The organism is Microbacterium cucumeris, assembly GCF_058349845.2.
In genome coordinates, this window is sequence record NZ_JBYRIZ020000001.1 from 113003 (window position 1) to 168548 (window position 55546).

At 69.7% G+C, this 55546-nt stretch carries 58 protein-coding genes, 2 tRNA genes and 1 pseudogene (2 of these 61 cut by a window edge); 33 read left to right on the forward strand and 28 right to left on the reverse strand.

The genetic code is table 11. The features are described from left to right. The 6 genes from AC3RXZ_RS00560 to ctaE all read right to left on the reverse strand — a co-directional run. Positions 1-183 carry the 5' portion of a rhodanese-like domain-containing protein gene (locus tag AC3RXZ_RS00560; RefSeq protein ID WP_243226003.1) on the reverse strand. 237 nt of this gene lie to the left of the window's left edge, so only the first 183 of its 420 coding nucleotides appear in the window; it begins with the start codon at positions 181-183; its stop codon lies beyond the left edge, outside the window. 67 nt (positions 184-250) lie between these two features. Next, a complete protein-coding gene (locus AC3RXZ_RS00565; RefSeq protein ID WP_243226002.1) occupies positions 251-661 on the reverse strand; it encodes a RidA family protein in 411 nt (136 codons plus the stop codon). Between the two features lie 65 nt (positions 662-726). Then, a complete protein-coding gene (qcrB, locus tag AC3RXZ_RS00570) occupies positions 727-2550 on the reverse strand; it encodes a cytochrome bc1 complex cytochrome b subunit (protein ID WP_243226001.1) in 1824 nt (607 codons plus the stop codon). Then, a complete protein-coding gene (qcrA, locus tag AC3RXZ_RS00575; protein ID WP_243226000.1) occupies positions 2547-3623 on the reverse strand; it encodes a cytochrome bc1 complex Rieske iron-sulfur subunit in 1077 nt (358 codons plus the stop codon). Before qcrA ends, qcrB begins: the two co-directional genes overlap by 4 nt. Before the next feature lie 36 nt (positions 3624-3659). Then, on the reverse strand, positions 3660-4490 hold the full coding sequence (qcrC, locus tag AC3RXZ_RS00580; RefSeq protein WP_243225998.1) for a cytochrome bc1 complex diheme cytochrome c subunit: 831 nt from the start codon (positions 4488-4490) through the stop codon (positions 3660-3662). A 20-nt stretch (positions 4491-4510) separates the two neighbouring features. After that, the gene (ctaE, locus tag AC3RXZ_RS00585) at positions 4511-5203 is read right to left on the reverse strand and encodes an aa3-type cytochrome oxidase subunit III (RefSeq protein WP_491492850.1); all 693 of its coding nucleotides are present in this window, start codon (positions 5201-5203) and stop codon (positions 4511-4513) included. A 142-nt stretch (positions 5204-5345) separates the two neighbouring features. Here ctaE and trpD point away from each other — a divergent pair, with 142 nt between their 5' ends. Together trpD and AC3RXZ_RS00595 are read left to right on the forward strand one after the other, a co-directional pair. Then, positions 5346-6410, forward strand: a complete 1065-nt coding sequence (gene trpD, locus AC3RXZ_RS00590; protein WP_243225994.1) for an anthranilate phosphoribosyltransferase — start codon at positions 5346-5348, stop codon at positions 6408-6410. Between the two features lie 5 nt (positions 6411-6415). Beyond that, positions 6416-7402 carry a PHP domain-containing protein gene (locus tag AC3RXZ_RS00595; RefSeq protein WP_243225993.1) on the forward strand — a complete coding sequence of 329 codons (987 nt, stop codon included), beginning with the start codon at positions 6416-6418 and terminating at the stop codon, positions 7400-7402. 21 nt (positions 7403-7423) lie between these two features. Here AC3RXZ_RS00595 and AC3RXZ_RS00600 read toward each other — a convergent pair whose 3' ends face one another. Genes AC3RXZ_RS00600 through AC3RXZ_RS00610 form a run of 3 tightly spaced genes read right to left on the reverse strand, consistent with a single transcriptional unit; the run spans position 7424 to position 9726 of the window. Next, a complete protein-coding gene (locus AC3RXZ_RS00600; RefSeq protein WP_243225991.1) occupies positions 7424-8344 on the reverse strand; it encodes a 5'-3' exonuclease in 921 nt (306 codons plus the stop codon). A 42-nt stretch (positions 8345-8386) separates the two neighbouring features. After that, positions 8387-9196 (reverse strand): hypothetical protein, encoded by an 810-nt coding sequence (locus AC3RXZ_RS00605; protein ID WP_491492851.1) that lies wholly within the window; start codon positions 9194-9196, stop codon positions 8387-8389. Then, on the reverse strand, positions 9181-9726 hold the full coding sequence (locus AC3RXZ_RS00610; RefSeq protein ID WP_491492852.1) for a hypothetical protein: 546 nt from the start codon (positions 9724-9726) through the stop codon (positions 9181-9183). Before AC3RXZ_RS00610 ends, AC3RXZ_RS00605 begins: the two co-directional genes overlap by 16 nt. Before the next feature lie 213 nt (positions 9727-9939). On the opposite strand from AC3RXZ_RS00610, the gene rpsA reads away from it, so the two are divergent. Next, positions 9940-11397 (forward strand): 30S ribosomal protein S1, encoded by a 1458-nt coding sequence (gene rpsA, locus AC3RXZ_RS00615; protein WP_243225987.1) that lies wholly within the window; start codon positions 9940-9942, stop codon positions 11395-11397. Between the two features lie 88 nt (positions 11398-11485). On the opposite strand, the gene AC3RXZ_RS00620 is transcribed toward rpsA, so the two are convergent. The 4 genes from AC3RXZ_RS00620 to AC3RXZ_RS00635 are packed head-to-tail and all read right to left on the reverse strand — an operon-like array spanning position 11486 to position 14521. Continuing rightward, positions 11486-12562 carry a sulfate/molybdate ABC transporter ATP-binding protein gene (locus AC3RXZ_RS00620; RefSeq protein ID WP_491492853.1) on the reverse strand — a complete coding sequence of 359 codons (1077 nt, stop codon included), beginning with the start codon at positions 12560-12562 and terminating at the stop codon, positions 11486-11488. Next, positions 12559-13347 (reverse strand): ABC transporter permease, encoded by a 789-nt coding sequence (locus AC3RXZ_RS00625; RefSeq protein WP_243225985.1) that lies wholly within the window; start codon positions 13345-13347, stop codon positions 12559-12561. The genes AC3RXZ_RS00620 and AC3RXZ_RS00625 overlap by 4 nt, the downstream gene beginning before the upstream one ends. Beyond that, on the reverse strand, positions 13344-14111 hold the full coding sequence (gene modA / locus AC3RXZ_RS00630; protein ID WP_243225984.1) for a molybdate ABC transporter substrate-binding protein: 768 nt from the start codon (positions 14109-14111) through the stop codon (positions 13344-13346). The genes AC3RXZ_RS00625 and modA overlap by 4 nt, the downstream gene beginning before the upstream one ends. Then, positions 14108-14521, reverse strand: coding sequence for a TOBE domain-containing protein (locus AC3RXZ_RS00635; RefSeq protein WP_243225983.1), 414 nt, complete (start codon positions 14519-14521; stop codon positions 14108-14110). The genes modA and AC3RXZ_RS00635 overlap by 4 nt, the downstream gene beginning before the upstream one ends. Positions 14522-14651: 130 nt before the next feature. On the opposite strand from AC3RXZ_RS00635, the gene AC3RXZ_RS00640 reads away from it, so the two are divergent. The 9 genes from AC3RXZ_RS00640 to AC3RXZ_RS00680 all read left to right on the forward strand — a co-directional run bounded on the left by AC3RXZ_RS00640 (position 14652) and on the right by AC3RXZ_RS00680 (position 20030). Next, positions 14652-15758 (forward strand): ThiF family adenylyltransferase, encoded by a 1107-nt coding sequence (locus AC3RXZ_RS00640; protein ID WP_243225982.1) that lies wholly within the window; start codon positions 14652-14654, stop codon positions 15756-15758. Next, entirely contained in the window at positions 15755-16987 is a 1233-nt protein-coding gene (locus AC3RXZ_RS00645; protein ID WP_491492854.1) for a molybdopterin molybdotransferase MoeA, read from the forward strand. Before AC3RXZ_RS00640 ends, AC3RXZ_RS00645 begins: the two co-directional genes overlap by 4 nt. Beyond that, complete coding sequence (gene moaC / locus AC3RXZ_RS00650) at positions 16984-17448, forward strand: cyclic pyranopterin monophosphate synthase MoaC (protein ID WP_243225980.1); 465 nt, start codon at positions 16984-16986, stop codon at positions 17446-17448. The genes AC3RXZ_RS00645 and moaC overlap by 4 nt, the downstream gene beginning before the upstream one ends. Further along, positions 17445-18062 carry a molybdenum cofactor guanylyltransferase gene (gene mobA, locus AC3RXZ_RS00655; protein WP_243225979.1) on the forward strand — a complete coding sequence of 206 codons (618 nt, stop codon included), beginning with the start codon at positions 17445-17447 and terminating at the stop codon, positions 18060-18062. The genes moaC and mobA overlap by 4 nt, the downstream gene beginning before the upstream one ends. After that, entirely contained in the window at positions 18059-18295 is a 237-nt protein-coding gene (locus AC3RXZ_RS00660; protein WP_491492855.1) for a DUF6457 domain-containing protein, read from the forward strand. Before mobA ends, AC3RXZ_RS00660 begins: the two co-directional genes overlap by 4 nt. Next, complete coding sequence (locus AC3RXZ_RS00665) at positions 18292-18528, forward strand: MoaD/ThiS family protein (RefSeq protein WP_243225977.1); 237 nt, start codon at positions 18292-18294, stop codon at positions 18526-18528. Before AC3RXZ_RS00660 ends, AC3RXZ_RS00665 begins: the two co-directional genes overlap by 4 nt. A gap of 96 nt (positions 18529-18624) precedes the next feature. Further along, on the forward strand, positions 18625-19179 hold the full coding sequence (nrdI, locus tag AC3RXZ_RS00670) for a class Ib ribonucleoside-diphosphate reductase assembly flavoprotein NrdI (RefSeq protein ID WP_491492856.1): 555 nt from the start codon (positions 18625-18627) through the stop codon (positions 19177-19179). Continuing rightward, positions 19127-19798 (forward strand): DsbA family protein, encoded by a 672-nt coding sequence (locus tag AC3RXZ_RS00675; protein ID WP_243225976.1) that lies wholly within the window; start codon positions 19127-19129, stop codon positions 19796-19798. Before nrdI ends, AC3RXZ_RS00675 begins: the two co-directional genes overlap by 53 nt. Before the next feature lie 40 nt (positions 19799-19838). After that, the gene (locus AC3RXZ_RS00680; RefSeq protein ID WP_491492857.1) at positions 19839-20030 is read left to right on the forward strand and encodes a DUF6767 domain-containing protein; all 192 of its coding nucleotides are present in this window, start codon (positions 19839-19841) and stop codon (positions 20028-20030) included. 6 nt (positions 20031-20036) lie between these two features. Here the strand turns inward: AC3RXZ_RS00680 and moaA are convergent, their stop codons facing one another. The 7 genes from moaA to AC3RXZ_RS00715 all read right to left on the reverse strand — a co-directional run bounded on the left by moaA (position 20037) and on the right by AC3RXZ_RS00715 (position 28837). Continuing rightward, on the reverse strand, positions 20037-21044 hold the full coding sequence (moaA, locus tag AC3RXZ_RS00685) for a GTP 3',8-cyclase MoaA (protein ID WP_491492858.1): 1008 nt from the start codon (positions 21042-21044) through the stop codon (positions 20037-20039). Then, positions 21041-21454 carry a molybdenum cofactor biosynthesis protein MoaE gene (locus AC3RXZ_RS00690; protein ID WP_491492859.1) on the reverse strand — a complete coding sequence of 138 codons (414 nt, stop codon included), beginning with the start codon at positions 21452-21454 and terminating at the stop codon, positions 21041-21043. Before AC3RXZ_RS00690 ends, moaA begins: the two co-directional genes overlap by 4 nt. Continuing rightward, a complete protein-coding gene (locus tag AC3RXZ_RS00695; RefSeq protein WP_243225972.1) occupies positions 21451-21927 on the reverse strand; it encodes a MogA/MoaB family molybdenum cofactor biosynthesis protein in 477 nt (158 codons plus the stop codon). Before AC3RXZ_RS00695 ends, AC3RXZ_RS00690 begins: the two co-directional genes overlap by 4 nt. Positions 21928-21991: 64 nt before the next feature. Continuing rightward, on the reverse strand, positions 21992-22750 hold the full coding sequence (gene narI, locus AC3RXZ_RS00700) for a respiratory nitrate reductase subunit gamma (RefSeq protein ID WP_491492860.1): 759 nt from the start codon (positions 22748-22750) through the stop codon (positions 21992-21994). Further along, positions 22747-23439 (reverse strand): nitrate reductase molybdenum cofactor assembly chaperone, encoded by a 693-nt coding sequence (gene narJ, locus AC3RXZ_RS00705; RefSeq protein ID WP_491492861.1) that lies wholly within the window; start codon positions 23437-23439, stop codon positions 22747-22749. The genes narI and narJ overlap by 4 nt, the downstream gene beginning before the upstream one ends. 23 nt (positions 23440-23462) lie before the next feature. Beyond that, the gene (gene narH, locus AC3RXZ_RS00710; protein WP_491492862.1) at positions 23463-25106 is read right to left on the reverse strand and encodes a nitrate reductase subunit beta; all 1644 of its coding nucleotides are present in this window, start codon (positions 25104-25106) and stop codon (positions 23463-23465) included. After that, positions 25106-28837: a nitrate reductase subunit alpha gene (locus AC3RXZ_RS00715; protein WP_491492863.1), complete on the reverse strand. Its 3732-nt coding sequence runs from the start codon at positions 28835-28837 to the stop codon at positions 25106-25108. The genes narH and AC3RXZ_RS00715 overlap by 1 nt, the downstream gene beginning before the upstream one ends. Positions 28838-29003: 166 nt before the next feature. On the opposite strand from AC3RXZ_RS00715, the gene AC3RXZ_RS00720 reads away from it, so the two are divergent. Both AC3RXZ_RS00720 and coaE read left to right on the forward strand, forming a co-directional pair. Further along, complete coding sequence (locus AC3RXZ_RS00720; protein ID WP_243225964.1) at positions 29004-30218, forward strand: MFS transporter; 1215 nt, start codon at positions 29004-29006, stop codon at positions 30216-30218. 43 nt (positions 30219-30261) lie between these two features. After that, positions 30262-30861 (forward strand): dephospho-CoA kinase, encoded by a 600-nt coding sequence (gene coaE, locus AC3RXZ_RS00725; RefSeq protein ID WP_243225963.1) that lies wholly within the window; start codon positions 30262-30264, stop codon positions 30859-30861. Position 30862: 1 nt separating this feature from the next. Here the strand turns inward: coaE and AC3RXZ_RS00730 are convergent, their stop codons facing one another. Continuing rightward, on the reverse strand, positions 30863-31468 hold the full coding sequence (locus AC3RXZ_RS00730; RefSeq protein ID WP_491492864.1) for a DUF4126 domain-containing protein: 606 nt from the start codon (positions 31466-31468) through the stop codon (positions 30863-30865). Between the two features lie 100 nt (positions 31469-31568). On the opposite strand from AC3RXZ_RS00730, the gene uvrB reads away from it, so the two are divergent. Continuing rightward, the gene (uvrB, locus tag AC3RXZ_RS00735) at positions 31569-33647 is read left to right on the forward strand and encodes an excinuclease ABC subunit UvrB (RefSeq protein WP_491492865.1); all 2079 of its coding nucleotides are present in this window, start codon (positions 31569-31571) and stop codon (positions 33645-33647) included. Between the two features lie 10 nt (positions 33648-33657). Here the strand turns inward: uvrB and AC3RXZ_RS00740 are convergent, their stop codons facing one another. Further along, positions 33658-33900, reverse strand: a complete 243-nt coding sequence (locus AC3RXZ_RS00740; RefSeq protein WP_243225960.1) for a hypothetical protein — start codon at positions 33898-33900, stop codon at positions 33658-33660. Positions 33901-33945: 45 nt separating this feature from the next. Between AC3RXZ_RS00740 and AC3RXZ_RS00745 the strand changes: the two genes are divergently transcribed. The 16 genes and pseudogenes from AC3RXZ_RS00745 (at position 33946) to AC3RXZ_RS00820 (ending at position 49860) form a co-directional block, all read left to right on the forward strand. Next, the gene (locus tag AC3RXZ_RS00745; RefSeq protein ID WP_491492866.1) at positions 33946-34380 is read left to right on the forward strand and encodes a MarR family winged helix-turn-helix transcriptional regulator; all 435 of its coding nucleotides are present in this window, start codon (positions 33946-33948) and stop codon (positions 34378-34380) included. 107 nt (positions 34381-34487) lie between these two features. After that, on the forward strand, positions 34488-35174 hold the full coding sequence (locus tag AC3RXZ_RS00750; protein ID WP_491492867.1) for a DUF4129 domain-containing protein: 687 nt from the start codon (positions 34488-34490) through the stop codon (positions 35172-35174). Continuing rightward, complete coding sequence (locus tag AC3RXZ_RS00755) at positions 35171-35680, forward strand: hypothetical protein (RefSeq protein WP_491492868.1); 510 nt, start codon at positions 35171-35173, stop codon at positions 35678-35680. The genes AC3RXZ_RS00750 and AC3RXZ_RS00755 overlap by 4 nt, the downstream gene beginning before the upstream one ends. Further along, a pseudogene (locus AC3RXZ_RS00760) lies at positions 35677-36644 on the forward strand (AAA family ATPase). Before AC3RXZ_RS00755 ends, AC3RXZ_RS00760 begins: the two are co-directional and overlap by 4 nt. Further along, entirely contained in the window at positions 36641-37939 is a 1299-nt protein-coding gene (locus AC3RXZ_RS00765; protein ID WP_491492869.1) for a DUF58 domain-containing protein, read from the forward strand. Before AC3RXZ_RS00760 ends, AC3RXZ_RS00765 begins: the two are co-directional and overlap by 4 nt. Further along, positions 37936-38436 carry a hypothetical protein gene (locus AC3RXZ_RS00770; protein WP_491492870.1) on the forward strand — a complete coding sequence of 167 codons (501 nt, stop codon included), beginning with the start codon at positions 37936-37938 and terminating at the stop codon, positions 38434-38436. Before AC3RXZ_RS00765 ends, AC3RXZ_RS00770 begins: the two co-directional genes overlap by 4 nt. A 94-nt stretch (positions 38437-38530) precedes the next feature. Beyond that, complete coding sequence (gene uvrA / locus AC3RXZ_RS00775; RefSeq protein WP_243225953.1) at positions 38531-41419, forward strand: excinuclease ABC subunit UvrA; 2889 nt, start codon at positions 38531-38533, stop codon at positions 41417-41419. Next, positions 41419-43314, forward strand: a complete 1896-nt coding sequence (gene uvrC / locus AC3RXZ_RS00780; RefSeq protein WP_491492871.1) for an excinuclease ABC subunit UvrC — start codon at positions 41419-41421, stop codon at positions 43312-43314. Before uvrA ends, uvrC begins: the two co-directional genes overlap by 1 nt. Before the next feature lie 25 nt (positions 43315-43339). Continuing rightward, positions 43340-44212, forward strand: coding sequence for an RNase adapter RapZ (rapZ, locus tag AC3RXZ_RS00785; RefSeq protein WP_243225951.1), 873 nt, complete (start codon positions 43340-43342; stop codon positions 44210-44212). 68 nt (positions 44213-44280) lie between these two features. After that, positions 44281-45258 (forward strand): DNA-binding protein WhiA, encoded by a 978-nt coding sequence (whiA, locus tag AC3RXZ_RS00790; RefSeq protein ID WP_243225950.1) that lies wholly within the window; start codon positions 44281-44283, stop codon positions 45256-45258. A 144-nt stretch (positions 45259-45402) separates the two neighbouring features. Continuing rightward, a complete protein-coding gene (locus tag AC3RXZ_RS00795; RefSeq protein WP_243225949.1) occupies positions 45403-46029 on the forward strand; it encodes a superoxide dismutase in 627 nt (208 codons plus the stop codon). Positions 46030-46132: 103 nt separating this feature from the next. Further along, on the forward strand, positions 46133-47143 hold the full coding sequence (gene gap, locus AC3RXZ_RS00800; RefSeq protein ID WP_243225948.1) for a type I glyceraldehyde-3-phosphate dehydrogenase: 1011 nt from the start codon (positions 46133-46135) through the stop codon (positions 47141-47143). A gap of 9 nt (positions 47144-47152) precedes the next feature. Further along, positions 47153-48376 (forward strand): phosphoglycerate kinase, encoded by a 1224-nt coding sequence (locus tag AC3RXZ_RS00805; RefSeq protein WP_243225946.1) that lies wholly within the window; start codon positions 47153-47155, stop codon positions 48374-48376. After that, on the forward strand, positions 48373-49176 hold the full coding sequence (gene tpiA / locus AC3RXZ_RS00810) for a triose-phosphate isomerase (protein ID WP_491492872.1): 804 nt from the start codon (positions 48373-48375) through the stop codon (positions 49174-49176). Before AC3RXZ_RS00805 ends, tpiA begins: the two co-directional genes overlap by 4 nt. Positions 49177-49258: 82 nt before the next feature. Next, entirely contained in the window at positions 49259-49507 is a 249-nt protein-coding gene (secG, locus tag AC3RXZ_RS00815; protein ID WP_243225943.1) for a preprotein translocase subunit SecG, read from the forward strand. Beyond that, the gene (locus AC3RXZ_RS00820) at positions 49507-49860 is read left to right on the forward strand and encodes an RNA polymerase-binding protein RbpA (protein WP_243225942.1); all 354 of its coding nucleotides are present in this window, start codon (positions 49507-49509) and stop codon (positions 49858-49860) included. Before secG ends, AC3RXZ_RS00820 begins: the two co-directional genes overlap by 1 nt. Positions 49861-49892: 32 nt before the next feature. Here AC3RXZ_RS00820 and AC3RXZ_RS00825 read toward each other — a convergent pair whose 3' ends face one another. From AC3RXZ_RS00825 to AC3RXZ_RS00850, 6 genes are all read right to left on the reverse strand, one after another. Then, on the reverse strand, positions 49893-51035 hold the full coding sequence (locus tag AC3RXZ_RS00825; protein WP_491492873.1) for a signal peptidase I: 1143 nt from the start codon (positions 51033-51035) through the stop codon (positions 49893-49895). Beyond that, a complete protein-coding gene (locus AC3RXZ_RS00830; protein ID WP_491492874.1) occupies positions 51032-51526 on the reverse strand; it encodes a hypothetical protein in 495 nt (164 codons plus the stop codon). The genes AC3RXZ_RS00825 and AC3RXZ_RS00830 overlap by 4 nt, the downstream gene beginning before the upstream one ends. Beyond that, complete coding sequence (locus tag AC3RXZ_RS00835) at positions 51523-52023, reverse strand: hypothetical protein (protein ID WP_491492875.1); 501 nt, start codon at positions 52021-52023, stop codon at positions 51523-51525. Before AC3RXZ_RS00835 ends, AC3RXZ_RS00830 begins: the two co-directional genes overlap by 4 nt. 21 nt (positions 52024-52044) lie before the next feature. Next, positions 52045-52623: an alternate-type signal peptide domain-containing protein gene (locus tag AC3RXZ_RS00840; RefSeq protein WP_491492876.1), complete on the reverse strand. Its 579-nt coding sequence runs from the start codon at positions 52621-52623 to the stop codon at positions 52045-52047. 145 nt (positions 52624-52768) lie between these two features. Beyond that, positions 52769-53965, reverse strand: a complete 1197-nt coding sequence (locus tag AC3RXZ_RS00845) for a hypothetical protein (protein ID WP_491492877.1) — start codon at positions 53963-53965, stop codon at positions 52769-52771. A 27-nt stretch (positions 53966-53992) separates the two neighbouring features. Next, positions 53993-54066 (reverse strand) — tRNA-Gly (locus tag AC3RXZ_RS00850). A 120-nt stretch (positions 54067-54186) separates the two neighbouring features. Between AC3RXZ_RS00850 and AC3RXZ_RS00855 the strand changes: the two genes are divergently transcribed. Further along, positions 54187-54260, forward strand: a tRNA-Pro gene (locus tag AC3RXZ_RS00855). Positions 54261-54320: 60 nt separating this feature from the next. Next, a protein-coding gene (gene tig, locus AC3RXZ_RS00860) for a trigger factor (protein ID WP_491492878.1) crosses the window boundary here: on the forward strand, positions 54321-55546 show its 5' portion. The gene runs 259 nt beyond the window's last position; the window shows 1226 of its 1485 coding nt (coding positions 1-1226); the start codon lies at positions 54321-54323; its stop codon lies beyond the right edge, outside the window.

The window sequence follows — 55546 nt, forward strand, 5'->3', positions numbered from 1 at the left end:
GCGTGCCGCGATCTCGCTGTAGTGCATGTGCACGGCGCCGGCGACCCGCCCCTGCGCCCAGGCCTCGTCCGAGCGGACATCGACGACCACGACGTCCTCTCCGGCCTTCTGGCGGGCGTACAGGTCGCTGGCATCGGTCTCGTAGGCGAGTTTGGCGGCGAAGTGGTCTGCGCGATCGATCATGCTGAAAGCCTACGGATCGTGCGCCCGCGCCGCCCTCGTATTGCGGACAGGAATCGGAGGATTGCCGTCATGCCGGGTCGACGACGGCGGCCACCGCCTCGATCTCCACGAGTTGATCGGGGTAGCCCAGCACCGTGACTCCGAGAAGGGTGCTCGGCACGTCGTGCTCGCCGAATGCCGCGTGCACGACGTCCCACGCCTCGACCAGGTGCTCGCTGTGCGCGGAAGCCACGAGGACGCGGGTGCTGATGACGTCGGTGAGATCCGCGTCGGAGGCCCGCAGGGCGGCGCGCAAGGTGTCGACGCATCGGGCGGCCTGTGCGGCGTAGTCACCCGGATGGACGGTGGCGCCGTGGTCGTCGAGCGGACAGGCGCCCGCGAGGAAGATCAGGCGCGCAGAGGACGGCGCGGTGGCCGCGTAGGCATAGGGAGCGTCGGCGAGGTCCTGGCTGCGGATGAGGCGAACGGCGGAGGTCACGCGTGAAGCATAACGAAGAAGGCCCCGTCGCGACGAACGCGACGGGGCCAGGGGAGGGGCGGTGCCTACTCGCCGTCCTCCGACTCTTTCTTGGACTTCTTCGCCTTCTTCACCGGGTCGGTGGCGATCACCGTGCTCGGGGTGTTGGCGGTCTCGCCGACGTGGTCCTCCGTGGCGACCAGCGGGGCGTCCGGGACACCGGCGCGCTCGTGAGCACCCTGGATCTCGGCGGCCTCGGTCTCGGCCGTCTGCGCCGTGACGTGGTGCTGGTGAGCATCCGCGGCATCCACCTCGGCCTGAGTGAGCGGGGTGAGACGGTCCTCGTAGAACCAGCGCGACATCGCGGCTCGCAGGTTCTGCGTCCACGGGATGCGGCCCTTCGCGTTCGGGCGGACCACGAGGGGCTCGTAGCCGTCGACGTCGATGAGCTTCCAGCGGTCGTACTTGTCGACCGGCTGGTGCACCTCGATGAACTCGCCGCCGGGGAGGCGGACGATGCGACCGGACTCGTAACCGTGCAGGACGATCTCGCGGTCCTTCTTCTGCAGCGCGATGCAGATGCGCTTGGTGACGAAGTAGCCGATGATCGGGCCGAGGAACAGCAGCGCCTGCAGCGTGTGGATCACGCCCTCCATCGTGAGCATGAAGTGCGTCGCGATGAGGTCCGAGGACGCCGCCGCCCACAGGACCGCGTAGAAGATGACGCCGGCGACGCCGATCGCCGTGCGCGTGGCCGCGTTGCGCGGTCGCTGGGCGATGTGGTGCTCGCGCTTGTCGCCGGTGACCCACGCCTCGATGAAGGGGTAGATCGCGACGGCCACGATGAACAGACCGAGCACGGCGACCGGGACGAGGATCCCGAACGACCAGGTGCGGTCGAGGAACACGATGTCCCAGTTCGACGGTGCCAGACGCAGCGCGCCGTCCGCGAAGCCGATGTACCAGTCCGGCTGGGTTCCGGCGGAGACGGGGGAGGGGTCGTAGGGGCCGTAGTTCCAGATCGGGTTGATCTGGAAGAACGTCGCGATCAGCACGATCGTGCCGAAGACGATGAACAGGTAGCCGCCCATCTTCGACATGTACACCGGCATCATCGGGTAGCCGACGACGTTGTCGTTCGAACGGCCGGGGCCGGCGAACTGGGTGTGCTTGTTGATGACCATGAGCATGAGGTGCAGCACGATGAACGCGATGACCAGCAGCGGCAGCAGCAGGATGTGCAGCGTGTAGAGGCGTCCGACGATGTCGGTGCCGGGGAACTCGCCGCCGAAGATCAGGAACGAGGTCCAGGTTCCGATCAGCGGGATGCCCTTGATCATGCCGTCGATGATGCGCAGGCCGTTGCCCGAGAGCAGGTCGTCCGGAAGCGAGTAGCCGGTGAAGCCCTCGGCCATCGCGAGGATGAACAGCACGAAGCCGATGACCCAGTTCAGCTCACGCGGCTTGCGGAAAGCGCCGGTGAAGAAGATGCGCAGCATGTGGACGCCGATGCCGGCCACGAAGACCAGGGCGGCCCAGTGGTGGATCTGGCGGACCAGCAGGCCGCCGCGCAGGTCGAAGGAGATGTGGAGCGTGGACTCCAGCGCCGCCGACATCTCGATGCCGCGCATCGGGGCGTAGGCGCCCGTGTAGTGCGTCTCGACCATCGAGGCCTGGAAGAAGAACGTCAGGAAGGTTCCGGAGAGGAACACGACGACGAAGCTCCACAGCGCGATCTCGCCGAGCATGAACGACCAGTGGTCGGGGAAGATCTTCCGGCCGAGCTCCTTGACGAAGCCGGAGAGGCTGGTGCGCTCATCGATGTAGTTCGACGCGGCGCCGACGAAGCGGCCGCCGAGAGGCGCCTTGGTGTCCTTGTTGTCCTCTTTGGACAGCGTTGCGGTGCTCAATGACGCTCCCAGAAGCTCGGGCCGACGGGCTCAGTGAAGTCGCTGCGTGCGACGAGGTAACCCTCATCGTCGACGGTGATGGGCAGCTGCGGCAGCGGACGCGCGGCCGGGCCGAAGATGACCTTGGCGTGGTCGGTGACGTCGAACTGCGACTGGTGGCAGGGGCACAGGAGGTGGTGCGTCTGCTGCTCGTAGAGGGCCACGGGGCAGCCGACGTGCGTGCAGACCTTCGAGTACGCGACGATGCCGTCGTACGACCAGTCCTTGCGCTCCTCGGACTCGATCAGCTGCTCGGGGCGCAGGCGCATCATCAGCACGATGGCCTTGGCCTTCTCCTCGAGGTAGCCGTCGTGGTGCGACAGCGAGGCGAGGTCCTCGGGGATGACGTGGAACGCCGATCCGAGGGTGACGTCCGCCGCACGGATCGGGGTGCCGTCGGGGTCGCGCACCAGGCGCTGCCCCTCCTCCCACATGGTGTGCTTGAGCAGCGCCACCGGGTCGCCCTTGGTGGGGTCGTCGGGGGTGCTGTGCGGCGCGAGACCGCGGAAGAGCGTGACGCCCGGGATGATCGACGCGACGACCGCAGCGAACAGCGAGTTGCGGATCATGGTGCGCCGGCCGAAACCGGACTCCTCGTTCGCGTCGGCGAACGCCTTGACGGCTGCTTCGCGAGTGGAGTCCTTCCCCCGGGTGGGGTGGCGGAGCTCGGTGTGCTCCTTGTCGCTCATCAGCGCCTTGGACCAGTGGATGGCGCCGAGGCCGAGAGCGAGCAGGGCGAGGCCGATGCCGAGACCGATGAACAGGTTGTTGTAGCGGATCGAGACCAGCGACTGGTCCTCGATCGGGAACAGCATGTAGGCCGCGACCGCCCAGATCGAGCCGGCCAGCGACAGGTAGAAAAGCGTGTAGACCGTTCGGGCCGCGCGCTTCTCGGCGCGCGGATCCTTGTCGGTCATCCGCTCGCGGTGCGGCGGCAGCCCCGGATTCTGCACGGGATCGCTGACTGCGACACCCAGCCCCGGAGAGGGCTGGTAGGCCCTGTCAAGAGCCTGCGAGTCGTCGTCGTGTGCCATGGTGCTCCTCGTACGTTCCTCTTCGATGAAAATGCGTCAGTTGGACTTCGCCGTGATCCACACGGTCACGGCGACGAGCGCGCCGATGCCGAAGATCCACACGAACAGACCCTCCGAGACCGGCCCGAGGGATCCGAGGGTGAAGCCGCCGGGGGCCACTGCCTCCTGCTGGAACACGAGCGCGGCGATGATGTCGCGCTTGTCCTCGTCGGACAGGTTCATGTCACCGAAGACGGGCATGTTCTGCGGGCCGGTGACCATGGCGGCGTAGATGTGCAGCGCGCTGGTCTCGGTCAGGGCCGGGGCGTACTTGCCCTCGGTGAGGGCACCGCCGGCCGCCGCGACGTTGTGGCACATCGCGCAGTTCACGCGGAACAGCTCGGCGCCGTGCGAGACGCTGGGCTCGTCATCGGCGTTCTCCGGGTTGGCCTCGCCGTTGGTGATCCAGTCGGCGGGGTACGTCGGGCCTGGGGCCACGGACTGCACGTAGGCGGACAGCGCCTGGATCTGGTCCTCGGTGAACTGCACCGGCTTCTGCGGCGCCTGCGGCCCCTGCATCTGCAGCGGCATGCGGCCGGTCGACAGCTGGAACTCGGTGGCGAGCTCGCCGACGCCGATGAGGCTCGGCCCGTTGTCGGTGCCCTGCAGGTCGAGACCGTGGCAGGTCGCGCAGTTCGCCTGGAACAGCTTCTCGCCGTCCTCGACGGTGAGCGACGCCGCGGCGACGGTCGGGGTCTCGGTCGCGGCGAAGGCCGCGGATGCTCCGGCGTACACGCCGCCGGTGATGAGGAGTCCTGCTCCGATCAGTGCCGCTGCCGCGAAGGGGCTGCGGCGACCGTTCGAACGGCGCTTCTTCTCTCGTGCCATCTCGGGGATCAGCTCCGCTCTTATTTCAGGAAGTAGATGACGAAGAACAGCACGATCCAGACGACGTCGACGAAGTGCCAGTAGTAGGACACCACGATCGAGGACGTCGCCTCCTTGTGCGTGAAGTTCTTGACGGCGAACGCGCGGCCCATGACGAGCAGGAACGCGATGAGACCGCCGGTGACGTGGAGGGCGTGGAAGCCCGTGGTCAGGTAGAACGCCGAGGCGTAGGAGTTCTCCTGGATCGGGAGACCCTCAGCCACCAGCTGCGCGTACTCCCAGACCTGACCGGACACGAAGATCGCGCCCAGCGCGAAGGTGAGCCAGAACCACTCGACCATGCCCCAGCCGAACAGGCGGCGACGGCCGGCGGGGTTCAGCTGGCCCTTGGCGAGCCGGTAGGGCTGCAGATCCTCGGCCGCGAAGACGCCCATCTGGCACGTCACGGAGGAGAGCACGAGGATCGCGGTGTTGATCGCGGCGAACGGAACGTTGAGCAGTTCCGTGCTCTCGGCCCAGAGCTCCGGTGAGGTGCTGCGGAGAGTGAAGTAGATCGCGAAGAGTCCTGCGAAGAACATCACCTCGCTGCCGAGCCACACGATGGTGCCGACAGCTACCGGGTTGGGCCGCTTGATCGTTCGGGCAGCCGGGGCATACGTCGCTGAGGTCGTCACCCCTCCATTATGGCCGATCCCGGCGGGCGATTCTTGCATCGCGGGCCCCCGATTCCCTGGTCCGGCACTTAGGGGAGCCTAAGAAACGTCTGCGAATCTGCGGTGAATTCAAGGGAAAAGCGGATGCCCGCGACGTTCGGCGGGTCTCGAGGAAATTCTGCGCGCCGATAGGATCGCACACATGGCTGAATCCCTGACCTGGTCCGATGTGCTCACGACCCTCCTCGAGCGGCGCGATCTGAGCGTGTGGGAGTCCACGTGGGCCATGCGCCAGGTCATGCAGGGGAACGTCGGCGACGCGGCTCTGGCGGGCTTCCTCGTCGCGCTGCGCGCGAAGGGCGAGACGATCGATGAGATCGTCGGCTTCCGCGACGCCATCCTCGAAGCAGCAGTGCCTCTGCCGGTGTCTCCGGACGTCCTGGACATCGTCGGCACCGGCGGCGACCGCGTCGGCACCGTGAACATCTCGACCACGGCGGCCGTCATCATCGGCGCGACCGGCATCCCCGTCGTCAAGCACGGCAACCGTGCGGCCAGCTCGTCCTCGGGCGCATCCGACGTCCTCGGCGCGCTCGGCCTGGAACTTTCGCTCTCGCCGGAGCACGTCGCCTCCGTGCTCGATCGCACCGGCATCACGTTCGCGTGGGCAGCCGCCTTCCATCCGGGATTCAAGCATGCCGGGGCCGCGCGCGCCGAGCTCGGCATCCCGACGGTGTTCAACATGCTCGGCCCGCTGTGCAATCCGGCCCGTGCCGAGGCGAACGCGGTCGGCGTCGCGCAGTTGGAGCGCGTGCCGCTCATCACCGGGGTCTTCCGCACCCGCGGCGCGACCGCGCTCGTCTTCCGTGGCGACGACGGACTCGACGAGCTGACGACGACCGGCCACAGCCGCATCTGGGAGGTGTCGCGCGGCGACATCCACGAGCACGACCTCGATCCTCGCGACCTCGGCATCCCGCTGGCCGACCTGGCCGACCTGATCGGCGGCTCGCCGGAGCACAACGCCGACGTGCTGCGGCGGACGCTTGCGGGGGAGCAGGGGCCCGTGCGCGACATCGTCCTGCTCAACGCCGCCGCCGGGATCGTCGCGTTCGAGCTGTCGCAGGATGCCTCACAGGTGCAGCGCCCCATCCTCGACCGGCTGCGCGACGCCTACGCCAAGGCCGGAGATGCGGTCGACGACGGTCGGGCGGCCGCGAAGCTCGACGAATGGGTGTCCGTGTCCCGCGAGCTGGCCACGGCCTGACGATCATGGATCCGGCAGCCGCGCTCCTCGAGATCGCCGCGCTGCTGGAGCGCGAGCGGGCGTCGCGCTATAGAGCGAAGGCGTTCCGTCAGGCAGCGGCCACGTTCCAGGACCTGCCGGATGACGTGCGCGCCGATCCCGTGCGGCTGCGCGCTGCCAAGGGCATCGGGGACTCCACGTTCGAGGTGATCCGCCAGGCGCAGGCCGGCGAGGTCCCGCGCTATCTGATCGAGCTGCGCGGGGAGGTCGAGCCGGAGCTGACCTCGCAGCTTCGCCCGCTGCTGCGCGGTGACCTGCACGCGCACACGGACTGGTCCGACGGCACGACGCCGATCGGCACCATGGTCGATGCCGCGCGGGCGCTCGGGCACGAGTACCTGGCGATCACCGACCACTCGCCGCGGCTGCGCGTCGCGCGAGGCCTCTCCGCCGAGCGGCTCCGCGAGCAGATCCCGCTCGTGCGCGGCGCGTCGGACTCCGGTCTGCGCGTGCTCGCCGGCATCGAGGTGGACATCCTGGAGGACGGCGCCCTGGATCAGGAGCCGGATCTGCTCGACGAGCTCGACATCGTGGTGGCCTCCGTGCATTCGAAGCTCCGCATGGATGCCGCGGGCATGACCGCTCGCATGCTCGCGGCGGTGGCGTCGGGGCGCGCGAACGTGCTCGGACACTGCACGGGCCGGCTCGTGCAGGGAGACCGGGGCACACGTCCGCCCTCCGACTTCGACGCCCGCGCGGTGTTCGCAGCGTGCGCCGAGCACGGGGTCGCGGTCGAGATCAACTCCCGCCCGGAGCGGCAGGATCCGCCGGACGAACTCATCGCGATCGCCCTCGACGAGGGATGCCTGTTCTCGATCGACTCCGATGCGCACGCGCCCGGTCAGCTGTCGCTGCTGGATCACGGGGCACTGCGCGCGGAACGCGCCGGGGTGCCGGCTGCGCGGATCGTGACGACCTGGGGAGTCGACCGGCTGCTGGCCTGGGCGGAGTGACCTAGGCCCTCGACGCGTGATTCAGTCGGGGAGTGCGGCGAGGGCTCGCGTCATCGACGTGCCCAGGTTCCAGCTCGTCGCGAGGGCGGTCGCGGCATCCTTGGCGGCGTCGTCGAGCCCGCCCAGCCGAATGGACGGCACAGCGATGTCGAGGTCGCGGGCGACGAGCACGACGGTCGGTGCGACGTCGAGGTAGTCGGAGGCGGCGATGATCTTGGCGCGGATGCCCGCGGACATGCCTTCGCCGGCCAGCGCCGCGGCGCGGATCCCGGCGAGGTCGCCGTGGGTCTGGAGCAAGGTGGCCGCCGTCTTCTCGCCGATGCCGGGGACACCGGGCAGTCCGTCGGAGGCGTCGCCGCGCATGGTGGCGAAGTCCGCGTACTGCGAGGGCAGCACGCCGTACTTCGCGACGACGCTCGCCTCGGTGAGGACCTCGAGGTTGCTCATGCCGCGCGCCGTGTAGACGATGCGGATGTCGCGGGCGTCGTCGATCAGCTGGAAGAGGTCTCGGTCGCCGGTGACGACGTCGACCGGCAGGGTGGAGCGCGTCGCGAGCGTGCCGATCACGTCGTCGGCCTCGTGGGCGGCGACTCCGATGATCGGGATGCCGAGCGCCTCGAGCTCAGCGCGGATGAGCGGGATCTGCGCCTCGAGCGGGTCGGGCACCTCTTCGACGTCGGCGCCGTTCGGGACGACCTCGACGACGCGGTGCGCTTTGTAGCTGGGGATGAGATCGACGCGCCACTGCGGACGCCAGTCGTCGTCCCAGCAGGCGACGAGGTGGGTCGGCTGGTAGGTGCTGACGAGCTTGGCGATCATGTCGAGCAGGCCGCGTGCGGCGTTGATCGGGGAACCGTCCGGTGCCGTCACCTTGTCGGGCACGCCGTAGAATGCCCGGAAGTAGAGGCTCGCGGTGTCCAGCAGCATCAGCCTGTCGCTCATGGGTTCAGCATGGCATAGGGTGCGGACGCCGCCGGCCGTGCGTCAGCAGCCGGGGGAGGACGGCTTCTGCTCGCACGTGAATGCCACGAGCGCGGTGTGCGCCTCGAAGATGCGGATCCGCTGGTCGGCGCCCTCGCTCGTGACCTGACCGTCGATCGGCAGCCATCCGATGCCGAGGTCGATCTCAGCCGTGTAACGGACATCGACGGACGCGAGGTACTCGCCGCGCTCGGCATAGGCGTGGCTCGTCGGCGTCGGAGTGAACTGGGCCTGGTCGAGGTCAGCCCAGCTGCGCCCGCCGTCCGTCGTCGTGGTCGTGCTGCCGTCTCCGTAGTCGAAGTCGAACCCCGCCGGCGTGAAGCGCACGCTGATCGGGTAGCCGAAGAGTTCGCCCTCGACGGTCTGCGCTGACGCGGCGGCGACGAAGTTCGTGGGGAGCCCGGCGACCCCGACGTTCTCGGGCTCCGCGACGACGGTCGTGCCGTCGGGAGCGAAGCGGGCCAGGTCGCTGATCGTGATCGCGGGCAGTGCGGGCGCCGAGTCCTCCTCGGCCGGTTCCTCTGCTTCCTCGCGTGCGAGGAAGCAGCCGATGTAGTTGCTCCAGTGCTCGAGGCAGGTGCCGAAGTCGTACTCGTAGGTGGTGTACCAGCCGTCGTCCTCCGGGGCGGTGCCGGGGGAATCGGGGTTGCCGACGGGAGTGGTGCCTGGAGACCCGGATTCGGTCTTCGAAGAATCCGCCGTGACCTCGTCACCAGTGTTGCCGAGAATGAGATCTCCGAGGCCATCACTGCCATCGGCGCCCGAGAGCAGCGCCAGGTTGAGAATGAGAGCGAGCTTTACGAGCGTGCGCACGATGGGTCCTGAACTGCCTCGCTTGAAGCGATAACGAGTTCGTCGCCGACAAACTGATAGCCGACGTCGACGGCATACCTTTCAGGACGCTCTGGGTTCACTTGCGACTCGCCATCCGCGTCCACAACTGTCACCTCGCTAACATCCAGACACACTCTCGCCTTGATTGCCTCGAAAGGGGGGTCCGCCTCCGTACCTTCGAAGGAGACGACACGGGTATCTCCGTCGACCTCGTAGCCTTCGGCATGCATCGCCGAGAACGCTTCACGATCGGAGGCGTTCACCGCATCGGTCGTAAGAGCGAAGAGCGGTTCAAATGTGGAGGGGTCGCTCGCGTCGATTCCGTTGAGGGCGGAGACATACTCCCGGTACACCTCTTCCGCGGCGGCGAACGCCTCCTCCTCGGACGAGAAGGCGGCCGTGGGGGTAGGCGTCGGCTCCGGTTCCGGCGCGCAGGCGGCGAGCGAGCCGGCCGCGAGAACGAGGCACGCGGCGGTCAGGCGGAGGCGTCCGATGCGCGAGAAGGTCACCCGCTCACCGTAACGCCAACCCCGCGGCATCAGCGGGAGTTATCCACAGGCGACAATCGGCGGAGAACCTGGTAATCTGAAGTGTCACTTGTGGCGCGCTGGCGCGTGCCTTCGTGGCAGCACTCCACAATCCATCCGCTCTCGGCCATCAGTCACGTGTGCGCACGTCGGTGCGAGAGCCCGAGCATCCATTCAACAAGGACAACCCACTACATGACTACCGCAACGACCGCCCCGGCCACCAAGCAGGTCGCGATCAACGACATCGGATCTGCCGAGGACTTCCTGGCCGCGGTCGAGAAGACCCTGAAGTTCTTCAACGACGGCGACATCATCGAGGGCACGATCGTCAAGATCGACCGCGACGAGGTTCTGCTCGACGTCGGGTACAAGACCGAGGGCGTCATCCCCTCGCGCGAGCTCTCCATCAAGCACGACGTCGACCCCAACGAGGTCGTCGCCGTCGGCGACCAGGTCGAGGCCCTCGTCCTCCAGAAGGAGGACAAGGAAGGCCGACTGATCCTCTCCAAGAAGCGTGCGCAGTACGAGCGCGCCTGGGGCGACGTCGAGAAGATCAAGGAGAACGACGGCGTCGTCACCGGCACCGTCATCGAGGTCGTCAAGGGTGGCCTCATCGTCGACATCGGCCTGCGCGGCTTCCTGCCGGCATCGCTGATCGAGCTCCGCCGCGTCCGCGACCTCACGCCGTACCTCGGCCAGGAGATCGAGGCCAAGATCCTCGAGCTCGACAAGAACCGCAACAACGTGGTGCTCTCCCGCCGCGCGCTGCTGGAGCAGACGCAGTCCGAGTCGCGCACGACCTTCCTCAACAACCTGCACAAGGGTCAGGTCCGCAAGGGTGTCGTGTCCTCGATCGTCAACTTCGGTGCGTTCGTCGACCTGGGCGGCGTGGACGGCCTCGTGCACGTCTCCGAGCTGTCCTGGAAGCACATCGAGCACGCCTCCGAGGTCGTCGAGGTGGGCCAGGAGGTCACCGTCGAGATCCTCGAGGTCGACCTCGACCGCGAGCGCGTCTCCCTGTCGCTGAAGGCGACGCAGGAGGACCCGTGGCAGGTCTTCGCCCGCACCCACGCGATCGGCCAGATCGCACCGGGCAAGGTCACCAAGCTCGTTCCGTTCGGTGCGTTCGTGCGCGTCGCAGACGGCATCGAGGGCCTCGTGCACATCTCCGAGCTCTCCAGCAAGCACGTCGAGCTGGCTGAGCAGGTCGTCTCCGTCGGCGAAGAGGTCTTCGTCAAGGTCATCGACATCGACCTCGAGCGTCGCCGCATCTCGCTGTCCCTCAAGCAGGCCAACGAGTCGGTCGACCCGTTCGGCACCGAGTTCGACCCGGCCCTGTACGGCATGCTCGCCGAGTACGACGAGAACGGCGAGTACAAGTACCCGGAGGGCTTCGACCCCGAGACGGGCGCCTGGAAGGAAGGCTTCGACGCCGCTCGCGAGGCATGGGAGCAGGAGTATGCTGCGGCCCAGGCTCGCTGGGAGGCGCACAAGGTCGCGGTCGCCAAGGCGGCCGAGGCCGAGGCTGCTGCCGGCGACGACTTCGCCGCCGGTCAGTCCTTCACGAGCGACTCGGCCGGTGCCGGCACGCTCGCGGACGACGAGGCTCTCGCCGCTCTGCGCGAGAAGCTCTCGGGCGGCAACGCGTAAGCATCGCTCCAACGGAACGGGTCGTCACCTTCGGGTGGCGGCCCGTTCCGCATCTCAGGGCGGATGCCGGAACCCGCATCAGGCCGGCTCAGCGCGTCCGCGGCGCCCGTTGCACGGTCACCGGGCCGGGCCGGACCCGCACCCGGTCGCCGACGCGGGGGAGCGGGCGGCCTTCGAACATCTCCACTGCCGTGACCAGGGCGAGACCCGAGTGATGCTCCAGCCGCAGGGCTCCGGCCTGGGACGACACCGCCGACAGCACGAAGGTCGTCTCGGCATCCGTCTCCGGTGCATCGGAGGTGACGAGCACCACGTCCTGCGGGGCGATGGCGGCGAACGCGGGCTCCCCGGGGGCGATCGGCTCCGCGGTGCGCCCCGGCAGACGGATGCCGTCGCCGACGTCGAGGGCGTCCCCGGTCCACCGTCCCTCGACGACGCTGAATCCGCTCAGTCGTGCCGTGAAGGGATGCTTCGGGCGCGCGGCGAGCTCAGCCGGCGAGCCGCGCTCGACCACCCGGCCCTCGTGGAGCACGACGCAGTCGTCCGCGAGTTGCCAGGCGTCCGCGAGATCGTGCGTGACGAGGACCGCGGATGTTCCGGTCCGGGACAACTCCGCGGAGAGCAGCCGCCGCACCACCGGCGCGCTCTCGGCGTCCAGCGCGGAGAACGGCTCGTCGAGCAGGATCACGTGAGGCTCTGCGGCGAAGGCGCGGGCGATCGCGACCCGCTGCTGCTGCCCTCCGGACAACTCGTGCGGCGCGGCCTCCCCGCGGTCCGCCAGTCCGACGCGGTCCAGCCAGTCGTGAGCGATGACGAGCGCCGCTGCGCGCCCCGCACCGCGCGCCCGTGGCCCGAAGGCGACGTTCTGCGCCGCCGTCAGATGGGGGAAGAGTCGCGGCTTCTGGTCGAGCAGGCCGATCCGACGTTCTTCGGGACCTCGGCGCACCGCACCGGCCTGCTCGAGGACCCGCCCGTCGAGCAGCACGCGTCCGGAGGAGAGCGGAACGAGTCCGGCGAGCGCGGCCAGCAGCGTCGACTTGCCGGAGCCGTTCGGGCCGAGCACCGCAAGCCGTCCACCCGGCTCCAGCTCGAGCGTCGCCGCCACCTCGAACGCCTCGCGGCGCACGGTGACCTCCGCGCGCAGCTCGCCGGCTCGCGGCGTCATCGTACGGCGTCCTCTCGCCAGGAGCGCAGGCCGCTCACGACCACGGCCGCGCTGACGAGCAGCAGCAGCGACAGGGCGACGGCCGAGTCCTGGGTCACGCTGACGCCGTTGAACGCCGTGTAGATCGCGAGCGGCATCGTCCGGGTCGTGCCCTCGGCGTTGCCGGCGAACAGGGCGGTCGCGCCGAACTCTCCCAGCGCTCGCGCGAAGCACAGCACGGTGCCGGCGACGAGACCGGGGAGCACGAGGGGCAGTGTGATCTGCACGAGGACGCGCCACCGCCCGGCACCCAGCGTGGCGGCCACCTGCTCGTGCCCGATGCCGGAGGTGCGCAGGGCGCCCTCGAGAGCGATCACGAGGAACGGCAGCGACACGAACGCCTGCGCCACCACGACTGCAGCCGTGGTGTAGGGCAGGCTGAACCCGGTGGCCTCGAACAGCGGGCGCCCGACGAGACCGCTGCGCCCGAGCAGCGCGAGCAGGGCGAGGCCGCCGACCATGGGTGGCAGCACGAGCGGCACGAGCACGAGCGTGCGCAGCACCGAGGCCACCCGGCGCGGTGCGCGGGCGATCACGATCGCCAGCGGTCCGCCCAGCAGCAGGCACAGCACGGTCGCGCAGGCAGCGGTCCCGAGCGACAGCCCGAGCGCGCTGAGGGCGGCGGGGGAGAGCAGATCCTCGCCCAGTCGTTCCCACCGCACGCGGGAGATCAGCCCGACGATCGGCAGCACGAGCAGGGCGATCGCGGCGATCGCCGGGACGTACAGCCCGCGAGGCAGGTTCACGGCGTCCCGAAGCCCGCCTGAGCGAGGATCCGCTGCCCGTCATCCGACAGCACGAAATCGACGAACGCCTGCGCCGCCACGGGGGAGCGGGCATCCTCGGCCACCGCGATCGGGTAGCGGTTGACGACGGCATCCGCCCCGCTCGGGACGATGCCCTCCAGCTCTCCGCCGGAGCCCGCGATGTCCGTGGCGTACACGAGTCCGGCATCCGCCTCGCCCCCGGCGACGCGCGTGGTGACGCCGGTGACACTCGTCTCCTCGCTGACGGCGGTCACCGGGACTCCGGCGTTCGAGAGCAGGGTCCGCGCGGCCTCGCCGCACGGGACTTCGGGGGCGCACAGCACCACCGCGAGATCGGGGTCCGCGAGGTCGGGAAGATCCGCGATGCCCTTCGGGTTCCCGGGGGCGACGGCGATCCGCAGCGTGTTCGTGGCGAAGACGTCGCCGGCGTCTGTGCGCCCGGCGGCGGTGACCGGCTCGAGACTGGACTCGTTCGCGAAGGCGACCACGTCGACGTCCGCGCCGTCGATGATCTGCGTCGCGAGAGCCTGCGATCCGTCGTAGCGGATCGGGTCGACGGAGTACTCCGGATGCTCGGCGACGAACGCCTCGGCGAGTTCGTCGAACGTTCCCTGCAGGGACGCCGCCGCGAAGACGACCAGCGGCTCCGAGCGGGCCGGATCCTCCTCGGCCGTGGTCGCGCATCCGCTCAGCGCCAACGCGGCCGCCGCGAGGATCGCGAGGGCGGGCCTCGGACGCGTCATCGCGCACCGTCGCTCGAGCGCGGCGTCTCCACGATCACCGTGGTCGCCTTCACGATCGCCGTCGCGAGGCTGCCGACCTCGAGTCCGAGCTCGCGCACGGCCTCGGTGGACATGAGCGACACGACCCGATGCGGGCCGCACTGCATCTCGACCTGCGACATCACGGTGTCGGACGTCACAGCCGTGACGATCCCGACGAAGCGATTGCGGGCGCTGGAGGATCGTTCGAGAGGATCGTCCGGTCCGCCCGATGCGCGGGTGAGGTGCGCGGCGAGATCCACGCCGTCGACGATCCGGCGGCCGGACTCGTCTCGGCGGGCTGCGAGCTGCCCGCCGTCGATCCACCGGCGCACGGTGTCGTCGCTGACGGACAACAGACGAGCTGCATCGCGGATTCGGAATGCGGTCATGACTGCCACTCTATATCCGCACATGCGGATGCAGAGTGTGGAAAATCCCGTGAGTGCGGTTCGAGAGCGCCGGTGGATTCTCACGGACACACACGCATCCGCCGCGGCCGCCGAGCGGTACCGTGGGGACATGGCCTTCCCTCCGCTGGTCGCCCCGGCCCCTGCGCTTCCCGACGGCGAGCGCGAGCGCGCCGCGCGACAGATCCGCCTCCCCGAGATCGGCGAAGACGGACAGCGTCGGCTGTTCGCCGCGCGCGTGTGCGTGATCGGGGCGGGAGGACTCGGGTCGCCCGTGCTGCTGTATCTCGCGTCGGCGGGGATCGGGACGATCTGCATCGTCGACGACGACGTCGTCGACACGTCGAATCTGCAACGGCAGGTGATCTTCGGTGTCGACGATGTCGGGCGGCCGAAGGGGCATGTCGCCGCCGAGCGGATCCGCTCGCTGTCGCCGCACACGACGGTGATCCGCGCGCACGAGCGACTGACCGCCGAGAACGCCGGGCGGATGCTCGCGGGCTACGACATCGTCATCGACGGCAGCGACACCTTCGACACCCGTTACGCCGTGGCCGACGCCTGTGACGCTCTTGGCGTCCCCCTGGTGTGGGGGTCCGTGCTCCGCTTCGATGCGCAGGCGACGGTGTTCTGGTCCCGCCCTCCCACCGGGACGCCCGTGCGACTGCGCGACGTGTTCCCGACCGCTCCGCCGCCGGAGGATGTCCCCTCGTGCGCGGATGCCGGAGTCCTGGGCGCGCTGTGCGGACAGCTGGGGGCGATCCTCGCCGCCGAGGCCGTCAAGCTCGTATGCGGCATCGGGGACCCCGTGGTCGGGCGGATGCTGGTGATCGACGCGCTCTCCGCGCGGACGCGCGAGGTGCGGCTGGTGCCGGCATCCCGGGCGTCGGACGCCCACCACGAGACGGTCACGATCCGCTCGATCCGGCCCGACGAGCTGGAGGACCTCGGTGACGCCCTGCTGCTCGACGTGCGGGAGGAGCACGAGTTCCTGGCGGGCAGCATCCCGGGGGCGCGTTCGCTCCCGCTCGGGCGGCTGCGCGCCGACCCCACGGCGGTCGAGGCTGATCGCCGCATCGTCGTGTTCTGCCAGACCGGTCCTCGAGCGCGTGCGGCGGCATCCGTGCTGCGCGCGGCGCATCCGCACGCCGAGATCCTGCTGCTCGACGGCAGCTATGCGGCGTGGTCCCGCACGCGGGACACGACGGGAGCGGCGTGATCACCGTCGCGGACCATCGGTCCCGGATCCTCGCCGCCGCCGCGGCCCTGCCGCCGCGCGTCCACGCCCTGGACGAGGCGAGCGGTCTCGTGCTCGCGGCGGACGTCACGACCCGCTGGCCGGTCCCGCTGTTCGACAACTCGGCGATGGACGGCTACGCGGTGCGCGCCGCCGACGCGCACGAGGGCGCTGTCCTGCGTGTCGTCGCGGACGTTCCCGCCGGATCGGGGGAGGACCCGGCGTTCGGTCACGGCGAGGCGGTCCGGATCATGACGGGTGCTCCCGTGCCCGCGGATGCCGATGCCGTCGTCCCCGTGGAGCACACGGATCTGGGCGTCTTCACCGGAGCCGTCGCCCCCGAGCGCATCACCGTCACACGCGCGCCGTCGGCCGGCGCCCACATCCGCCGCCGGGGTGAGGACGTCTCGGCGGGAGCCGTCGTCGTCCGCGCCGGGACGGTGCTGGGGCCATGGCAGCTCGCCACGATCGCCTCGGCAGGGCACGATCGCGTCCTCGCGCATCCGGCGCCCCGCGCGGCTGTCGTCTCGACGGGATCGGAGCTCGTCGCACCCGGAGCCGAACCGCGGCGCGGTCAGATCCCGGAGTCGAACTCGCGGCTGCTCGCCGCGGCGCTGCGCGGGACCGGGGCGGAGATCGTGCGCGTGGCGACGGTCGCCGACGACGAATCCGCCCTGCGGGCCGTGCTGGCGAGCCTCGACGCGGATCTCATCGTGCTGTCGGGAGGGGCGAGCGTCGGAGCGTTCGACGTCGTCAAGGCGGTGCTCGACGAGGCGGGGCCCGGGCGCGGCCCCGTGCGCTTCGACGCCGTGGCGATGCAGCCCGGCAAGCCGCAGGGGTTCGGCTCGGCATCCGACGGAACGCTGCTGTTCTGCCTGCCGGGCAACCCGGTCAGCGTCGCGGTGTCCTTCGAGATGTTCGTCCGACCCGCCGTGCGCGCGCTCGCCGGCCGGGCCGACATCGATCGTCCACGGGTCTCCGCGCCGGCCGGGCGGGCGTGGACATGCCCGCCAGGCCGGGCGCAGGTGCTGCCGGTCGTGTTCTCCGACGGTGCGGTGGTCCCGGCATCCGGGGGCGGCAGCGGATCGCACCTGGTCGCCTCCCTCGCTCAGGCGACGGACCTGGCCATCGTGCCGGCCGAGACCTCCCGCGTCGAGGTCGGCGACCTCGTGGATGTCATGCTGGTGAGCACGCAGAAGGAGCAGCGATGAGTTTCACCCACCTCGACGAGCACGGACACGCGCGGATGGTCGACGTCACCGAGAAGCAGCCGACGATCCGCAGCGCGACGGCGCAGGGACTGGTCCGCTGCCACGCAGGCGTCGTCGCCGCCCTGCGCGACGGCACGACGCCCAAGGGGGACGTGCTGGCGGTCGCGCGGATCGCCGGCGTCCAGGGGGCGAAGCGGACAGCAGAGCTGATCCCGCTCGCGCACATCATCGGGGTGCACGGGGCCACCGTGGACCTCGACGTCGTCGACGAGGGCGTGGCGATCACGGCGACTGTGCGCACCGCGGACCGCACCGGGGTCGAGATGGAGGCGCTCACCGCCGTCAGCGTCGCCGCTCTCACGGTGATCGACATGGTCAAGGGCATGGACAAGACGGTCGAGATCGCGAACGTGCAGCTCGTGCGCAAGACCGGAGGCAAGAGCGGGGAGTGGGTGCGGTGAACGCGGCCCCGCGCCGAGCGGCCGTCATCCTCGCCGGTGGACGGGCGACGCGACTGGGCGGCGCGGACAAGGCGGAGGTCGAGATCGGCGGACGGATGCTGATCGACATCGTCGTGCTGGCGGTCTCCGGGTGCGATCCCGTCATCGTCGCCGGCCCCGAGCACCTGGCACGGACCGGCGTGCGCGTCGTGCGGGAGGATCCGCCGTTCGGCGGTCCGGTGGCGGCGATCGCCGCGGCCGTCGCGGAGCTTCCCGCCGACGTCGAGGAGACCTGGCTGCTCGCGTGCGATCTGCCGAACGCCGCCGGCGTCGTCGACCTGCTGTCGCGCGCCGAGCTCCCGGCGGATGCCGACGCCGTCGTGCTCCGGGACGCTCAGGGGCGCGCGCAACCGCTCGCCGGTCGCTATCGCGCCGCCGCTCTTCGCCGAGCCGTCGCCGCTCTGGACGAGGTCGACGGATCATCGATGCGCCGGCTCAGCCGAGGGCTGCGCGTGCACGAGATCGACGATCCGGCGGGCGCATCGGCGGATCTCGACACGTGGGACGACATCGCGGCGTTCCGCGGCGATTCCCCGGCGGAGGATGCCGGCCGATGGAGAAGGGAGACGGCATGACCGACACACCACAGGAGCTCGCGGACTGGTCGGCGGAGCTCGCCGCTGCGCTGGGCGTGCAGGAGGACGTCCCCATCGCCGATCTGCTGGAGGTGACACGAGACGTCGCGCATGCCGTGACCCGGCCGGCGGGACCCGTCAGCATCTACCTCATCGGTCGTGCCGTCGCACAGGGCATGCCCGTCGAGGCGGCGATCGCCGTCGTGCGTGCGCAGGTCGGGGAGCAGGCATGAGAGTCCGCTACTTCGCCGCGGCGGCGGAGGCCGCCGGACGCGAGGAGCAGACCATCGCCGCGGAGCTCACGCTCGGCGACCTGCGCGCGCAGCTGCGGCACGAACACGGCGCGGAGTTCTCTCGCGTGCTCGACCGGTGCGCCATCCGCGTCGACGGCGCGACGCTCGCGGACGACGACGCGGTGCCGGCGACGGCGACGGTCGACGTGCTCCCGCCGTTCGCAGGCGGCTGATCGGGGGCGGGGCAATTCTTCCGGCGTCAACGCCGGAAGGGGCGCGGTCGACGGCGGGACAATTGCCCGAGGGCCCCAGCGGCGAACGGAGTGATCGTGTCGGACACCTCGAACTGGCGTGGACGCATCCCCGTGTACTTCTTCTCCAGCAGCTCCGGAATGGTGAGGCAGTTCGCCGAGCGCCTCGAGCGGCCGGTGTTCGACCTCGCTGTGCGCGACGTGCGCCGATCCGTGCCTGCGGCGGCCTGGGTGCTGCTGACGCCTTCGTACAAGACCGGCAATCGCGCCAACGACACCATCCCCGAGGCCGTGCGCCGATTCCTGTGGCATCCGCTCACGCGGCGCAGGCTGGTCGGTGTCATGGGGTCGGGGAACCGCAACTTCGGATCCCACTATCAGGCCGCATGCCGGCAGATCGCGAGAGCCTCGGGCAGGCCCGTGCTGTTCGAGTTCGAGCTGCAGGGCACGCCCTGGGATGTGGAGGACGGGCGTCGCATCCTCGCGGCGCTCGACGCGGATCGCCTGAGCATCCGCGATGACGAGAGGACGAACCATGATGACGCGCTCCGCAGGACGGCGAGCACTCACGTCGATCGCGGTGGCTTCGACCCTGCTGCTCGGGGGATGCGCCGCACCGCAGAGCACCGATGAGCCCGAGGCGACCGCGACGACGGGCGCCGGGATCCCCCAGGGCGCAGAGGGCGCCGCGCACTTCGACGACCTGGCCCTGGTGGTCGGCGACGGGCCGATCGATGTGCAGGTCTGGGTCGATCCCTTCTGCCCGACCTGTCACGAGTTCGAGGACGCGGCCGGAGAGAGCATCGCCGACATGGTCGACGACGGCGACATCACTTACTCGATCCATCTGATGAACTTCCTCGACCGGGCTTCGCAGGGCTCGGAGTACTCGACGCGTGCCGGCTCCGCGCTCACGTGCGTCGCGGTGTCGCAGCCCGACCGTCTGCTGGATGCCGTGCGGGCGATCTTCACCGCTCAGCCCCAGGAGCAGACCACGGGGCTCAGCGATGACGAGATCGTCGACGTGCTCGAAGCAGCCGGGGTCGAGGACATCACCGCCTGCGTCGAGGCGCGGCCGTACGGCGAATGGGTCCAGCTCTCCAACGACAGTGCGATCGAGGGCATCTCGGGCGCCGACCTCCCGTCGATCGAGGGAACGCCGACGCTGATCGTCGACGGCACGGCCTTCACCGGCGACACCGCCGACGCGGATGCCGTGGAGGATTTCATCCGCGGAGGCCAAGGCGACTGACCACGCTTGGGCGCGCACATCGATCGCCCGGAGACACGACATGACGACACGACGCCGACCCGATCCCCGGTGCCCGTTGCGCCCGCAGGAGCCGTGCACGCTCTGCCAGCCGGGCGCGCACGGCCCGCACGACTGCGCCACGGTCTGGCTCGTGATGGGCGATCCAGAGCTTCGCGAGGACCTGCGTCCGCACACCCGCGCCGCGGCCGAGGCTCGGCGAGCGCAGCGCTGAGGGGCGTCAGCCGCCGATCGCGGACATCGGGCGCACGGGCTGGAGGAAACCCGGATCGTCGATCCCGTGACCGGCGCGCTTGCCCTCGATGTTCGTCCGCAGCATCCGAGCGATCTGCTCATCGTCCGCGCCCCCGCGCAGCAGCGCCGACAGGTCGGACTCCTCCCGGGCGAACAGGCAGTTGCGCACCTGCCCGTCGGCCGTGATCCGCACGCGGTCGCACGAGCCGCAGAACGGAGCGGAGACGGAGGCGATCACGCCGACCGTCGTCGGTCCGCCGTCCACCAGGTGGATCTCCGCGGGGCTCGATCCACGGTCTCCCGCGGGGGTCAACCGGAACTCGGCGGACAGCTTCTCCAGGATCTCCTCGGCGGGAACCATTCTCTGCCGCGACCAGATGTGCCCGGCATCCAGGGGCATCTGCTCGATGAACCGCAGTTCGGCCTCGTGCTGCTGAGCGAAACGCAGCAGGTCGCAGAACTCGTCGTCGTTGACGCCGCGCATCGCGACGGTGTTGAGCTTGAGGGGGCGAAGGCCGCTGTCACGGGCCGCCTGGATGCCGCGCAGCACGTCCTCGAAGCGATCGCGGCGGGTCAGCTCGGCGAAGCGGTCAGGACGGACGGTGTCCAGGCTGATGTTGACCCGCTCCAGCCCGGCGGCGACGAGGTCGTCGATGATCCGGTCCAGGCGGATGCCGTTGGTCGTGAGCGACACCCGCAGCTGGCCCTCGTCGCCTTCGATCCGTGCGAGGCGGCGGACGACGTCCACGAGATCGGGGCGCAGCAGCGGCTCGCCGCCGGTGAGGCGCACCTCGATGATGCCGAGCCGGGCGAGGATGCCGGCCACGCGCTCGATCTCGTCCGTGGACAGGATGTTCTGCTTGGCGAGCCAGGGCACGCCCTCCGCGGGCATGCAGTAAGTGCAGCGCAGGTTGCATCGGTCGGTCAGCGAGATGCGCAGATCGCGGTGCACGCGCCCGAACCGGTCGACGAGCGGGCCGTCGAACGCCGTCACAGTCCTACCCAGTTCGTCGTGCCGTCCGCCGTCACCTGACGCTTCCACACGGGCAGCTCCGCCTTGATCCTCTCGACCAGCGCGCGGCTGACCTCGAACGCCTCCGCACGGTGCGCACTGGAGACCGCGCACACGATCGCCACCTCGCCCACGGTGAGCGTGCCGATCCGGTGGGTCACGGCGATGCGCAGGTCGTCGGCGTCCATCGCCGCGGCGAGGTCCGCGAGCGTGGCCGCGGCATCCGGGTGCGCGCTGTACTCCAGGCGCACGACCTCGCCGGACGCACCGGGGTCGTGGTCGCGCACCGTCCCGACGAACAGCGCCGTGGCGCCCGCCGCGTCGTGCGCCACGGCATCCAGGTGGGCGGGGACGTCGAGGTCGACGTCGGAGATCGCGGTGCGGACGATCACGCGTGATCGCCTCCCGCTCTCTGGGACAGGACGTGGTCGACGAGGCCGAGGATGAGCGGGACGCCGTCGCGGACCGCGCCGGGGGAGCCGGCGAGATTCACGACCAGAGCGGCCTCGTGGATCCCGGCGACGCCGCGCGACAGCAGGGCGGTGGGCAGCTTCGCGGCGCCGATCCGGCGCACCTCCTCCGCGATCCCCGGGATGACGGGATCGAGCAGGGGGAGCGTCGCCTCGGGGGTGACGTCGCGCGGACTGATCCCGGTGCCGCCGGTCGTGATGATCAGGCGTGCGCCGTCGGCGGCGGCCATCCGGATCGCCGCCGCGATGCGCGCGGTCTCGTCGGGAACGATCGTGACGTGCGCCGCCCAGCCGGATGCGTGGAGCAGCTCGACCGCGGCCGGACCCGACAGGTCTTCGCGGAGCCCCTCCGCCGCGCGATCGGAGACCGTGATGACACGTGCGGTTCTGCTCACCGGTGGCTCCTGTCGCTGCGTCGTCCTGGCGTCAGTCTAGGACGACGCGTGTTACCGCCGGATGTCACAGCCTGCGCAGTTTGTCGGGATCGGGCGTGGTCACCGGATCCCAGCCGCGCTTCGTGTCGCGGGATCCGCGGACGTCATCGCGCGAGCGGTACACGATGTAGGGACGGAAGAGGTAGCCCACGGGGGCGGAGAACACGTGCACGAGTCGGGTGAAGGGCCACAGCGCGAAGAGCAGGCACGCCGTGATCACGTGCAGCTGGAACAGCAGCGGGACCCCGATCATGAGCTCGGGCTGCGGCTGGAACAGGATCAGGCTGCGGAACCACGGCGACACGGTCTCCCGGTAGTGGAAACCGCCGCCGAACACCTGGTGCACGACCGTCGCGGCCGTGCCGAAGAGCAGCGTGGCGCCGAGCACGACGTACATGAACTTGTCCATGCGCGTCGTCGCGAGGAACACCGGTCCGACCACGCGCCGGCGGTAGATGAGGATCGCGAGCCCCGCGAGCGTGAGCACGGCGGCGAACGTTCCCAGCACGGTCGCGCCGATGTGGTAGGCCTCCTCCGTTATCCCGATCGCGTACAGCCATTCGCGGGGGATGAGCAGTCCCACCACGTGGCCTGCGATCACCATGAGGATGCCGAGGTGGAACATGGGTGATCCCCACCGCAGCAGCCGGTTCTCGTAGACCTGGCTGCTGCGGGTCGTCCAGCCGAACTTGTCGTAGCGGTAGCGCCAGATGTGGCCGAGGACGAAGACGGCGAAGCACACGTAGGGCAGCGCGACCCACACCAGCACGTTCAGCGTGCTCATGACGGCTCCTTCATGGTCTGGGAAGTCGTGGGAGAGAACGGGGCGAGGTTGCCGAGGAAGCTCAACCCGACCGTCTCGACGGGAGGACCCTCGGTGACCAGCTCGAGCACGCGTTCGCGCGTCGCGGCGGACACCGGCGGCAACGACAGCGTCACGGTGCGCACGACCCCCGCCCAGGGGCTGTCCATGCCCTCCAGGGCAGCGCGCAGAACCTCGATGCCCTCTACGTGCGCCGACAGCAGCGCCTCGGCGACCTCGGAGTCCGATCGCGCCGAGAACTCCAGGACAGCGGGCAGGAAGTCCGGCAGCTCCGCCGCATCGAACTCCCACCCCGCGGCGCGATACGCCTCCAGGAACGTCACCAGCGCCGTGCCGCGCTTGCGGGTGTCGCCGGTGGCGTAGTAGCTGAGGTACAGGCTGCACTTGCGCTTGAGGTCGAACGTCTCGACGTACGCGCGCTGGAAGGCATCGGCTCCGGCATCCTGCGCGGTCGTCAGGAACGCCACCAGCGGGTCGCGCAGTGCCGCGGGCAGAGCCTCGGCGTGCCGTCGGAGCTCGGGCAGGCGGGCGAACCACGCAGCGTCCGGGTAATCGAGCAGCAGGGAGGCGAGCATGTGCGCGCGTGCGCGCTGGGCGGACGACAGCTCCACCGGCGCCAGCGCCTCGGGAAGCCCGCGTCGCGGCGTCACCCGAGTCGAGAGCGCACCGCGCATCACGACTCCCGCTCCGGTGACGGCGGGAACAGCCCCTCTGGCGACCCGTTGCCGTCCCAGTTCAGCAGGTTCACCCGGCCCGGCGAGGACGGCCGGTCGGCCGTCTGGCGGTTCTGCAGCGCGTGGAAGTTCTCCACGGCGACCGGCACGGGCCGTCCGCTCGAGGACCCGAAGGGGCCCGCGCCGCCCATGCCCGGGCCGTCCTCGTAGTCCAGCGAGCAGGCCATCTCCTCGAGCTCGTGCGCGCGCTCGGTGTGCGCCGCGGGGATCACGTAGCGCTCCTCGTACTTCGCGATCGCGAGAAGGCGGTACATCTCCTCGACCTCGGTGCCGGTCATCCCCACCGCCGTCGCGATGCGCTCGTCGCGCTCGTCGTCGAGATTGATGCCCCGCATGTAGGAGCGCATGGCCGCCAGGCGGCGCAGCGCGTGATCCACCGGGCGGGTGTCGCCGGCGGTGAACAGCTCGGCGAGATAGCCGATGGGGATGCGCAGCCTGTCGATCGCGGCGAACAGCGTGCGGGCATCCTCGCCGTCGTTGCCGGAACCGGTCACGACGTCCACCACGGGGGAGAGCGGTGGGATGTACCAGACCATCGGCATCGTGCGGTACTCGGGGTGCAGGGGGAGCGCGACCTCGTACTGCTGGATGAGGCGCCAGATCGGGCTGCGACGCGCGGCGTCGAGCCAGTCCTCGGGGATGCCGTCGGCGCGCGCCTGCTCGATGACCGTCGGGTCGTTCGGGTCCAGGATGATCGAGCGCTGCGCCGCGAGAAGGGCCTGCTCGTCCTCGACCGACGCGGCCTCGGCCACGCGATCGGCGTCGTACAGCACCAGACCGAGATAGCGCAGCCGGCCGACGCACGTCTCCGAGCACACGGTGGGCAGTCCCACCTCGATGCGCGGGTAGCACATCGTGCACTTCTCGGCCTTGCCGGTCCTGTGATTGAAGTAGACCTTCTTGTACGGGCATCCGGACACGCACATCCGCCAGCCGCGGCAGGCGTCCTGGTCGACGAGCACGATGCCGTCCTCGGCGCGCTTGTACATCGCGCCGGACGGGCAGGATGCCACGCACGAGGGGTTCAGGCAGTGCTCGCAGATGCGGGGGAGGTAGAACATGAACGCCTTCTCGAACTCGGCCGAGACCTCGTCGCTCATCTTCTTCAGGATGGGGTCCTGCTGCATGGTCTCCTGGGACCCGCCGAGATCGTCGTCCCAGTTCGCCGACCAGGAGATCTTCATGTCCTCGCCGGTGAGCAGGCTCTTGGGCTTGGCCACGGGCGTCTGCGAGCCCGCCGGGGCGTTCAGCAGCATGTCGTAGTCGTAGGTCCACGGCTCGTAGTAGTCGTGGATCTCGGGGAGGTTCGGGTTCGAGAAGATGCGCATGAGCTTGGCCAGGCGCCCGCCGCTGCGCAGCTTCAGGCGGCCGCGCCGGTTGCGCACCCAGCCGCCCTCCCAGCGGTCCTGGTCCTCGTACCCGCGGGGGTAGCCGACTCCGGGACGGGTCTCGACGTTGTTGAACCAGACGTACTCGACACCCGTGCGGTTCGTCCACGCCTGCTTGCAGGTGACCGAGCAGGTGTGGCATCCGATGCACTTGTCGAGGTTCATCACCATCGACATCTGCGCCATGACCTTCATCAGTACTGCACCTCCTGGCTGCGCCGGCGGATCGTCGTGATCTCGTCGCGCTGGTTTCCGGTCGGGCCGAGATAGTTGAACGCCCAGGCCAGCTGCGCGTAGCCGCCGATGAGGTGGCTCGGCTTGAGCAGGATGCGGGTGAGGGAGTTGTGGATGCCGCCGCGCAGGCCGCTCGTCTCGGCGATCGGCACATCGACCGTGCGATCCTTCGCGTGGTACATGAAGACGGTGCCCTCCGGCATGCGGTGCGAGACGATCGCGCGGGCCACCACGACGCCGTTGCGGTTGTACGACTCGATCCAGTCGTTGTCGCGGATGCCGGCCTTGGCGGCGTCCTGGACGCTCATCCAGATCGTGGGGCCGCCGCGCGAGAGTGCCAGCATGAAGAGGTTGTCCTGGTACTCCGAGTGGATCGACCATTTCGAATGGGGAGTGAGGTAGCGCACCGAGACCTCGGTCCCGCGCCCTTCGTCGCGCACATCGCCCACCGGGCGCGAGTCGAACAGCCGCGCCATGTCCAGCGGCGGACGGTAGATCGGCAGATTCTCGCCGAGCTCCTCCATCCAGTCGTGGTCGAGGTAGAAGTGCTGGCGGCCGGTCAGCGTGTGCCAGGGCTTCAGATGCTCCACGTTGATGGCGAAGGCCGTGTAGCGCCGTCCGCCGTGCTCGGATCCCGACCACTCCGGCGAGGTGATGACGCTGCGCGGCTGTACCTGGACGTCGGCGAACGAGATCGAGGAGCCCTCGTGCTCCTCAGCGAGGAACGCCATCTTCTGACCGGTGTGCTCTTCGAGCGTGCGGAACCCCTGGGTCGCCAGACGTCCGTTCGAGGTGCCGGACAGGGCGAGGATCATCTCGCAGACCCGCTTATCCGAGTCCAGTCGGACCGACCCTCGGCAGGGACCGGTCTCGACCGTGCCGTTCAGCCGCGCCAGACGTTCGAGTTCCGGTTCGGGGTGATACGTGATGCCCTTGGTCGTCATGCCGAGCTTCGTGGTGAGCGGGCCGAGCGACTTCCACTTCTCGGCGAGGTTCGGGTAATCGCGTTCCACGACCACGAGCTTCGGCATCGTCACGCCGGGTTCGAGAGGGAGGTCCTGGACGCGTCCGTGCGGGGTGGCCAGGACGTCCGGGGTGTCGTGCTGGAGCGGCACGGCGACGAGATCGCGGCGCACGCCCAGATGCGTGCGGGCGAGTTCGGAGAACTTCTCGGCGAGCAGACGGAAGGTGTCGTAGTCGGTCTTCGTCTGCCAGGGCGGCTGGATGGCGGGGTTGAACGAGTGGATGAACGGGTGCATGTCCGTGGAGGACAGATCGTGCTTCTCATACCACGTGGCGGTGGGCAGCACGATGTCGCTGAACAGCGTCGTGCTCGTCATCCGGAAGTCGCTCGTCACCAGCAGGTCGAGCTTGCCCTCGGGCGCTTCGTCGTGCCAGCGCATGTCACGCGGGCGCGAGCCCGGAGCGCTCTCGGACGCACGCACCGCGGAATCCGTGCCCAGCAGATGCTTGAGGAAGTATTCGTTGCCCTTGCCGGAGGAGCCCAGGATGTTCGCCCGCCACACGAGCACGATGCGGGGGAAGTTCGCCGGATCGTCCGGGTCCTCGATCGCGTATTCGAGCGAGCCGTCCTGCAGGGAGTCGACGACGTGCTGCGCGGGCTCCTTTCCCGCGGCCTCGGCCTCGTCGCACAGATCCAGCGGGTTGCGCGAGTACGTGGGGAACGCCGGCATCCAGCCGCGCTTGACCGATTCGACCATGCAGTCCGCGGTCATGCGGTCCGCGAACACGCCGCGCGCGAGCGGCGAGGACAGCTGATCGGCCGGGAGGCCGTCGTAGCGCCACTGGTCGGTGGCGAGGTACCAGAAGCCGGTGCCGATCGCGAGACGCGGAGGGCGGTTCCAGTCCGCGGCCGTGGCGTACTGCGTGTAGCCGGTGACCGGACGGACCTTCTCCTGGCCGACGTAGTGCGCCCACCCGCCGCCGTTCACGCCCTGGCAGCCGGTCATCGTCGTCAGCGCGAGGAACGTGCGGTAGATCGTGTCCGAGTGGAACCAGTGGTTCGTGCCCGCGCCCATGAGGATCATCGATCGCCCGCCGCTGCGTTCGGCGTTGTCGGCGAACTCCCGGCCGATGCGGGTGGCCTGCTCGGCCGGCACCGACGTGAGCTCCTCCTGCCAGGCCGGTGTCCCCGGGGATGTCGGGTCGTCGTAGCCCGTGGGCCATGTGCCGGGCAGTCCGTCACGGCCGACGCCGTACTGTGCGAGCATCAGGTCGAACACAGTGGTCACGGTCCTGCCCGCGACCGTCATGACCGGGACGCCGCGCAGGACGGTGCCGGAGCCGCCGGCGTGCTCCTGCCCCTCCTCCGGGGCGACGTCGAAGCGCGGCAGCGCGATCTCCGCCGCCGCGGAGTCCCACGCGGGGAGGTCGGCGATGGACAGCGGCGGTACGACGTCCCCGAGATCGAGGTTCCATCGCCCGCGGTCCTCCGGGCTGAAGCGGTGTCCGAGCGATCCGTTCGGCACGACCGGCGTCCCGTCGGCGTCGAGGAGGACCGGCTTGAAATCGGCGTGGGCGGTGGCCGCGGCATCCGTGTCCAGATCGCTCGCCGTGACGAACTTGCCCGGCACGAGCGCGTCGCCGTTGCGCTCGAGCGTGACGAGGAACGGCGCATCGGTGTATCGCCGCATGTAGTCCTCGAAGCGCGCGGTGCGCGTGCGGACGAAGTGCTCGGTGAGGATCACGTGTCCCATCGCGAGGGCGAGCGCGGCATCCGTCCCCGGATGCGGAGAGACCCACTCGTCGGCGAACTTCGTGTTGTCCGTGTAGTCCGGCGACACCGTGACGACCTTCTGGCCGCGGTAGCGCGCCTCGGTCATGAAATGAGCGTCCGGAGTGCGGGTCACGGGGACGTTCGACCCCCACATGATCAGATAGCCCGCGTTGAACCAGTCCGCCGACTCCGGCACGTCGGTCTGATCGCCGAACACCTGGGGGCTGGCGACCGGCAGGTCCGCGTACCAGTCGTAGAACGACAGCATCGTGCCGCCCAGGAGGTTCAGGAACCGGGAGCCCGCGCCGTGTGACACCATCGACATCGCCGGGATCGGGGAGAACCCGGCGATCCGATCCGGCCCGTAGGTCTTCACCGTGTGCACGTGCGCGGCCGCGGCGATCTCGATCGCCTCCTCCCAGCTCGTGCGGACGAGGCCGCCCTTGCCCCTGGCTCGCTTGTACTGCGCGGCGAGGTCCGGGTCCTCGACGATGCTCGCCCACGCGTCGACCGGATCCGGGTGCCGCTGCTTCGCCTCGCGGTAGAGTCCGGCCAGCACCGATCGGATGTACGGATAGCGCACGCGCGTGGGCGAGTAGGTGTACCAGCTGAAGGCTGCGCCGCGCGGGCATCCGCGGGGCTCGTACTCGGGGGAGTCCGGGCCGACGCTGGGGTAGTCGGTCTGTTGCGCCTCCCACGTGATGATGCCGTCCTTGACGTACACCTTCCACGAGCAGGAACCGGTGCAGTTCACCCCGTGGGTCGAACGGACCACCTTGTCGTGCGACCAGCGGTCTCGGTAGAAGGCGTCCCCGGATCGCCCGCCTTCCAGGAACAGCGCCCGCAGGTCCTCGCTCGTCTCTCCGGGGCGCAGGAACCGCCCCATCGACAGCAGCGCATCCGCTAGCGGGCCGTCGGTCGCAGGCGTGCTGCGGGTTCGGATCTCAGGTGTCATGGGGAGCCTCCTGGTCGACAGTGCCCAGCATGCCGTTCGGACCGCAGGTTAGGCCAGCCATACCGGACGTATTTATTCGATGCGTCCCGGCGGTCGCGGGGCGTCGGTGTTTGTTCCGGTCCTCCGGCCCTTCCGCGCGCGGCGCACGGTGGCTACGCTCACGGTCATGACGACCGAGACACAGGCGAGTCCCCCGTCGTTGCGCGGCCAGTTCCCGCAGGTGCTGCTCGCGACCCTGGCATCCACGGTCGGATTCTGGGCATGGATGTGCATCGCTCCGCTCCAGGCCACGTATGCGCAGGAGATGGGACTGGACGAGGGGCAGATCTCCCTCATGCTCGCCACGCCCGTCCTCGTCGGAGCGCTCGGACGCATCGTGGTCGGCGCCATGACGGACCGGTTCGGCGGCCGGGTCATGTTCACGGTCGTCCTGCTGGGGTCGATCCCCGCCGTGCTCCTGGTCGCTCTCGCGGGCAGCATCCGCAGTTTCCCGCTGCTGCTGGTCGCCGGCTTCTATCTCGGCGTCGCCGGCACGATCTTCGCGGCCGGAGTCCCGTTCGCGAGCGCCTGGTACGCCCCGGCGAGGCGGGGCTTCGCCAACGGCGTGTTCGGCATGGGCATGATCGGGACCGCGGTGTCCGCGTTCCTCACCCCGCGGATGGTGGAGTGGATCGGATACCTCCCGACGCACTTCGCGATCGCGGGGATCATGCTGGTCTTCGCGGCCCTGAGCTGGTTGCTCCTGCGCGACTCTCCGGCCTGGGAGGCCAGCAGGATGCCGCTGGTTCCGAAGGTGATGGGGGCGCTGCGGCTGAGCATCACGTGGAAGATGGCCTTCCTGTACGGGATCGTCTTCGGCGGATTCGTGGCCTTCTCGACGTTCCTGCCGAAATACCTCACCACGATCTACGCCGGCGAGGTGGATGCTGTGGGCGCCGGCACCCGGGCCGCGATGTTCGCGGTGGCCGCCGTGATCGCACGCCCCGTCGGCGGCGTGCTGGCCGACCGGTTCGGTCCCAAGATCATCTCGCTGATCTCGCTCGCCGGGATCGTCACCCTGGCGTACATCGTCGGACAGCAGCCGCCCGAGGGCATCCTCACCGGCGCGACCTTCCTGGGGATGGCCTCGGCGATGGGCCTGGGGATGGGGGCGGTGTTCGCGTGGATCGGCCCGTCGACGCCGAAGGACAAGGTCGGCGCGGTCAGCGGCGTCGTCGCGGCCGCCGGCGGACTCGGCGGGTACTTCCCGCCCCTCGTGATGGGCGCGACGTACAACGCCGAGACGAACTCGTACTGGCTCGGCCTCTGGCTGCTCGTCCTCGTCGGCGCCGGGGCCCTCGTCGTGGCCGGGATGATGAAGGACGCACCTCGGCCAGGATGAACCGCGGGGAGGGCGGGCCCGACGCGCGTGTCAGGATGGGGGGATGCCTCTCATCGCCCTGACCGGCGGCATCGCCTCCGGCAAGTCCACGATCGCCGGACGCCTCGCGCAGCACGGTGCGGTGGTCGTCGACGCGGACCGGATCGTCCGGGATGTTCAGACGCCGGGCTCGCCCGTGCTGCACCGCATCGTCGAGGAGTTCGGCGAGGGCATGATCGACGCCGCGGGGGAGCTCGATCGTCCGGCACTGGGCGCGCGGGTGTTCGGCGACCCCGAGGCGCTCGCCCGCCTCAACGCGCTCGTCCATCCGGCCGTCCGCGCGGAGTCGCAGCGCCGGTTCGAGGACGCCTTCGCCGCGGATCCCGCGGCCGTCGTGGTCTACGACGTCCCGCTGCTCGTCGAGGCGCGGGTCGACGACCCGTGGGATCTGATCGTCGTCGCGCACGCTCCGACGGACGTCCGGCTCCGCCGCCTCGTCGACCTGCGCGGAATGACCGCCGAGGCCGCGCAGGATCGGATCGATGCACAGGTGCCGGACGACCAGCGCCTCGCCATCGCGGATGTCGTGATCGACACGGCGGGCACGCCGGCCGAGACCGACGCGCAGGTCGACGCGCTGTGGAGGCGGTTGACGAGCGCGTGATTCAGGCCGCCGATGGCGCGGCGGCCTCTGCCCGTCGGCGGCGCCAGCGCCGGATCAGGCCGACGACCAGGACGATCAGTCCGATGAGCACGAGTGCGGCGACCACCGGGACGACGATCGCGAGCGCCGCCAGGACGAAGGAGGCGCCGTCCTCCGCAGTGCTGAGCACCGGGGCCGCGAGTCCTCCGGTCACGGCGTTGGCGGCGACGCGCGCGGTGGCCTTGGTCACATGGACGACGAGCGCGATGACCACGCCGGTCGCGATCGGGATCCAGATGTGCTCGTCGAAGAAGGCCGACGGGTCGTCGACCGCGACGGTCTGGGCGCTCGCGCCGGCGCCGAACACGATGCCTCCTGAAGCCGGGCGCAGCACGCTCTGGATCACGTCGTTGATCGAGTCGAGCGCGGGGATCTTGTCGGCGACGACCTCGAGCACCAGCAGGATGCCGAGGATCCACAGCGCGAGATCGCCGGAGATCCACGACCATCCGGCCGGCAGATCGACGGCGGGCAGAAGGCGATCGGCGAGCCCCAGCAGGAACAGCGGCATCCAGGCGTTCAGACCTGCGGATGCCGCAAGACTGGTGCCGATCAGGAACTCGATCACGGCTCCACTCTAAGGTCGGCGCGCGACGGCCGCTGCGGGGCGCGGCACCCGTTCCCGATGGCGTGGCCCCGGTGTCGGAGGGGCGGCATACCCTGGAGTCATGCAGACAACGCGCAGCGTCCGCCCCTTCGAGGTCGTCAGCGAGTACGCTCCGGCCGGCGATCAGCCGCAGGCGATCGCCGAGCTCGCTGCGCGCATCAACGCGGGCGAGACCGATGTCGTCCTGCTCGGCGCCACCGGCACCGGCAAGTCCGCGACGACGGCGTGGCTCGTCGAGCAGGTCCAGCGGCCGACGCTGGTGCTGGCGCACAACAAGACGCTGGCCGCCCAACTCGCGAACGAGTTCCGTGAGCTCATGCCGCACAACGCGGTCGAGTACTTCGTGTCGTACTACGACTACTACCAGCCCGAGGCGTACGTCCCGCAGACGGACACCTTCATCGAGAAGGACTCGTCGATCAACGCCGAGGTCGAGCGGCTGCGGCACTCGACGACGAACTCGCTGTTGTCGCGGCGCGACGTCGTCGTGGTCTCCACGGTGTCCTGCATCTACGGCCTCGGCGCGCCGGAGGAGTATCTGCGCGCCATGGTCGCCCTGCAGGTGGGGGAGCGCTACGACCGGGACGCCCTCATCCGGCAGTTCATCGCCATGCAGTACAACCGCAACGATGTGGACTTCTCCCGGGGCAACTTCCGTGTGCGAGGCGACACGATCGAGATCATCCCGGTGTACGAGGAGCACGCGATCCGCATCGAGCTGTTCGGCGACGAGATCGAGGGACTGTACTCCCTGCATCCGCTCACGGGAGACGTGATCGAGCGGCTCGACTCGGTTCCGATCTTCCCCGCCTCCCATTACGTCGCGGGCACCGACGTGATCCAGCGCTCGATCGGGACGATCGAGAAGGAGCTCGAGGAGCGGCTGGCCGAGTTCGAGCGCCAGGGCAAGCTGCTCGAGGCGCAGCGTCTGCGCATGCGCACGACTTTCGATCTCGAGATGCTGCAGCAGCTCGGGTTCTGCTCGGGCATCGAGAACTACTCGCGGCACATGGACGGCCGCGAGCCCGGCGAGCCCCCGCACACGCTGCTGGACTTCTTCCCCGATGACTTCCTGCTCGTCATCGACGAGTCGCATGTCACGGTTCCGCAGATCGGCGCGATGTACGAGGGGGACGCCTCGCGCAAGCGCACCCTGGTCGAGCACGGGTTCCGCCTGCCGAGTGCCATGGACAACCGGCCGCTGCGCTGGGACGAATTCAAGAACCGGATCGGCCAGACCGTGTACCTCTCGGCGACGCCGGGGAAGTACGAGATGGGGATCGCGGACGGCGTGGTCGAGCAGATCATCCGCCCGACCGGGCTCGTCGACCCCGAGATCGTCGTGAAACCGTCCAAGGGACAGATCGACGATCTCCTCGAGGAAATCCGGGTGCGCGTCGAGCGCGACGAGCGCGTCCTCGTCACCACGCTGACGAAGAAGATGGCCGAGGAGCTCACGGACTTCCTCGGCGAGCACGGCGTCCGCGTGCGGTACCTGCACTCCGATGTCGACACGCTCCGACGCGTCGAGCTGCTCAGCGAACTGCGCTCGGGCGTCTACGACGTCCTGGTCGGCATCAACCTGCTGCGAGAGGGGCTAGATCTCCCCGAGGTCTCGCTGGTCGCGATCCTGGATGCCGACAAGGAGGGGTTCCTGCGATCGGGTACCTCGCTCATCCAGACGATCGGGCGTGCCGCGCGAAACGTCTCCGGCCAGGTGCACATGTACGCCGACCGGATCACCGAATCCATGGCGAGTGCGATCGAGGAAACCGACCGGCGGCGGGAGAAGCAGATCGCGTACAACACCGCGAACGGCATCGACCCGCAGCCTCTGCGCAAGCGCATCGCCGACATCACGGAGGTGCTCGCGCGCGAGGCGGCGGACACCGCCGACCTCCGCTCCGGTCGAGGGAAGGCCGGCAAGAGCGGACGCGGCAAGGCCCCGACGCCGAACCTCCGTCGCGAGGGCATCGCCGCTGAGGGCGCCGAGCAGCTGGAAGGGATGATCGAGGATCTCTCGTCCCAGATGCTCGCGGCGGCGGAGGAGCTGAAGTTCGAGTTGGCCGCGCGCCTGCGCGACGAAGTGCAGGACCTCAAGAAGGAGTTGCGCGCCATGGAGACGGCGGGGCACGCCTAGCGGCAGAGCCTCAGGGGCAGTGCATGAGCGGCTTGGGACCTGATCGGTCGATCACATGCCGGGTCATCGGCTCACCGCACAGCGGGCAGGCGCGTTCCGCCCGCTCCGCCGGACTCGGGGGCGGGGTGGACTCGTACGGTCCCACCGAAGCCGGCCCCGCGTAGCGGATGAGGGTCGTGTTGATCCACGCATAGAGTCCGCCGGCTTCGCGGATGCGCGTGCGGAGCGGGACTCGATCCGGCTGTGTGACCATGTTTCTTAGTGTACTAAGTATTAGGGCTCTCGTATAATCGGCGTCGTGACCGATGCCGACGACCTCCTCAAGCTCGAGAACCAGCTCTGCTTCGCTCTGGTGACGGCGGCGCGGAACGTCGTCGCGATCTATCGGCCGATCCTCGAGCCCCTGGGCCTCACGCATCCCCAGTACCTCGTCATGCTGGCGCTGTGGGAGCGCGCCCCGCGCGCGCTCAGCGATCTGGCCGCGGACCTGGCCCTCGACCCGGCCACGGCTTCGCCGCTGGTGAAGCGCCTGGAGGCAGACGGGCTGGTGCAGCGGCGACGGAGCGCGGACGACGAGCGCCGCCTCGACATCGATCTCACGGACGCGGGCAGGCTCCTGCGCGACCGGGCCATCGAGGTGCCGACTCGGGTCATGACCGCTGTGGGCATGGACATCGAGCAGATCGCGGCGCTGCGGGACGGACTGCAGCCCTTCGCCGGCCGTCGCATCTGAGCTCGACCGCGCTGCGCGTCGTCCGACCTTTCCACACCGCGGTCGCGGACCCGGCCGGTCTTCTAGTGTGGAGGCATGCACTGCGGCGACCGGATCCACGAGCACGCATGAGGCGAGTGTTCGGAATCGGCGCCGTGGCCGCCCTGCTTCTCGTGGTGATGATCGCGGCCTCGGCGCAGGGGACCGCCCGATTCGATCCGCCCGACATCGATGCCTGGACAGCGCCGCGACCCGGCCCCGAGGCGATGCCGACGCAGGAGGCCACGCCGCTGCCGGTCGATCCGCAGACGGGGGACACCGCGGCCCAGGTGGTGTCGACGATCCTGCTCGTGCTCGGAGCCGTCGTGCTCGGCATCGTGCTCTTCTTCCTCGTGAGGGCGATCCTGCGCGCGTGGGCTGAGCGGCTCCCACGCCGCGCCGGCGCCTCCGCGGGACCCGAGGACCACGTCGCGGAGACGGCGCCGGATCCGGAGCGCACCGCGCCGGCGATCCGGCGCGGGATCGCGTCCGCACTGCAGGAGATCGACGCGCATCCGGATCCGGCGGATGCCATCGTCGCGGCATGGATCGGGCTCGAGGACACCGCGTCGGATGCGGGCATGTCGCGAGGACGCAGCGAGACGCCGTCGGAGTTCACTCTGCGGGTGATCGCGTCGCGCGTCGACGTGGCGGGTGACGCCGACGCTCTTCTTCACCTGTACGAGCGCGTTCGCTTCGCGGGACACCGGGCGGGCGAGGATGATCGGATGCGCGCGCGGCAGGCGCTCGCGAACATCCAGGAGGGATGGCGGTGACGCTGCGAAGGATGATCGTCGCGGTGATCGTGCTGATCCTCGCGACGACCGCCCTGATGCTGTTCGGGCTGGAGCCGCTGTTCGCCCTGAGCGGCGGGATCCTCGCGGCGGCAGTCGTCTTCCTGGCCGCGCTGCGCGGAACCGAGGCCGTCATCGACGACGGCCCGCGCGAGGAGGATGACGCGGCAGGGCGCGGCTCGGAGATCTCGCGGCTGTCCTGGGCGTTCAACCCGCGCACGGGGGTCGCCGGCGAGATCGTCGGACGCCGCGTCCGTGGCATCCTGCGGCGTCGTCTCGGGCGCCGCGGCGTGGACGTCGACGACCCGCACCAGCGGGGGAGGGTCGACGCTCTCCTCGGAGCCGGGCTCTGGGATCGCCTCACCGCCCGTCAGGTGCAGAGCGCGGACATCCGGCGCGCCCTGGACGCCGCCGACCGGCTCGCCGCGGGAACCGAGGATGCGGACCGACAGACATCGAGAACCACGGGAGAGCAGGAGCGAGAATGACCGACACCACCGAGATCGCCGAGACCGGGGCGCGGATCCTGCAGGCCGTGCGCACGGTCGTCGTGGGGATGGACGACACGCTGGAGATCGCGCTCGGCACGATCCTCGCCGGTGGGCACGTCCTCTTCGAAGACGTGCCGGGCCTGGGGAAGACGCTCGCCGCGCGGAGCCTCGCCGCGGCTCTCGGACTCGACTTCCGGCGGTTGCAGTGCACTCCGGACATGCTTCCGGGAGACGTCACGGGCTCGTACGTGTACGCACCGGACACGGCCGAGTTCGTGTTCCGCCCTGGGCCGATCTTCACCGGGCTGCTCCTGGCCGACGAGATCAACCGCACCACCCCCAAGACGCAGTCCGCGATGCTCGAGGCGATGGCGGAGCGCCAGGTCACGGTCGAGGGCAACAGCTTCCCCCTGGAGCGCCCCTTCCACGTCGTCGCGACGTCGCGAACCCGATCGAGTACGAGGGGACTTACGCTCTGCCCGAGGCACAGCTGGACCGCTTCATGGTGCGCCTCTCGGTCGGGTACCCCGAACCCGAGGGGGAGACCGAGATCCTGCTCGGCCGCGTGCGGCGCCGCCGCGAGGAGACCACCGTCGCGGCCGTGATCGATGCGGCGCGGCTGCGCGAACTGCAGGCCGCGGTGGAGACCATCCACGTGGACCCGGATGTCGCCCGCTACTGCGTCGACCTCGCCCGCGCGACCCGCTCGGCTCCGCAGGTCGCCGTCGGCGCGTCTCCGCGCGGCTCGCAGTCGCTGCTGCTGCTCGGACGCGCCCTTGCGGCGCTCGACGGGCGCGACTACGTGCGGCCGGACGACATCAAGCGGATCGCCGTCCCCGTGCTCGCGCATCGCCTCACCCTCACCCCGCAGGCCTGGGCGCAGGGAGTCGATCCGGCGAGGGTGGTCGCAGGCCTCGTCGCCGACGTGGCCGTGCCGCCGACCGTGAGCGCCGCGCGGTGACGTCAGGGTCCGAAGCGCGGCGACGGTGGCATCGCACCCCGGCACTGCTCATCGCGATCGGCGCGGCGGTGGGACTCGCGGGGGCCGGACTCGCGCTGTCCCGGCCCGACATCGTCGCCCTCGCGACGCCGCTCGCCGTCTGGGCCCTGTTCGTGCTGGACGCCGAGCGCGATCGTCCTGCCCGGGACGGGGCCGCCGCATCGTCGATTCGCGTGCGAGGCGTCCCCGACGCGGAGGACGGGTGGCTGACGGACGAGATCGTGGTCGACGAGGATGCCGAGATCGCGGAGCTCCACGTCGTGCAGTCCGCTCGGCGCCGCAGCCGGGTGTTCGTCCCGGGGCACGCGGTGCTCACGGCGCGCAGCCGCAGCAGGCATTCCGGTCCGGTCGACTCGGTCCGCGTCCGTGCGCGCGGTCTGAGCGGAGACGCGGCTCTCACGGGCGAAGTGCAGGACGCGGTCGTCCAGCGCCGCGCGGTGGCACCGGCGCCGCGGGAGCTGCCGGAGCTGCCGCTGCCCCCTCGTCTCACTGGGCTGCACGGCGCCCACGACGGATCGCGTCCCGGGCAGGGCGGCGACTTCCGGGACATCCACCCGTTCGCCCCGGGAGACGAGCTGCGCCGAGTCGACTGGCGCGCCACCGCGCGGGCGGCGCGCCGTCCCGGCGAGCTGTTCGTGCGGCGCACGGACACCCTCAGCGATGCCTCGGTCGTCATCGCGGTCGACGCGGCCGACGACCTCGGCGAAGTCGTCGCGACCTGGGGGAGCGGTGACCGGGAACGCAGCGGCGGGACCTCCTTGGACAACGCGCGGGAGGCCGCGAGAGCGCTCGCCACGTCCGCCGTGGCCGCCGGGGACCGCGTGGCCTACCACGTACTGGTGCAGGGCGGGCGCTCGCTGCGCAGCGGCACGGGGTCGCGGCATCTCACCCGGGTCGTCGCGGCGATCGCGTCGACCGGACGATCCGGAGACGACAGCCGCTATCGGCGCACGCCGCCGGTGCCGCACGGCTCGATGATCGCGATGCTGTCGACGTTCTTCGACGGTGCCGCAGCGGAGCTGGCACTGAAGTGGCGGGCCGCCGGTCATCGCGTGCTCGCCGTCGACACCCTGCCCGACCTCGACGGCTCCCGGCTGTCTCCGGAGCAGCGTCTCGCGCTGCGTCTCGTGGTCGCCGAGCGGGACGACATGTTCCACGACCTCGCGGCGGCCGGGGTCGAGATCGTGCGCTGGGACGCCGAGGCCACGAGCGCCCTCGGCGTGCTCGCGCGTTCGCGAGCGGGAGCGCGGCGATGACCGACGATCGTCTCGTGATCGGCGCCTGGGTCCCCGCCGGCCTGGTGCGAGTCCTTCTCGTGCTCGTCGTCGGAGGCGCCGTCTGGCTGCTCCAGGCGGGAATCGGCTGGCAGGTGATCGCGGTGATAGCGGTCGTCGCCGGCGCGATCCTGCCGCAGACCGGTCTGGCGTGGTTCGCGGTGCTCCTCCTCCCTCTCGCGCTGCTCACGCAGCCCGCGGACCTCGGTCGTGCCTGCCTGGCCGTTCTGGCCGTGCACGCGGGGCACGTGCTGGCGACGCTCTCGCTCACGATGCCGGTGCGCTCCCGCATCGCCCTGCGGGCCCTGCGCCCGACGGCCCTGCGCTTCGCGGTGGCGCAGGCGATCGGGCAGGCCGCGGCCGCCTGCGCCGTGCTTCTCCCCGCCGCGGACGGCGCGGGCGCCGCCTGGATCGCACCGGTCGGGGCGGTCGGCGTCGTGGCGCTGGCTGTGCTGCTGCTGCGGCGCGTGCGCCGGTGACGGGAACGAGCCTGAGTGCCCTCTCGGCGCCGATGCGATGCACTGAGTGAGCGAAGCGAGCCGAAGTGTCGGTGGTCCCTCGTAGACTTGTTCGGTGCCCATCGTTCCCGTCTCCAGCCCTGGAAAACTCAGTGTTCGCGGTGCCCGCGTACACAATCTGAAGAACGTCGACATCGACATCCCCCGGGATTCGCTCGTCGTGTTCACCGGCCTGTCCGGTTCCGGGAAGTCCAGCCTCGCGTTCGACACGATCTTCGCGGAGGGACAGCGTCGCTACGTCGAGTCGCTGAGCGCGTATGCGCGCCAGTTCCTCGGTCAGGTCGACCGTCCGGACGTCGACTTCATCGAGGGGCTGAGTCCGGCGGTGTCGATCGATCAGAAGTCGACCAACCGCAATCCGCGCTCCACGGTCGGCACGATCACCGAGATCTACGACTACATGCGTCTGCTCTGGGCGCGCATCGGCGTTCCGCACTGCCCGGAGTGCGGCGAGCGGATCCAGCGGCAGACCGTCCAGCAGATCGCGGACCAGCTCATGGAGTTGCCCGAGCGCACGCGCTATCAGATCGTCGCGCCGGTGGTGTCGCAGAAGAAGGGCGAGTTCGTCGATCTCTTCCGCGAGCTCGGCGCCAAGGGCTACTCGCGCGCCATCGTGGACGGCGAGCTCATCCAGCTCGCCGAGCCCCCGACTCTCAAGAAGAGCTACAAGCACGACATCGCCGTCGTCGTCGACCGCCTGGTCGCCTCGGACGACATCCTCGGCCGGGTCACGGATTCGGTCGAGACGGCGCTGGGACTCGCCGGCGGCGTGATGCAGATCAACTTCGTCGACGAGGAGGGGGATGCCGCGTGGCAATCCTTCTCCGAGAAGCTCGCCTGCCCCAACGGGCACGCCATCACTCTCACCGAGATCGAGCCGCGCACGTTCTCGTTCAACGCTCCCTTCGGCGCCTGCCCGGCGTGCTCCGGGCTCGGCACGCGGATGTCGGTCGACGTCGACCTCATGCTCGGCGACGAGGAGCTGTCGATCCGCGAGGGCGCCATCATCCCCTGGACGACCCAGGGCAAGGGGCTCTTCCAGTACTACGAGCGCCTGCTCGAGGGACTCGCCCGCGACCTGAACTTCTCGCTCGACACGCCGTGGCGCGATCTGCGCGTCGACGTGCAGGATGCCGTGCTCCGCGGAGACAACTACAAGGTCACGGTGAAGTGGAAGAACCGCTATGGCCGTGAGATGCGATACGCCTCGGGTTTCGAGGGCGTGGTGCCGTACATCGAGCGACAGTACGCGCAGGCCGAGAGCGACACGCAGCGTGCGCGCTGGGGCGAGTACCTCCGCGAGGTGCCGTGCCCGGTGTGCGACGGCAACCGTCTCAAGCCCGAGGTCCTGGCGGTCAAGGTGCACGGGCACTCGATCGCGGAGGTCTCGCACCTCAGCCTCGCCGAGGCCCGCGCGTTCATGGAGAAGCTCACGCTGACGGAGCGCGAGGCGAAGATCGCCGCCCAGGTGCTGCGCGAGATCCGGCTGCGCCTGGACTTCCTCCTCCAGGTGGGGCTGTCCTACCTCAATCTCAGCCGATCCGCCGGCTCGCTGTCGGGCGGCGAGGCCCAGCGCATCCGGCTGGCGACGCAGATCGGCTCCGGCCTGACCGGAGTGCTGTACGTGCTCGACGAGCCGTCGATCGGCCTGCACCAGCGCGACAACCGGCGCCTCATCGAGACGCTGCTGACGCTGCGCGACCTCGGCAACACCCTGATCGTCGTCGAGCACGACGAGGAGACCATCGAGGCTGCGGACTGGGTGGTGGACATCGGCCCCGGCGCCGGCGTCAACGGCGGCGACGTCGTGCACTCGGGTCCGTACACCGCCCTGCTCGCCGAGAAGGGCTCCATGACCGGCGACTACCTCGCCGGACGGCGCGAGATCCCCACTCCGCGTAAGCGCCGCAAGCTCGACAAGCGCCGGATGCTCAAGGTGGTCGGTGCTCGGGAGAACAACCTCAAGAACGTCGACGTCGAGTTCCCGCTCGGCGTCCTCACGGCGGTCACCGGCGTCAGCGGCTCCGGGAAGTCCTCCCTCGTCAACGACATCCTGTACCGCGTGCTGGCCTCGAAGCTCAACGGCGCCCGCTCGCTCGCCGGCAAGCACACACGTGTGACGGGCCTGGACAACCTGGACAAGGTCATCCACGTCGATCAGGCGCCGATCGGCCGCACGCCGCGCTCGAACCCCGCCACCTACACCGGCGTCTTCGACCGCATCCGGACGCTCTTCAGCGAGACTCCGGAGGCGAAGGTGCGCGGCTACCAGCCGGGCCGGTTCAGCTTCAACGTCAAGGGCGGGCGCTGCGAGGCGTGCTCGGGTGACGGCACGATCAAGATCGAGATGAACTTCCTGCCCGACGTGTACGTCGACTGCGAGGTGTGCCACGGCAAGCGGTACAACCGCGACACGCTGGCCGTGCACTACAAGGGCAAGAACATCGCCGAGGTCCTGGAGATGCCGATCGAGGAGGCCGCGGAGTTCTTCGAGCCGATCCAGGCGATCCACCGCTACATGAAGACGCTCGTCGACGTGGGGCTGGGGTATGTGCGCCTCGGGCAGTCCGCCACGACGCTGTCCGGCGGCGAGGCGCAGCGCGTCAAGCTCGCCACCGAGCTCCAGCGCCGCAGCAACGGCCGCAGCATCTACGTGCTGGACGAGCCGACCACTGGTCTGCACTTCGAAGACGTGCGAAAGCTCCTCGAGGTGCTGAACGGACTGGTCGACAAGGGCAACACGGTGATCGTCATCGAGCACAACCTCGATGTCATCAAGTCGGCGGACTGGGTCATCGACCTCGGGCCGGAGGGCGGTTCGGGCGGGGGAGAGATCCTCGCCACCGGAACGCCGGAGCAGATCGCCGCGGTCGAGGACAGCCACACCGGGCAGTTCCTCTCCGAGATCCTCGGCGGAGGGCGCCAGGTGCGGAAGGCCGGCTGATGGCGGACGTCCTGCCGTACAAGCCGAAGCAGGGGGAGATTCCCACCGATCCCGGTGTGTATCGGTTCCGCGATGCGCAGGGGCGCGTGCTCTACGTCGGCAAGGCCAAGAACCTGCGTCAGCGGCTGTCGAACTACTTCGCCCCGCTGCGCACACTGCACGAGCGCACGCGGCGCATGGTGACGACCGCGGCATCGGTGGAGTGGACGGTCGTGTCCACGGACGTGGACTCCCTGCAGCTGGAGTACATGTGGATCAAGGAGTTCGATCCGCCGTTCAACGTGCGATACAAGGACGACAAGTCCTATCCGTTCATGGCGATCACGATGGCGGACGAGGCGCCGCGCGTGATCGTGACGCGCAACCGGAGAATCCCCGGTGCCCGCTACTTCGGCCCCTACCCGAAGGTGTGGGCCGTTCACGACACGATCGATCTGATGATCAAGGCGTTCCCGATCCGCACCTGCAGCGACGCCAGTTACAAGCGGGCCATGCAGACCGGACGCCCCTGTTTCCCCGGGCAGATCGGCAAGTGCGGGGGGCCGTGCTCGATGACCTGCACCATCGAGGAGCACCGCGCGATGGTCGACGACTTCGTCGCCTTCATGGCCGGCGGAGACGAGCGCTTCACCCGAGAGCTGACGCGGCGCATGCGCGAGGCCTCGGCGGCGATGGACTACGAGGCGGCCGCGAAGTACCGCGACAAGCTCTCGGCGATCGAGGCGGTGCTCGGAAAGAGCGCGCTCGTGCTCCCCGCCGATGAGGACGCCGACCTGTTCGGCATCGCCGAGGACGAGCTGTCGGCCGCGGTGCAGCACTTCGTGATCCGGGGAGGGCGCGTCCGAGGCGTACGGGCGTCCACGATCGAGAAGGAGATCGACGTGTCCTCGGGTGAGCTCGTGGACCAGGTCCTGCAGCGCGTGTACGGCGAGGCGGCCGACGGCGAGATCCCGCGCCGCATCCTCGTGCCGACCCTGCCGGACGACGCGGCCGAGCTCGAGGTGTGGCTGCGAGGCCGGCGCGCGCGCAAGGTGGAGATCGCCGTGGCGCAGCGCGGCCAGCGCGCCGAGCTCATGCGCACGGCCACGCTCAACGCCCAGCAGGCCCTCATCCGTCACAAGACGAAGCGCACCAGCGACTACGTCGCGCGCACGCAGGCCCTCACCGACCTGCAGGAGGCGCTCGGCCTCGAGGAGGCTCCGCTGAGGATCGAGTGCTACGACATCTCGCATCTGCAGGGGACGAACGTCGTGGCCTCCATGGTCGTCTTCGAGGACGGTCTGCCCCGGAAGGACCAGTACCGGTCCTTCAACATCGCCGAGACGACCGACGACACCGACTCGATGTATCAGGTGCTGCGCCGGCGGCTCGCCCACCTCGATGCGCCGGAGGAGGAAGACCTCCCCGTCGATCCCTTGGCCGAGGGCGAGGTCGCGACCACCCGCCGGCGTCCGCGCTTCGCGTACCCGCCGCAGCTGCTCCTCGTCGACGGCGGTCAACCGCAGGTGGCGGCCGCGGCCCGCGCTCTGCAGGATGCCGGTCACACCGAGATCGCGCTGTGCGGCATCGCGAAGCGCCTGGAGGAGATCTGGCTGCCGGGCGACGACTTCCCGGTCATCCTGCCGCGCACCAGCGAGGCGCTGTACCTGCTGCAGCGCCTGCGCGACGAGGCGCACCGGTTCGCCATCAGTCATCAGCGCAAGCGCCGCAAGCGGGACATCAGCACGATCCTCGCCGAGGTCCCCGGGCTCGGCGCCGCACGCATCAAGGTGCTTCTGAAGCACTTCGGTTCGGTGGCACGGCTCCGCGCGGCCACTCCGGAGGAGATCCAGCAGGTCCCGGGCATCGGCCCCGCCCTGGCCCAGGGCATCCACGCGCACCTCGCCAGTCGATAGGGTTGAGGTACGGGAGGGAGTACCGATGGCAGGCGAGGGCGAAGGACAGTTCCTCATCGTCACCGGCATGTCCGGTGCCGGACGCACGACGGTCGGCAACGCGCTGGAGGATCTCGGCTGGTACGTGGTCGACAACCTGCCTCCGCAGATGCTGCGGCCGCTGCTCGATCTGACCGATCTCGGCGGCGGCGCGCTGCCCAAGGTCGCTGCGGTCGTCGACGTGCGCGGCCGCGGTCTCTTCGACGACCTGCCGGACGTCGCGAGGGCCCTGCGTTCGCGCGGATCCGTCCAGGTGCTGTTCCTGGACGCCTCCGACGACGTGCTCGTGCGGCGTTTCGAGGCCGTGCGCCGGCCGCACCCGCTGCAGGGCGACGGGACGCTGCTCGACGGCATCCGCGTGGAGCGGTCCCGCCTCACGCTGGTTCGCGAGGCCGCCGACATCGTCATCGACACCTCGACCCTCAACATCCATCAGCTCGCCACCAAGACCTCGGAGATCTTCTCGGAGGAGGGGGCGGCGAGGCATCGGCTGACGCTGCTGAGCTTCGGCTTCAAGTACGGGCTGCCCACCGACGTCGACCTCGTCGCCGACATGCGGTTCCTGCCGAACCCGTTCTGGATGGACGAGCTGCGCGGGCTCACCGGTCAGGACGAACAGGTCCGCGAGTACGTGCTCTCGCGTGAAGGTGCGCAGGAGTTCCTGGATGCCTACGCGAAGGCCCTTGTCCCGGTTCTCGAGGGCTATCAGCGCGAGAACAAGAGTCACTCCACGGTCGCGATCGGGTGCACGGGCGGCAAGCACCGGTCGGTCGCGACGGCGGAGGAGCTCGCGCGGCGCCTCGCGCAGGTGCCCGGCGTCGCCGTGAACGTGCGTCATCGCGACCTCGGGCGCGAGTGAGAATCCTCCGAGCCGAGTAGGCTTGTCCTTCGCGCCGCGATCCGGTGCACTGAGCGAAGAGGAGTCTCGTGGCACTAACCACCGACGTCAAGGCAGAGCTGGTCGGCATCCGGAACGCGCCCCCCACGGTGCGCGTCGCGGAGGTCACAGCGATCCTCCGCTTCGCCGGGGGACTGCACTCGATCGCCGGCCGTGTGGCCGTCGAGGCCGAAGTGGATGCCGAGACCCTGGCCCGCCGCGTGGCGAGGGACCTGGCCGAGATCTACGGTGTGCGTCCCGAGATCGCCCAGGTCCAGTCCTCCAGCGCGAACGACGGCGCCCGGTGGGCGGTCCGCGTGATCGGTGCGGGGGAAACGCTGGCGCGTCAGACGGGCCTGCTCGACCAGCGTCGGCGCGCCGTGCGCGGCCTGCCGAACCGGCTCACCACCGGGTCGCGCGAGGAGATCGCCGGTCTCTGGCGCGGCGCGTTCCTCGCCGCCGGCTCGCTGTCCGAGCCCGGACGCTCCGCCATGCTCGAGGTCGCATGCCCGTCCTCCGAGGCCGCCATGGCCCTGGTCGGTGCGGCGCACCGGCTTGGCGTCGCGGCCAAGGCGCGCGAGGTGCGCGGCATGCCGCGCGTCGTCGTGCGCGAGGGTGAGGCGATCCGCTCGATCCTGACCCAGATGGGGGCTGCCGGAACCGCGGCGGCCTGGGAGGAGATGCGCCAGCGCCGCGAGGTGCGCGCCGGCGTCAACCGCCTGGTGAACTTCGACGACGCCAATCTGCGCCGGTCCGCCCAGGCGGCGGTCGCGGCGTGCGCGCGCGTCGAGCGCGCCCTCGAGATCCTCGGCGACGAGGTCCCGGATCACCTCAAGGTCGCCGGAGAACTGCGCCTCGCGCACCGCGACGCGAGCCTCGACGAGCTCGGTCACCACGCCGACCCGCCGCTGACGAAGGACGCCGTCGCCGGACGCATCCGCCGCCTCCTCGCCATGGCCGACAAGCGCGCACAGTCGGAGGGCATCCCCGGCACCGAGGCCGCCGTCCCCGCCGGTCTCGACGTCTGACGACACATTCGTCATCCCGCGGAAGGTTCCCCTCCCGGTGCGCGTTGTCGTCACTAGGATGGAAACCGTCTGCTCCGCGTCGCATCTGGGCGGCGCGGAGGACCGGCAAGCGCCGCGGCGCGGCGCGGATTGGATGAAATCGACATGGCGACCTACACGCTCCCCGACCTTCCCTACGACTTCGCGGCGCTCGAGCCGCACATCAGCGGCAAGATCATGGAACTGCACCATGACAAGCACCACGCGGCGTACGTCGCGGGGGCGAACGCCGCGCTCGACGGCCTCGCCGAGGCGCGCGAGACCGGCAACCTGGCCAACGTCAACAAGCTCGAGAAGGACCTCGCGTTCAACCTCGGCGGTCACGTCAACCACTCGATCTTCTGGACCAACCTGTCCCCGAACGGCGGCGGGCAGCCGGAGGGCGAGCTGAAGGCGGCGATCGACGAGTTCTTCGGCTCGTTCGAGAAGTTCCAGGCGCACTTCACGGCTGCGGCCACCGGCATCCAGGGCTCCGGCTGGGCCGTCCTCAGCTGGGACCCGATCGGCGCACGGCTGATCATCCAGCAGCTGTTCGATCAGCAGGCCAACACCGCCCAGGGCACCATCCCGCTGTTCCAGCTGGACATGTGGGAGCACGCGTTCTACCTCGACTACCTCAACGTCAAGGCGGACTACGTGAAGGCCGCGTGGAACATCGCCAACTGGGAGAACGTCGCGCAGCGCCTCGACGTCGCCCGCAAGCAGACGGACGGCCTGCTGGTACTGTCGTAGACAAGACGGGCGTCCCGACGGACTTCTGCCCGTCGGGACGCCGTCGTCCACGAACTTCTCTATCAATACAGCGCGCGAGCGCACGAGAAACAGGGAGACCTGAGTGTCTGTCAAGATCGGCATCAACGGCTTCGGCCGCATCGGACGCAACTACTTCCGCGCGGCCCTCGCGCAGGGCGCAGACATCGAGATCGTCGCTGTCAACGACCTCACCGACAACAAGACGCTGGCGCACCTGCTGAAGTACGACTCCGTCGGGGGCGTGCTGGACGCCGACATCAGCTTCGACGAGGACAGCATCACAGTCAACGGCAAGGAGATCAAGGCGTTCGCCGAGCGCGACCCCGCCAACCTTCCCTGGGGCGAGCTGGGCGTCGACATCGTCATCGAGTCGACCGGCTTCTTCACCAAGGCCGAGGCCGCCAAGAAGCACATCGACGCGGGCGCCAAGAAGGTCCTCATCTCGGCTCCGGGCACCGGCGTCGACGGCACGTTCGTCATGGGCGTGAACGAGGACACCTACGACCCGGCCTCGCACCACATCATCTCCAACGCCTCGTGCACCACCAACTGCCTCGCCCCGCTGGCGCAGGTCTTCAACGAGGCGTTCGGCATCGAGCGCGGGTTCATGATGACCGCCCACGCCTACACGGCCGACCAGAACCTTCAGGACGGTCCGCACGGTGACCTGCGTCGCGCGCGCGCCGCGGCGATCAACATCACCCCGGCGTCCACCGGCGCGGCCAAGGCCATCGGCGAGGTCCTGCCGGAGCTCAACGGCAAGCTCTCGGGCTCGTCCTACCGCGTTCCGGTCCCCACCGGCTCCATCGTCGACCTCACGCTCATCACGACGCGTGAGGACCTCACGGTCGACGAGGTCAACGCGGCGTACCAGAAGGCAGCGGCCGAGGGCCGGCTCAAGGGCTTCCTGCAGTACAACGCCGACCCGATCGTGTCGAGCGACATCGTGCACAACCCGCACTCGTCGATCTTCGACTCGACGCTCACCAACGTCAGCGGCAACCTGATCAAGGTCTCGAGCTGGTACGACAACGAGTGGGGCTACTCCAACCGTCTCGTCGACCTGACCGAGTACGTCGCCGAGCGTCTCTGAGAACCGAACATGTCTCTGCGCACCCTGGAATCCCTGGGGTCGCTCGAGGGCAAGCGCGTCATCGTCCGTTGTGACCTCAACGTCCCCCTGCGGGACGGGGTCATCACGGACGATGGCCGTGTCCGCGCCTCGTTGCCGACCCTGAACGCGCTGCTCAACGCCGGCGCTCGCGTGATCGTCTGCTCGCACCTGGGCCGTCCCGACGGCTCGCCGGATGCGAAGTACAGCCTCGCTCCGGTCGCTCAGCGCCTGTCCGAGCTGCTCGGCAAGCCCGTCGCGTTCGCCCGCGACACCGTGGGTGAATCGGCTCAGGAGGCGGTCGCCGCCCTCGAGGACGGCGGCATCGCCGTGATCGAGAACCTGCGCTTCAACTCCGGCGAGACCTCGAAGGACGATGCCGAGCGCCAGGCGTTCGCACAGCAGCTCGCCGGCCTCGGCGACGTGCTCGTCTCGGACGGCTTCGGCGTCGTGCACCGCAAGCAGGCGAGCGTCTACGACCTCGCGGAGATCCTGCCCTCCGCGGCGGGAATGCTGATCGCTGCGGAGCTCGACGTGCTCGACCGCCTGACCGAGAATCCCGAGCGGCCCTACACGGTGGTGCTCGGCGGTTCGAAGGTCAGCGACAAGCTCGGCGTGATCTCGCACCTGCTCCCGCGGGTCGACCGCCTGCTGATCGGCGGCGGCATGCTCTTCACGTTCCTGAAGGCTCAGGGCTTCGCGGTGGGATCGAGCCTCCTCGAGGAGGACCAGCTCGACACGGTGCGCGGCTACATCGCCGAGGCGGCGGAGCGCGGCGTCGAGATCCTGCTGCCCACGGACGTCGTGGTCGCGGCGGCCTTTGCCGCGGATGCCGCGCACGAGACCGTGTCCGTCGACGCGATCGAGTCGACCGCAGCCGGCACCGCCGGCATCGGACTCGACATCGGACCGGAGACCGCCGCGGCGTTCGCCGACGCGATCCGCGGCTCGAAGACCGTGTTCTGGAACGGCCCGATGGGCGTCTTCGAGTTCCCGGCGTTCGCGAGCGGCACGAAGACCGTCGCCGAGGCGCTCACGGCCGTCGACGGTCTGAGCGTCGTCGGAGGCGGCGACTCGGCCGCCGCCGTGCGCCAGCTCGGCTTCGACGACGACCGCTTCGGTCACATCTCCACCGGTGGTGGAGCCAGCCTCGAGTTCCTCGAGGGCAAGAAACTCCCCGGCCTGGAGGTCCTCGGATGGGCGACAGCTCGATGAACGCGTCTGCTGCGCAGAACAAGCGCACCCCGCTGATCGCGGGCAACTGGAAGATGAATCTCGACCACCTGCAGGCGGTCGCGACGGTGCAGAAGCTGCACTGGACGCTCAAGGACGCCGGTCACGAGGGCGACTCGGTCGAGGTGGCCGTGTTCCCGCCCTTCACCGACATCCGCAGCGTCCAGACGCTGATCGATGCCGACAAGATCCCGTTCGCGCTCGGCGCGCAGGACGTCTCCGCCCACGATTCCGGCGCGTACACCGGCGAGGTGTCCGGAGCGTTCCTCGCCAAGCTGGACGCGACCTACGTCATCATCGGCCACTCGGAGCGGCGCGAGTACCACGCCGAGTCCGACGACGTCGTGGCGGCGAAGGTCAAAGCCGCGCTCAAGCACGGTCTTGTGCCCGTGATCTGCGTCGGCGAGACGGCTGAGGACCTGGAGAAGTTCGGCGCGAGTGCGGTGCCGGCCGGTCAGCTCAAGGCCGCTCTCGAGGGTGTTCCCGCTTCTGCGGACATCGTCGTCGCCTACGAGCCGGTGTGGGCGATCGGCTCCGGTCAGGCGGCGACCCCGCAGCAGGCGCAGGACGTGTGCGCCGCGTTGCGCGGAGTGCTCGCGGACGTGCTGGACGCGGATGCCGCGGCCCGCACGCGCATCCTGTACGGCGGCTCGGTGAAGTCCTCGAACATCGCCAGCTTCATGCGCGAGCCCGACGTGGACGGCGCGCTCGTCGGCGGGGCGAGCCTCGTGGTCGACGAGTTCGCCGCCATCATCCGCTACCAGAAGCACGTCGGCGTGTGAGTGTGCGGCGGGGCCTTCGCCCCGCCGCACCGTATACTTGACCGTTACGCGGGCATTCCGGCCCGAGCGAAAGGCTTTTCACGTGCAAGTTCTTGAGTTCGTCCTGCAGGTCGTGCTGGGCATCACGAGCGTCCTGCTGACTCTTCTCATCCTTCTCCACAAGGGGCGCGGCGGCGGTCTGTCCGACATGTTCGGCGGCGGGATGTCGACGGCCGTCGGCTCGTCCGGCCTGGCGGAGCGGAACCTGAACCGCTTCACGGTCGTGCTCGCGCTCGCCTGGTTCATCGCGATCGTCGCGCTGGGCCTCATCACGAAGTTCGAGGTGATCTGATGGCCACCGGAGGAAACGCGATCCGCGGGACCCGAGTCGGTTCCGGGCCCATGGGCGAACAGGACCACGGCTACCACGCCGACCGCATCGCGGTGTCCTACTGGGACGGACTCGGCAACGAGACCGTCCGCTACTTCGCCGCCGGGCTCCCGGAAGAGGAGATCCCCGACATCATCGACCACCCGAACTCGGGGCTTCCGGCGGGACGCGACAAGAACAACCCCCCGGCGCTGTCGAAGACCGAGCCGTACAAGACGCACCTCGCCTATGTGAAGGAGCGTCGCACCGACGACGAGGCCGAGCAGCTTCTCGAGGACGCGCTGACGCAGCTGCGCGAGCGCCGCGGTCAGTAGCGCCACAGCATCCGGAAAGACCGTCGTGACCGTCAGGCGCGGCGGTCTTTCCGCGTCCTCCGGGTGATGAGCACTGCGGCACCGGTCAGCATGAGGACTCCCGCGGCGGCGATCGCGGCGACAGGGGGATCTGCGCCGGTGGCCGGAAGCGGGTCGGCTCCGGGCGGCGGGGCGGATTCGGCACTATGGCTGAGCGTCGCGGTGACCTCAAGTCCGACGGATGCCTCACGGGACTCGTTGCCGGAGGTCGACGGGAAGATCAGCCGGAGCGGCAGCCGCTCGTCGGAACCGGGACGCAGTTCCCGCTCCAGGAGTGCTGTGGTCGCCGTCTCCAGATGCTCGGCGAGCGCGACATCGCCGGGGTCACCCGGGTCCGTCGGGATCCAGGAGAGCGTGATCCGCAGATCGGCGAGGTCGTCGGACGCGTTGCGTACCCAGAGTTCGAGGGCGATCGTGTCGCCGGGAACGATCGCGTCGGTGTCGTCGAGGAGGCGCAGCGTTCCCGCATCCGTCCAGGTGAGGCCGTCGTCGCTGAGGAGCACGCGGGGTCGCTCCTCAGCGGCCGTCGCAGGGAGCGATGCGCCGGGGCCGAGCGCACCGGCGAGCACGACGGCGACGACGCCGACGGCGGCGACCGACGCGGCGCGTCGACGACGGACGACATCGTGGATCAGGGCGGCGAGACCCCATGCGATGGCGAGCACCCCGATCGCGGCGACCACGACGGACTTGACCGCCGGTGTCGCCCAGATGTTGATCCAACCGAGCCACGGGACGGCGTAGACCAGCGCTCCGCGCACCTGCACGGCGCGCACGGGCTCCGCGTCGGCGACGTTGTTGGCGTCGCCCTGCGTGGTCAGGATGCGCTCTCCGGTGCCGTCGACGCCGACGGCGACGACGCGATGGGTCACGACTTCGGGTTCTCCGGAGCGTCGCTGATAGGTGATGACGTCCCCGACGCGGATGTCCTCGATCGGCGTGGGACGCACGGCGATCAGGTGTCCCTGCTCCAGGGAGGGACGCATGCTGCCGGTGAGGACGGTGTAGCTCTGCGCGCCCAGGACGAACGGGACGACGACGGTGAACAGCGCGAGCACGCACAGGATCACGAGCAGGACGCCGGTGAGGATGCCGCGCACGCGCCGGCCGGGGGAGCGGCGGATGGCGGGGGTCATGGCACCGCCGCCCCGCATGTCGTGCCGATCGGGAGAACAGCGGCATTCGCGGTGTAGGCGCGGGTGTTCGACGAGACCCAGGCGCCGTTTCCCGCGCTGTAGGTCGGTGCGACCCGCACGGTCAGCACGGTGGGCGCCAGCAATCCGGTGAGCAGGTCGCCCAGGACGCCGCTGCTCAGGTCGATCGAGGTGGTGGTCTGATCGATGGTGAGCGGAGCGCCTCCGGAGGCTCTCGTCACCACGACGCGATAGCCCGTCGCGCCGGCGACCGTCGACCAGGACACCCTGGCCACGGAGACCAGCAGGATCGACTGGTTCACGCAGGACATCGACGTCGGCGCAGGCAGGGTGACACCCGCGGTGGACGTCCCCGTGTGCGTGTTCGACACCGACCAGTGGGCGCTCGCGCCTGAGCTGCCGGCGGCGAGGACGACGGCGAGCGCGGCGGTGATCGCGAGGCGGACACGAGAGCGACGGCGGGGTGTGCTCATCCGCCACCTCGCTGCGTGAGCGCGAAGGTCACCGTGGGGGTCAGGTTCTGACCTTGGAGGCTCGACGGAGCGGAGGGTGACAGCGTGTACCGGACGCACACGGTCACCTGCGCCCCGGGTGAGAGACCGCCGCTGGAGGGGTAGCCCGCACTGGGCAGCGCGGCCCCCGGCGCGCCGGTGCAGTCGTCCAGGCTGACCGATCGCGTGATGTATGCGTTGAACGCGGCGGCGTTCGCTGTCACGGCCGTGAGGCGCGTGCTCAGGTTCGTTCCCGTGCCGACGACCGTGATGGTGGCGCGCTTGGAGGTCGTCCCGCCTGGTGCGATCGGGCTCCACGCCGTGCCGCCCGCCCACGCCACCTGGATGTCGAGGTCGCCGCTGGTGGCTGTGCCTCCGGGGAGCGTCTGTTGCGCCTGCCAGTAGGCGGACACGCCGGTCGCCGCTGCGAGAGCCAGCACGGCTCCCGCAGCGGCTCCGAGGAGAACGCGCCGCTTCACGGCATCCCGCAGAGATGCCGACTAGGGCGTCGGATCGACCTGGGAGAGCGTCAGCGACACGTCCTCGAAGACGAAGTCCGTCGTGGTGAGCGTGGTCCCGGTGGTCGCGGGATCGAACTGGAACGCGACCTCGACAGAGACGACCTCGCCGTTCAGAGCGTCGGTGAGCCCGGTCCCGGGGAACACCGCACCGGTGTCGTCGGTGACGCTGACGACCGGTGGGAGGATGCCGGTGGGCAGTGTCGCGATGTCCGCCACCACGAGATCGGCGACCAGGTTGTCACCGACGAGGGTGAGCGCGAAGTCGCCGGTCAAGGTCAGAGTGTCGCCCGGCACGATGTCGATCGCGCTCAGGTCGGTCACGGGAACGGCCGTTCCTCCCTCCGGCGTCAGCGTCCACGTACTGGCGCCGGCCGGCTGCAGATCCAGGTCGCCGCTGACGACGGTGCCTCCGCCGAGCGTCGCTGTCGTCGACCAGTACGCGAGTGTGCCGCCTCCTCCGAGCAGGAGCACGGCACCCGCCGCGATTGCGACGATCGCCTTCGTCCGCGTGCCTCCGGCGCGGCCCTCGGACTGGTTCTGAACCGGTTCGTCCATCATCGATCCCCTCTCGCCGGACGCATGGGGGACATCCGGCCGTTGCGCGCAAGCGTAGTGCGCTTCCGCGTCGGTGTATACCGATATATCGAGTGGCCGAAGCATGTCGAATGGTGCCGAGCGGGCGCGCAAGGGGCGGTGACCGGGTTCAGCGGCAGGCCGCTGCGGCGTCGATCATCGCGCTCGATGGGGCGCCGTAGACGTCGGTGCCGTTGGCCGGGTCGGTGAAGCCCATGCCGATCGCCCAGGCCGTCGCCCATTCCTCGATCGTGTCCTGGTTCGACGAGTCGTACATCGCCTCGCACTTGACGCTGATCGCGTGGCCGACCTCGTGCGCGACGAGCGCCTTGGCCCATGAAGCGGGCCAGGACTCGGCGATGTAGTCCGATAGCGCGATGGTCGCATACCCGGGGTCGCCGTACCACCAGGTCGTCCAGCCCCCGTTGGAGGGTCCGTCGTATCCGGGGACGGTGGGCGACCAGTCGAAGTCGAGGAGCACGTCGGGCGCGAGGGACCGCGCGAAGGCCTCGATCTCGACGCGCGCATCATGCAGCGGCCCGGCCTTCTCGGCGAGCTCGGCCTGTTCGCTCTCGAGAAGGGCGGCCGCCGCCGACTCCAATTGGGAGTACAGCGTCACCGTTTCGGCGTCGAGTGCGGCGACCGCGACGGTGACATCGGCCGCCGAAGCACGCAGCGCCACGATCTCCGGGTTGCGTGCGTTGACGTGCGCGGCTTCCAGATCGGCAGCCGCAGCCGCGGCGGCCTGGACGGCCGCGACGGCGGATTCCTCGACGGTCGCGCCGGTCTCCGACAGGGCATCGCGCTGTTCGGCGATGTCATCCTGCCGCCCCTCGAGCGCGGCCGTCTCCTCCTCCAGCAGTCCCTTCTCTGCGAACAGGTCCCAGGCCCACATGGGCTTGGAGTCCGCCGTGGGGATCGCCGCGGTGGCCGCGGCATCCGCATCCTCGAGCGCCGGGGTCGCGGCCGAGATCGCCGCGTCGAGCGTCCCGCGCGCTTCGGCGGGCATGAGGGTTCCGCTGTCGGCCGCGGCGATCTCGCCTGCGGCGTCCGCTTCCAGCCGGAGCTGTTCGGCATCCGCCGCGAGTTCGATCTGATCGTTCTCGACGACCGTCGCGGCATCCTGGAACGCGACCAGCGCCTCATCGTAGCCGAGGTGGGCTGCCACCTGGACGCCGGCGCCCGCGCCGACGAGGACGAGCCCGATGAGCACACCCCCGATGACGCGTCGCCGACCCCGCCGAGCGCGCGGCGGCTCGGGGCCATCCGAGGAGCCGGCCAGCAGCGGCGGGAAGTCGTGCCCGCCGTCGGAGGGCCGTTCGTGCACGACGCCCCCTTACGACGAGCGGAAGAGTGGAGGGGGTGACGGGAATCGAACCCGCACAGCCAGTTTGGAAGACTGGAACTCTACCATTGAGCTACACCCCCGGACCCCGGAAGCCCGGGAGACCGGCCGGAGCCTGAGCACCGACCGGTCCAGCATAGCGGACAGACGGGACTGCTCTCGTCCGTTAGACTTCCTAGGGCTGAATCTGCGCGCGGATTCCCCGGGGCGTAGCTCAGCTTGGTAGAGCGCCCGCTTTGGGAGCGGGAGGTCGCAGGTTCAAATCCTGTCGCCCCGACTCCGTCCACACGCTTCACGCCGCGCTCCCGCGCGGGAACCACAAGGAGAACACACCAGCATGGCGAACAGCACCGTCGAGAAGCTGACCCCGACCCGGGTCAAGCTCAGCATCACGGTCACCCCCGAGGACCTCAAGCCCAGCATCGCGCACGCGTACGAGCACATCGCGCAGGACGTGCAGATCCCCGGCTTCCGCAAGGGCAAGGTTCCCGCGCCGATCATCGACCAGCGCATCGGCCGCGGCGCGGTCATCGAGCACGCCGTGAACGAGGGCCTGGACGGGTTCTTCCGCGCCGCCGCCAACGAGCACAAGATCCGCATCGTGGGCCGCCCGTCCGCCGAGATCATCGAGTGGCCGAGCGAGAAGGACTTCTCAGGCGATCTGCTTGTCGACATCGAGGTCGATGTCCGCCCCGAGATCGAGGTGCCCTCGTTCGACGGCATCACCCTGACCGTCGACGCCGTGGAGACCGATGAGGCAGCCGTCGACGCCGAGCTCGACCGCCTGCGCGGCCGCTTCGGCACGCTGATCCCCGTCGACCGCCCCGCGGCCAAGGGCGACTTCGTCGAGCTCGACCTCGTCGCCACGATCGACGGCGCCGAGATCGACCGCGCCGAAGGCGTGTCCTACGAGGTCGGCTCCGGCGAGCTGCTCGAGGGCATCGACGACGCGATCGAGTCGCTCACCGCCGGTGAGGACACCACGTTCCGCTCCAAGCTCGTCGGCGGCGACCACGCCGGCAGCGAGGCCGAGGTCTCCGTCACCGTCAAGGCCGTCAAGGAGCGCGAGCTTCCCGAGGCCGACGACGACTTCGCCCAGATCGCGAGCGAGTTCGACACCATCGCCGAGCTGCGCGAGAGCGTCGCCGAGCGCGTCAACCAGCAGGGCGTGTTCACGCAGGGCTCCGCCGCGCGCGACCAGCTCGTCGAGACGCTGCTCGAGAAGATCGAGATCCCGGTCCCGCCGCAGCTGATCGAGGACGAGGTGCACAACCACCTCGAGTCCGAGAACCGTCTCGAGGACGACGAGCACCGCGCCGAGGTCACCGAGGCGAGCGAGAAGCAGTTCCGCACCCAGGTGCTCCTGGACACGATCGCCGAGCAGGCCGACGTCCAGGTCTCGCAGGAGGAGCTGTCGCAGTACCTCATCCAGTCGGCCGCGCAGTACGGCATGGCGCCGCAGGAGTTCGTCGAGGCGTTGCAGTCCTCGAACCAGCTCCCCGCGCTGGTCGGCGAGGTCGCCCGCAACAAGGCTCTCGCGATCGCTCTCGGAAAGGTGACCGT

What these genes read in the sequence shown, in the direction of transcription:
- qcrA (WP_243226000.1), bottom strand. Translation starts at nt 3,623, where the DNA reads ATGGCACACGACGACGACTCGCAGGCTCTTGACAGGGCCTACCAGCCC.
- qcrC (WP_243225998.1), bottom strand. Translation starts at nt 4,490, where the DNA reads ATGGCACGAGAGAAGAAGCGCCGTTCGAACGGTCGCCGCAGCCCCTTC.
- ctaE (WP_491492850.1), bottom strand. Translation starts at nt 5,203, where the DNA reads ATGCAAGAATCGCCCGCCGGGATCGGCCATAATGGAGGGGTGACGACC.
- trpD (WP_243225994.1), top strand. Translation starts at nt 5,346, where the DNA reads ATGGCTGAATCCCTGACCTGGTCCGATGTGCTCACGACCCTCCTCGAG.
- AC3RXZ_RS00595 (WP_243225993.1), top strand. Translation starts at nt 6,416, where the DNA reads ATGGATCCGGCAGCCGCGCTCCTCGAGATCGCCGCGCTGCTGGAGCGC.
- AC3RXZ_RS00600 (WP_243225991.1), bottom strand. Translation starts at nt 8,344, where the DNA reads ATGAGCGACAGGCTGATGCTGCTGGACACCGCGAGCCTCTACTTCCGG.
- rpsA (WP_243225987.1), top strand. Translation starts at nt 9,940, where the DNA reads ATGACTACCGCAACGACCGCCCCGGCCACCAAGCAGGTCGCGATCAAC.
- AC3RXZ_RS00620 (WP_491492853.1), bottom strand. Translation starts at nt 12,562, where the DNA reads ATGACGCCGCGAGCCGGCGAGCTGCGCGCGGAGGTCACCGTGCGCCGC.
- modA (WP_243225984.1), bottom strand. Translation starts at nt 14,111, where the DNA reads ATGACGCGTCCGAGGCCCGCCCTCGCGATCCTCGCGGCGGCCGCGTTG.
- AC3RXZ_RS00635 (WP_243225983.1), bottom strand. Translation starts at nt 14,521, where the DNA reads ATGACCGCATTCCGAATCCGCGATGCAGCTCGTCTGTTGTCCGTCAGC.
- AC3RXZ_RS00640 (WP_243225982.1), top strand. Translation starts at nt 14,652, where the DNA reads ATGGCCTTCCCTCCGCTGGTCGCCCCGGCCCCTGCGCTTCCCGACGGC.
- moaC (WP_243225980.1), top strand. Translation starts at nt 16,984, where the DNA reads ATGAGTTTCACCCACCTCGACGAGCACGGACACGCGCGGATGGTCGAC.
- AC3RXZ_RS00660 (WP_491492855.1), top strand. Translation starts at nt 18,059, where the DNA reads ATGACCGACACACCACAGGAGCTCGCGGACTGGTCGGCGGAGCTCGCC.
- AC3RXZ_RS00665 (WP_243225977.1), top strand. Translation starts at nt 18,292, where the DNA reads ATGAGAGTCCGCTACTTCGCCGCGGCGGCGGAGGCCGCCGGACGCGAG.
- AC3RXZ_RS00680 (WP_491492857.1), top strand. Translation starts at nt 19,839, where the DNA reads ATGACGACACGACGCCGACCCGATCCCCGGTGCCCGTTGCGCCCGCAG.
- narI (WP_491492860.1), bottom strand. Translation starts at nt 22,750, where the DNA reads ATGAGCACGCTGAACGTGCTGGTGTGGGTCGCGCTGCCCTACGTGTGC.
- narH (WP_491492862.1), bottom strand. Translation starts at nt 25,106, where the DNA reads ATGAAGGTCATGGCGCAGATGTCGATGGTGATGAACCTCGACAAGTGC.
- AC3RXZ_RS00715 (WP_491492863.1), bottom strand. Translation starts at nt 28,837, where the DNA reads ATGACACCTGAGATCCGAACCCGCAGCACGCCTGCGACCGACGGCCCG.
- AC3RXZ_RS00720 (WP_243225964.1), top strand. Translation starts at nt 29,004, where the DNA reads ATGACGACCGAGACACAGGCGAGTCCCCCGTCGTTGCGCGGCCAGTTC.
- coaE (WP_243225963.1), top strand. Translation starts at nt 30,262, where the DNA reads ATGCCTCTCATCGCCCTGACCGGCGGCATCGCCTCCGGCAAGTCCACG.
- uvrB (WP_491492865.1), top strand. Translation starts at nt 31,569, where the DNA reads ATGCAGACAACGCGCAGCGTCCGCCCCTTCGAGGTCGTCAGCGAGTAC.
- AC3RXZ_RS00740 (WP_243225960.1), bottom strand. Translation starts at nt 33,900, where the DNA reads ATGGTCACACAGCCGGATCGAGTCCCGCTCCGCACGCGCATCCGCGAA.
- AC3RXZ_RS00750 (WP_491492867.1), top strand. Translation starts at nt 34,488, where the DNA reads ATGAGGCGAGTGTTCGGAATCGGCGCCGTGGCCGCCCTGCTTCTCGTG.
- AC3RXZ_RS00770 (WP_491492870.1), top strand. Translation starts at nt 37,936, where the DNA reads ATGACCGACGATCGTCTCGTGATCGGCGCCTGGGTCCCCGCCGGCCTG.
- uvrC (WP_491492871.1), top strand. Translation starts at nt 41,419, where the DNA reads ATGGCGGACGTCCTGCCGTACAAGCCGAAGCAGGGGGAGATTCCCACC.
- rapZ (WP_243225951.1), top strand. Translation starts at nt 43,340, where the DNA reads ATGGCAGGCGAGGGCGAAGGACAGTTCCTCATCGTCACCGGCATGTCC.
- AC3RXZ_RS00795 (WP_243225949.1), top strand. Translation starts at nt 45,403, where the DNA reads ATGGCGACCTACACGCTCCCCGACCTTCCCTACGACTTCGCGGCGCTC.
- AC3RXZ_RS00805 (WP_243225946.1), top strand. Translation starts at nt 47,153, where the DNA reads ATGTCTCTGCGCACCCTGGAATCCCTGGGGTCGCTCGAGGGCAAGCGC.
- tpiA (WP_491492872.1), top strand. Translation starts at nt 48,373, where the DNA reads ATGAACGCGTCTGCTGCGCAGAACAAGCGCACCCCGCTGATCGCGGGC.
- AC3RXZ_RS00820 (WP_243225942.1), top strand. Translation starts at nt 49,507, where the DNA reads ATGGCCACCGGAGGAAACGCGATCCGCGGGACCCGAGTCGGTTCCGGG.
- AC3RXZ_RS00825 (WP_491492873.1), bottom strand. Translation starts at nt 51,035, where the DNA reads ATGACCCCCGCCATCCGCCGCTCCCCCGGCCGGCGCGTGCGCGGCATC.
- AC3RXZ_RS00830 (WP_491492874.1), bottom strand. Translation starts at nt 51,526, where the DNA reads ATGAGCACACCCCGCCGTCGCTCTCGTGTCCGCCTCGCGATCACCGCC.
- AC3RXZ_RS00840 (WP_491492876.1), bottom strand. Translation starts at nt 52,623, where the DNA reads ATGATGGACGAACCGGTTCAGAACCAGTCCGAGGGCCGCGCCGGAGGC.